We start from the raw sequence: 56832 nt of genomic DNA, 5'->3' as shown, positions 1-56832 counted from the left end.
CTCAGCCGCCAGCTTAATGGTCGTCTGAGCATCTCCACGACGCCGCTGATCGCATCCTTCTGGAATCATGCCGTAGGGTTTGCTGCACTCACCTGCCTCGGCCTCTTCGTCGGTGGCCTGTTTCCCCAGGGCGCCGCCGGGGCGCCCTGGTATGCGTATCTCGGCGGTCCCATCGGCGTTATCTTCGTGGCCGCCGGCAGTTGGGCAATTGCCCGGATCGGTGCGGTCAACTCGGCTCTCCTGATCATCAGCGGGCAGATGGTAACGGGGGTGGCGTTTGATTATATCAGCGCCGTCCCGGTGTCCTTCTGGGCGAACGCCAGCGGAATTGTTCTCATCGTCGGCGGAATGATGATCAGTCGTGGACGGCGCAAGGTCGACCGTTTGCAATAGCCGGCCACCACATTTGCCAATCGACCGTGATGCCCCCGCTTCAAGCCGATGTATTCTCAAGCGAGATATTTGCTGAACCAGTCGACCGTTCTTTGCCAGGCGAGCTTGGCTGCCGCCTCGTCGTACCGCGGCGTGGTGTCATTGTGAAAGCCGTGATTGACGTCGGGGTAGATATAGGCCTCGTAGGTTTTTCCTGCCGATTTCAGCGCGGCTTCATAGGCTGGCCAGCCTCCGTTGACGCCCTTGTCCAGCCCGGCATAGTGCAGAAGCAATGGCGCCTTGATCTTCGGCACGTCTTCGGCGCGCGGCTGCCGGCCGTAGAAGGGCACGGCTGCGGCCAGTTCGGGATAAGCGACCGCCGCAGCATTGGCGACGCCGCCGCCGTAGCAGAAGCCGATGATGCCGACCTTGCCGGTGGTGAGATCACTCTTCATCAGGAACTCGACCGCCGCGAAGAAGTCGTTCATCAGCTTTTCCGGATCGACCTTCTGCTGGAGCTCCCGCCCCTTTTCGTCATTGCCGGGGTAGCCGCCGACCGACGTCAGGCCATCCGGCGCCAGTGCGATGAAGCCCGCCTTCGCCACACGCCGCGCTACATCCTCGATATAGGGATTGAGGCCTCTATTCTCGTGAACGACGACCACGCCTGCGACCTTGCCGGCGGCCTTTGCGGGGCGCACGAGATAGCCGCGGACATCTCCGTTTCCCTTGGGAGAGGGATAGGTGATGTATTCGGCCGATATATCGGGATCGGTGGGCTCGACCTGGATGGCCAGCGCATAATCGGGGCTGAGCGACGCAAGAATGGCGGCTGCCGTGATGCCACCGACCGCAAATTTGGCGGCGTGGTCGAGAAACTCGCGCTTGGTGATTTTCCCATGCGCATAATAATCGTAAAGTTCGAGAAGTTCCTGCGGGAAATCCTTGGCTGTCATACGGGTCATAATTGCTCCTCCTTGCCTCGGCTTCTCACGGCATCCTACACACGAGGAATAGCGAGTCCTTTCAACCTTTCGCGAGCCCTTGCGTGATCAGCGGCGCAGGCGCGTCCATCCGCGGTCCTTTGCCTGAAGGGTGCGCCGTGTTCCATTTGCCGCAGCATTCGGCCTCTCTGCACAAAAATCGACAGCGCCTACCAATTCATGAAAATCAATTTCATGCGCGTGCTTCGATGCCCGTTTTCTATTGACGCCTCCGGATTTTTGTCCCAACTTAAAGAAAATAAATTACTTAACTGGGAACGTGATCGGCATGAAAGTGGGAATCATCGGGCTAGGATTCCGGCTGGGTTATCTCGGCTATGTCTTCAAGGCGATCGACAGCAGCTTTGACATTGTGGGCTATGTGGATCCGGAACCTGCCGGGCTCCCCGGATTGACGGAAAAGGGAATTTCGGTCGGCAAGGCCTACGCTTCGCCGGAAGAGCTTCTCGCCTCGGAAAAGCTCGATCTGCTGATGATCGGCTCCCCCAATCACCTGCATCTCGATCATATCCGGCTCGGGCTGCAAGCCGGTCTCAAGGTTTTCTGCGAAAAGCCGATCGTCACGACAATCGCGGAAAGTATCGAGCTTGCCCATCTGATGGCGAAATTCGGCCATCAGCGGCTGATGGTCGGTCTCGTGCTGCGTTATTCTCCTCTTTACAAGGATCTGCGCGCCATCCAGGCCGAGGGCAAACTCGGGCAGATCGTGTCGATCGAGGCTTCCGAACATATCGAGCCCTACCACGGCGCCTTTTTCATGCGCGACTGGCGCCGCTACGAGCGCTATTCCGGCAGCTTCATGCTGGAGAAATGCTGCCACGATCTCGACCTTTATAATGGCGTCGTCGGAGCGCGGCCCGAGCGCGTCGCCAGTTTCGGCGGCCGCAAGAGCTTTACTCCCGCCAACGACCCGGCGCGTGAAGGCATCAACGATCTCGAGCTGTTCCATCGCAAGCCGAGCGGCTGGATGGGATCGGACAAGGTCTTCGACAGCGATGCCGACATTATCGACTATCAGGTGGCGATCGTCGAATATGCCAATGGCGTCGGCATGAACTTTCACACCAATTTGAACGTGCCCGACCAGTTCCGCCGCTTCGCCATCATGGGTTCACGCGGCATGGCCGAAGGCGATTTCGTTCGCGGCTATCTCAACGTCCACGAACAGCTGACCGGCCAAAAAGTGGTCGAGAACACATATGCCGCCACCGAACTCTCCCAGCATTACGGCGCCGACGAACAGATGGCGAGCGATCTGCTCGAAAGCGTCCGCACCGGGCTCGAGCTTCCCGTTTCCACCCTGAATGCGCTCGAAGCCGGCATTCTGGCGCTGGCGATGGACGAAGCGAGGATGAAGAAGACTGTCGTCGACCTGCGTCCCGTCTGGGATCGCTTCGACGAGGCCCTTCACGCTAAGGCAGCTTGAGGAGGGCGGCAGGATGGGTGTTCAGAGAAGCACGGTCATCTTCGCCTGGATCCTTCTCCTTCCGGCCGTTCTCTATGTTCTCGCAATCGTCGCCTATCCGCTGGTCGATACGTTCATACTCTCCTTCACCGATGCGTCGCTGAGGAAGACCACCAATTGGGTCGGCTGGGTCAATTACGACAAGATCTTCAATGAACGCTTTGCCGAGGTCATCATTCGGACCTTCGTCTGGACCTTCTTCTCCGTCGCCCTGAAAATGGTGATCGGCACGTTCGGCGCATGCATGCTGAATGCCGCCGTTCCTGGCCGCTCCCTGTTCCGGCTGTTGACCATGCCGCCATGGATCGTGCCGATGGCGATCGGCATCTTCATGTGGGGCTGGATGTATAACGGCCAGTTCGGGATGATATCGGGCCTTTTGCAGCGCTTCGGCCTCGTCGACGGCCCGGTCGCCTTCCTCGCCTATGGAAGTACGGCCTTCTGGGCGACGATCGTCACCGACGTGTGGATCGGCGTGCCGCTGGTGACGATCTATTTCCTGGCGGCGATCCAGTCCATTCCGAAGGATCTCTACGAAGCCGCCTGGACCGACGGCGCCGGCCGCTGGTACCGCTTCCGCCGCATAACCCTGCCGCTGATGGTGCCCGCCATCATCACCATGTCGATGCTATCGCTGATCGCCACCTTCAATTCCTTCGACATCATCTGGATACTGACGCAGGGCGGGCCGAGCGGCGAGACGACGACGATGATCATCGACACCTATCAGACGGCGATCGGTTCGAAGAAATATGGGGAAGGTGCTGCGCGCGCCGTGCTGATCTGCATCTTCCTGTCGCTCTTCTGCTTCGCCTATTTCCGCGTCACCCGCCGCCTCAACCCGGAGAAGCGCGCATGAGCAGCCCCGCCATGATCGACCGTTACCGCTGGTGGGAAATCATCCTGATCTATTGCGGCATCGCCGTTTTTCTCTTCTTCGTGCTGGCGCCCTTCTTAGAAGGTTTCCTGGTATCGCTGAAGCCGCTCAGCCAGCTCTTCTCCTCGCCCTACCGCTTCTGGCCGGAGAACGGCTCGTTCGAAGCCTACCGGACGATGTGGATCAGCGTGCCAGGTTTTGCCCGCTATATCTTCAATTCCTTCTTCATCTCGACCGTCGTCACGCTGATCGTGCTCTGCCTCGTCATTCCCGCGGCCTATGCTTTCGCGAAGTTCGAATTCAGGGGCATGGGCATTCTGCTCGGCGCCTTCCTGACGGTGAACATGTTTTCCGGCGCCGTGCTCTTGATTCCGCTCTTCCGCTTGATGCGCAGCATGGGCGTACTCAACACCTATCTCGCCATGATCGTGCCCGGCGTCGCCTTCCTGATCCCGTCGGCGATCTGGCTGCTGCGCACCTATATGATCCGCATTCCCCAGGAGCTCAACGAAGCAGCTTATATGGATGGCGCGAGCCATTTCTACACGCTTCGCCGCGTCATCCTGCCCATCGCGATGCCGGGAATTATCGTCGTCGCCATCACCACCTTCATCGGCGCCTACGCCCAGCAATTCATCTTCGCGCTGACCTTCAACTCGAAGACCGAATACATGCCCCTGCCGGTGGGGCTCTTTGCTTACTTCGGCAAGCAGGAGGTCATCTGGAACGAACTGATGGCGGCTTCCTTCGTCGGCATCGCTCCGGCCATGGTCGTCATCTTTTTCCTCCAGCGTTATCTCGTCGGCGGTCTGACCGCCGGTGCGGTGAAACAATAAGAGCAAAAACGAGTGAACAGCTAACAACCACAATGGGAGTCACGACGTGAGCATAACAATCAAGACAGGCCTTATGGCGCTCGCCCTGCTCGGTTCGACGGCACTGACCGCGGTCACTGCCCATGCGGCCGACAAGGAAATCAGCTGGATCTATTGCGGCGACACGATCGACCCGATCCACACCAAATACATCAAGCAGTGGGAAGAAAAGAACGCGGGCTGGAAGATCACGCCCGAAGTCGTCGGCTGGGCGCAGTGCCAGGACAAGGCAACGACGCTCGCCGCCGCCGGCACGCCTGTTGCCATGGCCTATGTCGGCTCGCGAACGCTGAAAGAATTCGCGCAGAACGACCTCATCGTTCCGGTACCGATGACGGAGGATGAAAAGAAGAGCTACTATCCGAACATCGTCGACACGGTGACCTTCGAAGGTAACCAGTGGGGCGTGCCGATCGCCTTCTCGACCAAGGCGCTCTACTGGAACAAGGACCTCTTCAAGCAGGCAGGCCTCGATCCCGAGAAGCCGCCGAAGACCTGGGCCGAAGAGATCGAGATGGCGAAGACCATCAAGGAAAAGACCGGGATTCCGGGCTTCGGTCTCGTCGCCAAGACCTTCGACAACACGATGCACCAGTTCATGCATTGGGTTTACACCAACAACGGCAAGGTGATCGATGCCGAAGGTAACGTCACGCTCGACAGCCCGCAGATTCTCGCCGCGCTGAAGGCCTACAAGGATATCGTCCCTTACTCCGAGGAAGGCCCGACGGCCTATGAACAGAACGAAGTCCGCGCCATCTTCCTCGACGGCAAGGTCGCGATGATTCAGGCCGGCTCGGGTGCGGCCGACCGTCTGAAGGCTACGAAGATCAGCTGGGGCATCACGACGCTGCCGCTCGGTCCCGACGCCAAGGGCCCCGGCACGCTGCTGATCACCGACAGCCTCGCGATCTTCAAGGGGTCGGGGGTCGAGGACAAGGCGACTGAGTTCGCCAAGTTCATCACCTCGCCGGAGGTTCAGTCGGAATACGAACTGCAGGGCGGCGCCGGCCTCACGCCGCTGCGTCCCTCTGCAAAGGTCGACGAATTCGTCGCCAAGGATCCCCACTGGAAGCCTTTGATCGAAGGCATCAGCTACGGCGGCCCGGAACCGCTCTTCACCGACTATAAGGGCTTCCAGAACTCGATGATCGAGATGATCCAGTCCGTCGTAACCGGCAAGGCCGAACCGGAAGCCGCGCTGAAGAAGGCTGCGGGCGAAATCGAGGCCTTCAAGTAAGCTAGCCTCAAACGCCGTGGGATCGCGGAGCGACAATCCGCGATCCCTCCCCTGACGATAAACGTGCGACGAAGGCCGCCGCGGAGACAGATTTTTGGGACAGCTTCTTCTCAACAAAGTCCAGAAGTTCTATGGCGACTACGAAGTTCTCAAGGGCGTGCGGCTCGAGGTAGGCAATGGCGAGTTTGTCGTTTTCGTCGGCCCGTCGGGCTGCGGCAAGTCCACGCTCCTGCGCATGATCGCCGGTCTCGACGCGACGACCGCGGGCGATATCGTCATCGACGGCGTCAGGGTCAACGACCTGCCGCCGGTCAAGCGCGGCATCGCCATGGTGTTCCAGTCCTACGCGCTCTACCCGCATATGACGGTTTTCGAGAACATCGCCTTCCCGCTTCGCGTCGAGAAGATGGAAGAGTCAAAGCTCAAGGCAAAGGTCGAAAACGCCGCCCGCATCCTGCATCTCGACCAGCGGCTGCAGCAGAAACCCGGCATGCTTTCGGGCGGCCAGCGCCAGCGCGTTGCGATCGGCCGCGCCATCGTGCGCGAACCGAAGATATTCCTGTTCGACGAGCCGCTTTCTAACCTCGACGCGGCGCTGCGTGCCGACATGCGCATCGAGCTTGCCAAGCTGCACAGGGCCTTGAAGGCGACGATGATCTATGTGACGCACGACCAGGTCGAAGCCATGACGATGGCCGACCGCATCGTCGTGCTCGACGCCGGCAACATCTCCCAGACGGGCGCGCCGCTGGAGCTCTATCACAAACCGGCAAACCAATTCGTCGCCGGCTTCATCGGCAATCCGAAGATGAATTTCCTGCCGGTAACCTGCAAAGGCGTCAGCGCCAACGGCGTCGAAGTGGAGTATCAAGGCCAGACCGCCGTTCTGCCGGTGAGGCCGCGCGAGGGCATGGCCGGCAAGACCCTGACGCTCGGCATCCGGCCGGAGCATATTCAGCTGAACGGCGGCGATATCGTCTTTAGCGTGACGCCAACGGTCATCGAGCGGCTCGGTGCCAATACGGTCGCTTACGCCTCGCTCAACGGGGAGGCCGAGAATTTCTGCGCCATGCTGCCCGGCAGCGTCGGCATCCGTGCGGATGCGCCTGTTTCGACTGGCATCAATGCCGCCGATTGCCATCTCTTCGATGAGGCGGGCATTGCCTTCGAGCGGCGGGTGGAACTGACCGAAATCGATATGAACGTGATCAACCCGACGGCGGCTTGAATCGACTGGCTCCGTGTGGGCGGTCGTCCTACAATAAGTCCGTTCGGAAGTGAATTGACAGCCGCCGCAGAGCTGCATCCGCCGGATGACTTCAGAGCCGGCCACGACACAGATGCCATGCTTGCATGCCGGACGCCTGGCATATAAAATGGCACAATGGTTGATCGTTCATCCCAATCTTCGACGCCAATTCCCACGGACGCACTAAGCGAAGTTCTACAGGACTTTCGCCTGAGCGGTGTCAACTACGGCCGTTGTGAGCTACGCGATCCATGGAGCATCGCCTTTCCGCAGCAACAACTGCTTCGCTTTCATTTTGTCAGTGAAGGACCATGCTGGATCCATACTGAAGCCCAGGGATGGCAGGAGTTGCAAGACGGCGATCTGGTGTTGTTGCCACAGGGTGTCGAACACCGGTTGGCCAGCAAGCCTGATGTTATCGGGGACTCGCTTAAGAGCTGCCAGGTTACCAAGTTGGGAGGCAATGTCTGCGAAGTGGTGCAAGAAGGAACAGGAACGACGAGCACCCTGTTCTGCGGTTCCATGGCTTTGGGTGCGAACGCCCTCAACCCGTTGATCGCTCTGATGCCACCGATTATCAAGGGTTGTGATGTTGCTGGCAATGATCCGGTCGTCGGCCCCCTCCTCGCCGCCATGACGGCAGAGGCGTCGCAGCCCCAGATCGGCAGCGCCACGGTTTTGTCACGCATGGCCGACGTACTCGTCGCGCGGCTTATTCGCTGCTGGGTCAATTGCAGCGGAGCCTCGACCAGCGGCTGGCTCGCTGCGATCCGTGATCCTCATATTGGTCGAGCGCTGGCAGCAATGCACCGAGATCCCGGGCGCGACTGGACGCTGGAGACCCTTGCCGGCGTGGCAGGTCAATCGCGCTCGATCTTCGCGGAACGCTTCAGTGCCATCCTAGGGGAAGGCGCGGCAAGGTATCTAGCCCGGCTGCGTATGCAGCTTGCACGAGAGTTGCTCGGTCAAAACATGTCGGTCGCGAAGGTCGCTTCTCAGCTGGGCTATGAATCTGAAGCTTCGTTCGCTCGCGCCTTTAAACGTATTACCAGCGTTTCACCTGGCGTTGTGCGCCGCACCATTCCCGGACGAACGGACATAGAATTCGGACTGTAGGGTACATATCATCCTGAAAGACTCCGCTATGAAGACTTCCAACCTTGGAGGTATTTCAATGACGGACACAACATCACAGCTAGACCGCACCGCGATTGACCTCGAGTCTACCGTTCCGAGTTCATGGAGCCCCACCACTTGGTTTGCCGTTATTTCAATGGCAGCTACAAGTTTTGCGCTTGTGTCAGCTGAATTCCTGCCGGCGGGCCTGTTGACGCCGATGGCGCGTGACCTTGGCATCAGCGAGGGAACCGCTGGTCAGGTTGTCACTGCAACCGCGTCTGTTGGCGCGGTCACGGCCTTATTGAGCAATGTCCTCATCGGCAAACTGAACCGGAAGACTGTCCTTGTTGGCCTAAGTGCCTTGGCTATCGGCTCCAATCTCGTGGCCGCCCTCGCGACGGATTTTTGGCTATTGCTATTGGGCCGAGCCGGACTGGGCATCGCGCTAAGTGGCTTCTGGGCACTTTCAGTTGCCGTGGTGGCGAGATTGGTCGGCGCCGATGCGACAGGCCGGGGCATGGCTATCGTCACTCTGGGCGTCTCTCTTGCCACAATAGCTGCACCATCCATGGGTGCTTTGATTAGCGGTTGGCTTGGCTGGCGTGCCGCCACGGCCATGACCGCAGGTTTCGCAGTGATTGCGATGCTGCTGCAGATTCTCAGCTTGCCGACGCTACCCGCAAACGCAAGCAACAGTCTTTCTGACGTCTTCCGGCTGACCAAACGGCGCACTGTTCAACTTGGAATGCTCGCCATCCTCTTGCTGATGACGGGGCATTTTGCCGGCTCAGTCTACGTGCGACCCTTCCTCGAACAAGTAACCCTCCTTGGCACAGGGCCGATTGCCTTGGCGCTTCTCGGGTTTGGCATCGCCGCTGTGATTGGCAATGTCGCCGGAGGCCGACTGGCGGACGCCAATATCCGCTCGGCACTCGCTGTAACCGGCGCATTGATGGCGTTTGCGGCGCTTGCTCTCGTACTCTGGGGTGCATATAGCGGCATTGCGTTTGCCCTGGTTACAGTTTGGGGCTTCGCTTTTGGGATGGCTCCGGTGGTACTGCCTACCAACTTGTCTCGCGGCGCAGCGGATGCCTTGGAGGCTGCTGGCAGCCTGATGGTCGTTTCCTTCCAGGTAGCCATCAGCATCGGCGCGCTTTTCGGCGGCTACGTGGTCGATCACTACGGTGCGTCAGCGCCATTGACACTTACGGCCGTGTTGGCTTTATCGACCATCGTTCTGGCATTGCTGCAGCCCCGCAACTGACTCTTCGAGCTCCGCCACGGTGAGCAGGAGAGGCGATGTCCAAAGTGCCCGGAGTGCCGGGTGAGGCTAATTCCGAGACGCAACGGTGCTTTCTCGTTCCGGCGAGGAAGCACCGTCCGATCGGCGATGACCGCGACGACAACAATCCTCAATGCATCTATGGAAGACCGGCGCTCACGACTAACATCGCCGGTGTGCGCCCCGCGCCGGCCGGAAAGGCCGGTCGGGCCACTTCCGAAGAACAGACGCATGCCCGAGGCGAGTTTCCCGACCCACGCTACTCGCCCATGCTGGAAATCAATTCGTCGAGTTGTTCCAGCTGCTCCGCCAATGCGGCCGCCGAGCCCTGCAATGCTTCCTCAAGCGCCTCCTTGGACGGATAGACTTCGTGGAAAACCACAAGTGTCCTCCCGCCTTGATCTTCGAAGGTCACAGTCGTGATCGCTCCCTCTTCGCCCTCGTCGTTGGTCCAGACGATGCGCTCGTTCGGCACCACCTCGAGATACCTGCCGTAAAAGGCCATCGTGTCTGAACCGCCGGCGCCGAATTCAAGCCGATATTTGCCGCCGGTACGGACATCCATTTCGCACGATACGAGCGAAATGCCGGGTGCTGATTTTGGCACCCACCAGCGCCGGAACAGCTCGGGCTGGCTCCACGCCCTGTAAACCGTGCTCGGCGGCGCATCGAATGTCCGCGTCACGATGAGTTCGCGATCTCCTTTGCGCTCGACTGACGTTGAGGTCTGCGCCCCACCTCCACTGTTAACTTGCCGATTCATCTCTTCCCTCCTGTTTCATTTCGCTGATGATCTCATCCAATGCTTCGAAGCGGACCTCGAAGAGCTTGCGATGCGCCTCGATCCACTCGGCCTCCGCCTTGAGCCCGCGTTCTCCCAGCTTGCACGTTCTCACGCGTCCGACCTTCTGCGTAACGACGAGCCCCGCCCGCTCGAGAACCTGGACGTGCTTCATCATGCCGGTCAGCGTCATCTGGAACTTATCGGCGAGACTGGTGATCGACGCGTCTCCTCGCCCGAGCTGATCAATGATCCCGCGGCGGGTCGCATCGGACAGCGCCGCGAACGAGAGATCGAGGGGAGGGTTGGAATACTGAACCATGTAGTTCAGTGTAATCTGCTCGCGCAGGAAGCGCAAGCGTCCCGAACTTTCCCTGCTGCAGGCAGGTCATTCGAGCTTAATGCACCGCGGCGGCGGCAGCAAAAATTGTCTGCTGCGACTTAAAAAGCGGACCTTCGAGCCGCTGATGAATGAATGTAAGCTTTCAGCGCCTGCTTCCCGAAAACGGTCCGCTCGCCAACGGCCCAAAGCGGACACTCGCCTGTAGAGTCCAAGTCCCCGTTGGCGCGACATACCGCGCACAGGTCTTGCGATACCAGCGACTGAACTCTGGTGGCTCCGAAGCCTTCAGTGACCGAGGCTGTTCACCCTCAACCGGAACCCCTACCAGACGAGGCCGCGGGCCGCGACCTTCTCAACGCGCGTCACGATCCCACCCCGATGGAAAACCATTGTATCGAACAGGTTTGAAACCACGCAGGTGTGGTTCGGGATGATGAAGAGCTTTTCGCCGATCTGCGGCCGGGGGCCGGTGCAGTTCGACAGATCGATCACGCCGTGTTCCTCCGACAGGCTGGTGATGCAGGCCTGGGGATAACCGACGATCAGGCCGTAGTCGCTGAAGCCCTGGAGATCCGAGGTCAGCGCCTTCGAGCCGGCATCGATGACGGCGCGGTCGGCGGTTGGCCGTGACACCACGGTCGCCAGCACATGCATGGCGCAATCGTCCTCGGTGCAATGGCCCATGCGCACCATCTGCCGGTCGTTGTAGATGTAGGTGCCGGCACGGTGTTCGGTGGCTGACCTGACGAGATGCGCCTCGAACAGGCTCGGCGTTCCGCCATTGCTGACGATCGGACAGCTTATGCCTTCCGATTGCAGGCGGCTCACCGTCTCGGCGATGAAGGCTTCGACGGCGGCGGCCGATTGCGGCTTCGGGTAGTTGACGATGCCGCCGAAGGTGAGGCCGTCGGCTGCGGCGATGCGCTTGGCGAGTGAGGCCGCCGCCTCCGGCGTCTGCACACCGCAGCGGCCGGCGCCGGTGTCGCATTCCACAAGCACGGTCAGCGGCTTATGGCCGGAAAAATGTGCGGCGAGCCCGTCGACCGTCACTTCGCTATCGGCGACGACTTTGAGGGCCGGTATTTTCTCGTTCAATCTCGCTAGGCGCTCGAGCTTCTGCTGTCCGAGGATATTGAAGGTAATCAGGATGTCGCCGAAACCTGCTTCGGCAAAGACCTCAGCTTCCGTGACCTTCTGGCAATTGATGCCCTTGGCGCCGGCCGCGACCTGGGCGACGGCGAGTGCCGGAATCTTGTGCGTCTTGATATGCGGTCGGAAGTTCAAACCGTGCTGATCCATATAGGATTGAACGCGGTGGATGTTCGCAGCCAGCCGGTCCTCGTCGATGACAGGGCGCGGCGTCGAGAGATCGGCGATCCTGTCGCCTGCCTTGGCGACGACGGCGAAGCTGGCATCATGCATTTAGGCGGCTCCGCGTTCTGTCCCATGTGGATCGGCCACGATCGGCCAGATGGTTTTCGGCGCCCGCCGGTACGGCGTCGTCGCTGGATTATTGGGATAAGGCGTTCCGGCGGAGCAGTAAAGGATTTCCGCCGCAATCCGGAAGAACGACGCGAAGAAGTGGTTGGTGGATTTGATCACCAGGATCTTCTGCTTCGTGGGATCGATGCCCATCACCGAAAACAGGCTGGGATCGAAGCTCTGGGCGCGCGTGGAATTGAGGATGATGTCGAGGTCGTCGAGCACGATATGGGCGGCATCGCCGAAGGGCGCCAGGCTCTCGCCGAACTGCATCTCGGCATTCCTAACCAGCTTCACGACCTTGACAGTGCCGTCGATGGGATTGCCGGTGCCGGGGGCTGATTTGGCGCCGAAGCGCAGGGGAATCTCCGCGCCCTCGCCCGCCGCAAAACAGATCTGCACGGCCATCGGATCCCAGATGGTGCCGATGGCGGCGCTGGTGACGCCGCGGGCCATGAGCTCTGCGAGAATAACAGTCGCATCTCCTGCCGTGCCGCCACCCGGATTGTCCCAGACGTCGGCGATGACGACGGGCCAGGCGGTCGCGGCCATTGCGCGGGCGACGGCTTCCTTCTCGTCGATCTGCGGGATCATGAAGGTGCCGCGCTTGGAAAACAGTTCAAGGCCGAGTTCCCGCGCCAGCGCCGCGCCTTTTTCCGGCCTGTTGTCGGTGACGACAAGCAGCTTCGTTCCCATTTCGGGAACGTCGCCGACCATGAAACCGTGGATCACTGAGATCGACAGGATCTCGGGGTCATCCTTCTCGATCTGCATGATCTTGTCGACGAAGGAGCGCATGGGTTCGCGCGATGTCGGGAAGACATCGATCATGCGGCAGTCGAACACCGACATGACTGGCTTGACCCGGCCTTCCAGTGTTTCCACAGCGATGCTCCAGAGGTCCTCCGCGCGATCGACGAAGTCGGTGTGCGGAAACTCCTTGAAATAGATGGCGAAATCGAGTGCTTCGACGCGCTTCGCGGTCAAATGGCTATGCGGATCGAGTTCGGCTGAGATGAGCACGTCAGGTCCGACGATCTCGCGCATGCGCTGGAGAAGATCGCCTTCCGTATCCTCATATCCGGCCGCCACCATGGCGCCGTGCAGGCCCATGACGACCGCATCGACGGGCATTGCCGCGTGGAGCTGGCCGAGGATTTCGTCACGCAGTTCTTCGTAGGTCGTCCGGTTGACGAGGCCGGCGGGGTCGGCCCAGGTGGCGGTTCCCTCGATCAGTTCCCAGCCCTTTTCCTTGGCGACGCGCCTTCCGACGGTGATCGGCGCGGTGCAGAGCGTCGGCGTTTCGGGATGCTGGCCGGGCGGGGCATAGAGCGAGGCTTCGAATGCGCGACGATCCACGCAGATCGGGGAGAAGGTGTTGGTCTCGGTCGCCAGTGCTGCCGTGAATATGCGCAAGAAAGTGGCCTTCGTGTTGTCGGCCCCGCTTTACCCCATCGGGTTCGGCAGGTAGCCGGTGAAACCTGAGATCTTCCAGCGTCCTTCGTGAAGCCGGCAATAATAAAGCGTCTGCCATTGCAGGATGTCGCGGGTGCCGTCGGACTTGGTGATGCCGCCGTCGAATTTCTTGCGCACCAGCGCCATGTCGCCTTCGATCTCGATATCTTCGAGCGTCGTCGTGGTGAAGATCGCCGTGCGCGGATCTTCGGCGAAACTTTGTCCGGCGAAATCCTGCGCCTGCCTCAGCCACTCGTCGCGGTAGGCTTTGAGCGTCGGGAAAGCGAGCCGCCATTTGTCGGGGTTGGTCTCCTTGCGGCCGTCGATACCGATGAAGCCTTCTTCCACGAAGTCATTTTCCACCATCGACCAGTCGGCGGTCAGAAAGGCATCGATATCGCGCGGAACGAGCATTTCCCAGATCGCGTGCCGGGCGCTGTCGGAAGGGAAAGGACTCTCGAAAGGATCGCGCATATCAGCCCCGGATTGAAATTCTTTTCATAATTCGCGTTTTTCACTGGTCAAATTCTGCTTTCTATGGTCATTTGTCAACTTATCAAGAAAATAATTTGCAAGGATTTGGGAATGCCTATCAAGCGCTATGGCACTGTGCAAACCGGCGCCGGCGGCAAGGCGCTGCCTTTCGCGCGCGCTGTCGAAGCTGACGGATGGCTCTATGTTTCCGGGCAGGTGGCGATGGAAGATGGCGAGATCATCGGCGGCAACATCATCGCCCAGACCCACAAGACGATCGCCAATGTTCTGGCGATCCTCGAAGAGGCCGGATACGGCGTCGAGGACGTCGTGCGCGTCGGCGTATGGCTCGACGACCCGCGCGACTTCTGGACCTTCAACAAGATCTATCAGGAGTATTTCGGCGAGCATCCGCCGGCGCGCGCCTGTGTGCAATCGTCGATGATGGTCGATTGCAAGGTTGAGATCGACTGCGTGGCCTATAAGAAGAAGGATTGATGGCGCCATCGGGGGGACGGGTTTGGATATTTTTTCGACATTGCAGGAAGACAAAGGCCGGCTCTCCCCCTCCGAAAGCCGCATCGCGGAGATCATCGTCAACGACTTCGAATTCGCCGTGAACGCCTCGATCATCGAACTCGCGGAACGGGCCGAGGTCTCGCCGCCGACCGTCACTCGCTTTTGCCGCCGGCTGGGTTGCGAAAGCTTTTCCGACTTCAAGGTCCAGCTCGCCCGCACTGCCCATATCGGCGTGCGTTATCTGAAGCCGGAATCGAAGAGCACCGATCCGGCCGATGTCGCCCAGGATATCATCACCAAGGCCCAGAACGCGCTCTTCCTCCTGCATCGGTCGCTCGATCTTGCCGCGATCGAAGCTGCCGTTTCCCATATCGCCAAGGCCGACATGATCTACGCCTTCGGCTCGGGCGGCAATTCGTCGATGATCGCCGACGAGCTGCAGAATCGCCTCTTCCGTCTCGGACTTCGTATCACGGCGAGTTCAGACCACAGCATGCAGCTGATGATGGCAGCCGCCGCCAAACCGGGCGACGTGCTGATCGGTTCGTCCTTCTCCGGGCGTAATATGGAGCTGGTGCGGGCCTTCGAGCTTGCCCGCGACACCAGGGTGAAGACGATCGCTTTGACGCAGACGGACAGCCCCGTCGCCAAGGCTGCCGAGATCGTCGTGGCGATCGATCTTCCCGAAGGCAACAATATCTACCGTCCGACCTCGACGCGCATCGCCTACATCGCGATGGTCGACATCCTGTCGAGCTTGGTCGCCTACGCCGTTCAGCCGAAAGCGACGGCGACGCTACGGCGCATCAAGCAGCAGCTCGTCATTCACCGCGACGGCGACGACCGGCAGTTGCTTGGAGACTGAAGCATATGAACAGGAGCGACAATAAATGACCCAATCGATCGCCATCGTGACGGGCGCTGCAGGCGACATCGGCGCGGCGATTGCCGCGCGGCTCGCCGATGATCATGATGTCGTTCTGCTTGCCGACATCGATGCGGCTGCCGCAGCCGCCGTGGCTTCGAAGCTCGGCCCGGCGGACCGTTTCGTGGCCTTCGGATGCGACGTGACCAGTGAGATGAGCATTGCCGAACTGGCAGAACGCGCTGCCGGCAGCGGCCTCGTTCGAACCCTCGTCAACAATGCCGGCGCCGCTCGCGCCACCAGCCTGCACGATACGACGCCCGAGATCTGGCGGGCCGACAATGCGCTCAATCTCGAGGCGGCATTCTTATGTTTTCGCGCCTTCGAACCGATGCTGAAGACGTCCAAGGGTTCCGTCGTCAACATCGCCTCGGTCAACGGCATGAATGTCTTTGGACATCCCGCCTATAGCGCCGCCAAGGCGGGCCTGCTGCATTTCACCCGATTGGTCGCCGTGGAATACGGCAAGTTCGGCATCCGCTCCAATGCGGTTGCGCCCGGCACGGTGAAGACGCAGGCCTGGGAGGCGCGCGCCGCGGCCAACCCCAATGTGTTCGAGGAAGCGCGCCGCTGGTATCCGCTGCAGCGCGTCGTCGATCCGCTGGATGTGGCCTATGCCGTGGCCTTCCTTGCCGGCCCTCTGGCAGCAGCCATCTCAGGCGTCTGCCTGCCCGTCGATTGTGGCCTGACGGCCGGCCAAGCCGAACTGGCCCGAACCTTCTCGCAATCGGAGCATTATTGACATTCAGGGCTCCGAGTTCCGAGCCGAGACGATAGCATGAGATGACCTCCGGGACTGCCCGACGCGGCCGCGCCTGCCGATTTCCCTGACGATTGATCGACCGCATGAGCCGCCTTTTTCCCGACGTCTTCCGCAATCCGGCGATCCGCGCCAGCATGATCGCCATTTTCACCTTCGGCATGGCGGGAGCAATGACCGCGCCCTATCGTTCGGTCGTCGGCATTCGCGAACTGGGGCTGAGCGATGGTCTCTACTCCACCCTCACCTTTGCATCGGCGGCGGTGAATGTCGTCGTCAGCGTCCTGCTCGGCAATCTCGCCGATCGGCTGGGCGAGTATCGTTCGGCGATGATCGGCGCCTGCGTCTTCGGCATCGTCGGTTACGGCATGGTCTACGCCTTTCCGGACGCCGCCGTCTTCGTCGTCAGCGCGCTGATCCCGCTGCCGATTTACGGCGCGTTGAATTCGCTGCTGTTCGCCAATGCGCGCGCGGCGATGCAGGGCATGAACCGAAGCGAGATGGTGACGGCCAATTCAGGCGTGCGGGCGATGATCTCGCTCTCCTGGGTGCTGATCCCAGGCGTTACCGGCCTTGTTCTCTCGGGTGCGTCGAGCATGCTGCCGGCCTATCTCTTTGCCGCCATCTCATGTCTGTTCTGCCAGGGGATCATCCTCTTCGCCCTGCCGAAACGGGCGGGAACGGAGTTGGCCGCAACCCACCATCTCACCTATCTCGGCGCGCTTCGCCAAGTGGTTTCGCCGCGGATTTCCGCGCATGTCTGTGGGGTGGCGCTCATCACCAGCACGCTGCATCTCAACGACGCCCTTCTGCCGCTGATCGCCACCGGCGCGGCGCATGGCGCGCTCAGCGATGTCGGCATTCTCGTCGGCATCGTCGCATTGTTGGAGATCGTCTTCATCATCGTCTGGTCGCGCATTGCCCGCAAGACCGGGCAGATGGCGGCGCTTGCCGCCGGCTCCATCGTCTATGCAGTGTTCCTCGGCCTTCTCGGCTTTGCCTCTGAACCATGGCACCTCTACGCTCTCACCTTGCTTGCCGGCATCGGCGCGGCGGCGATCATCAGCATTCCGATCACCTATCTACAGGATCTGATCGCGGATCGACCGGGGCTCGGCAGCGCGCTGATCTCCGTCAATATCTTTGCCAGTGCCGGGATCGGCGCATTGGTCTTTGCTGCCGGCACGGCGGTGGCGGGCTATTCCGGCACCGCCGTCTTCAGTGCCGTCACCGGCCTATCGGGGATAACGATGCTTGGCTTCTTGCGGAGGCGCAGCGTTCATCGAGCCAGCGCCATCGGCAAATAAGAGCAGCGAGGAATGTGTCTTTCATCAGTCTCCGTCTTGTGACAAGGGTGATGCTTCATTTCCTTCGAAGGTGACATGAAGGCGATTTCCGGCACGAATCTCGAGCAGGCCAAGTCTCACAACCGGCGCGTGGTGATCGAGGCTGTCCGCATCCACGGTCCGCTGTCACGGGCCGCGATCGCCCGGATGACGGCGCTGACGGCCCAGACCGTCTCGAACATCGTCGAGGAGCTGGAGCGATCGCATCTTCTCGTTGCGGCCGAGGCGCAGAAGCTGGCGCGAGGCCAGCCGATCATTCCCTACAGCATCAATCCGCACGGTGCCTATTCGATTGGCCTGGAACTTGGCCGCCGCCGCGCAAGCGGCGTGCTGACGGATCTCTCGGGCGCCGTCTGCGCGCGCATCGAGCACCAGGTCGAACACCCCGATCCGCAAAGGGCCATGTCTGCTCTCCAGGCAATCGTCGAGGAGCTTCAGCAGGCCTTCGCATTCGACCGAGATAGGCTGCTCGGTGTCGGCATCGCCCTGCCCGGCCGCTACGCCGATGGCGGCACCACGTCCCTCAGTCCGCAGAGCCTGCCGGGTTGGCAGGATTTTCCGGTCGCGCATGCACTGGAACAACGGGTTGGAGTGCCGGTCCTGGTCGAGAACGATGCGACGGCGGCCGCGATCGGCGAGCGTCTTCACGGCGTCGCCCGCGGCCTCGGCAGCTTCGTCTATCTGTTCCTGGCGGGCGCCGGCGGCATCGGCGCCGGAATGTTTCTCGACGGCCATCTCTACAAGGGCAGCCGCAACAATGCAGGCGAGATCGGGCATATAATCGTCGAGCCGCATGGCAGGCTCTGCAGCTGCGGCAAGCGCGGCTGCCTGGATCGTTATCTCTCGCCAAGCGTAGCTTACGAATGCATGGGCATTGCGAATGCGCGGGAGCTTTCGCCCGACGATCTCGATCCGCTGATCGCCGAAGGCAGCGAAGGCCTCGATGCCTGGCTGGATCAGGCCGTCGAGCCGTTGCGGCAGACCCTCGATTTTCTGGAGCTTGCCTTCGATCCGCAGACCATCGTACTCGGCGGCAGCGTATCGACATCGCTGATGCGCCGCCTTGCCGAGCGGCTCGAGCCGCTGCACGTGCCGATCGATCCCGACCGAAAGCGGACGATACCCCGGGTTATGATCGGCATGACCGGCAAGGATACGGCGATCCTTGGCGCTGCCGCCCTGCCGATCTTTTCCGAAACCAATCCGCGCTTCGACGTCCTGCAAAAGCCGGTCGGCTGACACTGTCACCCGCTTGCCGGCAGCCGCGCAGTCGATTGAATTGGGCGGCGGGCTAAAGGTCGCGCAAAGATGACCACGTTGCCGAGAAGCGTCAGCGCCAGGCCGATCAGGCCGAGACCACTCCAGTGGTAGCCCTCGAAGACTGTCGACAATGACAGGGCGACGATCGGGAACAGGACGGTGGCATAGGCAGCGCGTGAGGAGCCGATGCGCGACACCAGCATGAGGTAGGTGGTGAAGCCGATCACCGATCCGATGGCCGCGAGATAGAGGAGAGCGGCAAGATAGGTGATGTCAGGCGGGGCCACGATCGGCGTTTGGGTCACGGCGATCAGCAAGAGGAGGACGATCGCGCCATAGGTCATGCCCCAGCCATTGGCGGTAAGCGGTGAGATCCCGGCAGCGCTGTTTCGACGCGATGCCATGTTGCCGAGCGAGAAGAACAGCGTGCCAAGCGCCGCGAGCCCTATCCCTTTCAACGTGCCCATATTGAAATCGACGACAACCTCCTCTCCGAAAAGCAGGAGGAGGCCTGTTGCTCCGAGCGTCGCAGCCAGGAGCGTTCGGCCTGTAATGCGGTCGCCGAAGAAAAGTCGCGCATTGACGGCATTGTAGATCGTTGCCAGCGAAAAGATGACGGAGATCAGCCCGGAGGGAATGAAGCCAGCTGCATTGTAGAAACAGATGAAATTGAGGCTGAACAGGCAGAGCGCTTGCGCTAGGATAAAGGGCTGGTCCCGCAAGGCAGGGACATTGAGCCGCCGCATGAAAGCCAGGATGGCGACGAGGATCACTGCTGCGACCGCAAATCTGTAAAAGACCGAGACCAGCACCGGCACGGGACCGACCTGCATGGCAATGGCAATCCAGGTCGTGCCCCATATGAGCACGGTCGAGATGAAGAGAGCGGCATTGGCCATGGAGTGATCCTCGTTTTCTCGAGCGATAGGCCAACGGTGAGCCGGTCTCTTGCAGATTCTTGCTATGAAATGGATCTGCCCGGAGTTCCCACTCGCCACGTGGGTCGTCCACCGGTATTGTTCGCAAGGCTTCACACATGTGGGGAAGAAGAATTGGTGAAAGATAGCCGTCTCTCGGTTTTCGGGTTTTTGTCAGCATCTCCCTCTGCGCGCGTGTCGCAGTCCATCGATTTGGGGTTCGGGCGATCTGCGGCCCTCTGGAGCAATGGCAGCGACAGGATGAGCTATGAGCGGCCGGACGGACATACGTTCAGCCTTTATCTCAACGGTGGCGCCGGAACACGCCGTCTGGATGGCAGCCCCGCCGCGCGAGGCCGGCCTGGGGCCTTGTGCGTCATGCCACAGGGGCACTCGTCCGAATGGGAAATCACCGATCCCTTCGACTTCGTCCATCTCTACATTTCCGACGATCAGATGCGCCGGATGTTTGCTGAGACGTTCGACCGCGATGCCCGGCTTATGGCTCTTGCCGAAGCAACCTTCGCCGATGCACCCGTCTTGGCGCACACGCTTCGGCAGCTGACCGAAGCGATGTTGGCGGGTGATCATCTGCTGGCTGAAGAAGCGATGACGCAGACGATCAACAATTTCTTCGTTGATTCACGTTACGGAGGGATGCGCCCCTGTGCGATCAGCGGCGGGCTTGCTCCTCACGTGCGGCGCCGGATCCTGGAATATATCGAGGCCCATCTCGATGAGACGATCCGCTTGCAGGATCTGGCGGCAATCGGGCAGCTCAGCGCCTTTCATTTTCAGCGGATGTTCCGGGTAAGCTATGGTGTGTCCCCGCATGGCTGGGTGGCTCACCGGCGTGTCGAGCGCGCCAAATCGATGTTGCGCGGCACGGATCCAATCGCGCAGATCGCTTCGGCCTGCGGCTTCAGCAGCCAGAGCCACATGACACGGGCTTTCAAGTCGGGCACAGGCGTCACACCCTCTGCCTACCGGCAGCGACAGTGATGCGCGGCCTCCTATCGGAACCCGTCCTATTTTGGATCGCTGCGTTGCCCAATCCGGGCGCTACGACTCCTGCAGTCCGTAGAGCAGCGGCATCAACCCCGCGAGCGCCTTGAAACGTTCCCAGGACTTGGACGAGGGGTTCGTCCAGCCGGTTTCGGCGAGTGCGGAAAGGCGTGGGAAGACGAGACGGTCGAAGACGGCGCGATCCGTCATCGGTTCGGACCAGATGCAGGCCTGGATGCCGAGAAGCTGCTGTTTCTGGCTCGCTGTCCAGCCGCCGACCGGATCGAAATTGTAGAGCTTTTCCGCGGTTGAGTTTCCTGCCCAGCTGGCGCCGGGCTCATCCCAGTCCGTCCTCAGCGCCATGTCGAGATAATAGACCTGGCCGGGGCAGACCACCATCTGGTAGCCGCGTTCGGCGAGCTCGGCCGAAACTTCGACATTGCGCCAGCTGCAGAGATAGCTTTTCGACTTGTCGATGACGTCGCCATGAGCCGCCTCCTCCCAGCCGCCGGTGACGCAGCCCTTGCTCGCCAGGAAGCGCTGGACTCGCTCCAGGAATTCCGCCTGCAGGATGGCGGCGCCCGAGCCGTGAATGTCGTCGGCGCCATGGGTATTGGTGACGACGTTCAGCCGCTTGGCATGCGCATCGGCAACCTCGTCGCCGGCGATGGCGCGTAGGCGCGCCAGCGCTTCCGGCGAGCCGGACCATGCGCCGAGTGGAACCTCGTCGGCGCCGAGATGGATCGTCTTGAATGGAAAGAGTTCGATGAGTTCGGAAAGAATGGTCTCGACGATGTGATAGGTCTGCTCGCGCGCCGGATTAATGCAGTTGTCGGGAAAACCCTGAACCGAGTAATAGCTGCCTTTCTCAGCGGGATCGCGCACCTCCGGTATGGCCTGCTGCATGGCATAACAATGTCCGGGCATATCGATCTCCGGCACGATCTCGATGCCGAAGCTCTTTGCGAGGGCGACGATCTCGCGGATGACGGATTTGGTATAATAGCCGCCCGTTCGAGCCGGGCTTGAGCCCAGAAGCGGCGGCACGGCAAGACCGTGACCCCGCCAGGCGCCGATCTCGGTCAAGGCTGGGTAGGCATCGATCTCCACCCGCCAGGCCTCGTCGTCGGAAAGGTGCCAGTGGAAGCGGTTGAGCTTGTTCCAGGCAAGTACTGCCAACAGCTTCTTGACTTCGGCGGCGCCGTAGAACTGGCGTGCGACATCGAGATGCAGGCCGCGCCAGCCCATCGACGGTTCGTCGACGATCTCGCCGGATGCGGGAAATTGGAAGACACCGGGATGCAGCCTGGCGCCGCGCCAGATCTGGCCGAGTGTGACAAGGCCGTAGAGGAAGCCGGTCCGGCTGCTTGCCTCGATCGTGATCGCCTCGTCCTCGAAGCTCAGCCGATAGGCCTCCGCCCCGAAGGCGGCGGCGTCCTTCAGCCCCACACGAACCGCGCCCTCGGCCTCGGTTCGCACGATGCCTTCGACCGCGAAGAGATGGTCCACCAGCGCCGCGAAGCTTTTCGCAGCCGCCTCCCCTTCGGGGCTCTGCGCCTGCGGGGCAAAACCCGCCGGCAGCGGACGGCGCGAGGCGACCGCGACGCGGTTCGGCCAGGGAATGATCGACACCTGAACCGGCGCATTTGCGGGAACGGGATAGATCTCGGCACCGCGCTTCAGCGGCGCGTTGCTGACGGAGGACCGTGTCGGCTCAATCGGGAGGACGATCGTGCTGCCATCGGCGAGCGCGACATAACCGCTCGTTGCGCCGTCCGTCCAGTGGCGGAACGGCCAGCTCAGCGCATAGACCGATATGGTCCAGGTCTCGCCCGCGCCGAGCACAAAATTGGCCGGGGGCTGGAACTCCGTGAAATTCGAAAGTCGTTGGGAAACCGTGGCGCCTTCGACCCGCCCGGCGGGATCGACGCGGCCGGGGCCGCTGACGCAGAGAGAAAAATTCGAAAGCGGCTCTGCGCCGAGATTCTTGAGGCGCAGGACATAGGAAAACTCCTTGCCGTCGGCAGGCGGGTTCCAGAGCGTCTCGAGACGCAGGGCTTTCGATCGCGGTGTGGACATGGTCGCTGCTTCCTTTGCAGATCAGGTCTGGAACGGCAAAACGTCGGGTCGAAGGACTCAATCAAATTGATTTAATATCGTTAGCCAGTTACCCGCCGGGTCGTCAATCACCGATTCCGGCTTTGCCAGAGTCTCAAGCGCTTCTGATTGACTGGCGCCGGCGGCGTTCGAAAATGCCGCCTGTGGTTGATCGCGACCATGCTGAGGTTAGGCCACAAGGCGGATTCCGCCGAGTCCGACGCCCTTGGCCTCCCCCGCGGACGTCAATACTTGCCTACACGGCGGACAGTGCAATCGACGTCCTCAACGAATTCAAACTCAAGGTCGTCGCAGCGACTGAGAACGGTGTCGACAATGCCGTCCTAGCCGTTCGTGGCGGGTTGTCTGTCTTCCGATCGCCGGTAAGATTTCTCTCAATCTTTTTGCGTCATCCTCCGATTCGCTCCCAATCGATGAGATCCCGATGTCCCCGGACTTCACGCGCAGTTTGCAGGTGCCCCGACGCGAAGAGCTGGACCTCTTCACGATCAGCAACGGTTCCGGCCTGTCCATATCGGCCCTGCCAAACGGTACGCTGTTTGCCATTGAATATGTCGACGACAAGGGATCGGTGCAGATCAACCAGACCCAGGGTTCGCCGCTCATCGGCGGCATCGGCCGCCTCTATCTGCGTATTGGAGGCTCAAACCCCGGTGTCGTCGAGATCGTCGGACCTCATGCCGACGGCAGCTTCGGGTGGAATGCGACGAGCTTCTCCTGGAGCGGCAAGACAGGCGATATCGCTTATGACGTTCGTCTCGAGCTTCATCCCTCCGAAACGGCATGGTTCTGGCGTGGCTCGTTCCGGCATCTGAAGCGGGGAACGCTGCCGGTGGATCTGGTGCTCGTCCAGGACGTCGGTCTCGGCGATCGCGGGTTCCTGATGAACAGCGAAGCCTATGCTTCGCAATATATCGATCATCACATCGCCGACCATAAGGCATACGGTCCTGTCCTGATGAACCGGCAAAATCTCAAGCAGCCCGGCGCCCGCAATCCTTGGCTCGTCCAGGGCTGCCTCAATGGCGCGGTCGCCTATGCCACGGATGCGATCCAGCTGGTGCAGGCGAAGCACCGCCAGGGCGAGCTTCTGGTCGGCCCCTTCGGCACTAGCCTGCCGAGCGAACGGCGCCAGCAGGAGATGGCCTGTCCCGCCATTCAGTCGAAAACCTTCTCCGTGCCGGCAAGTGGCGCGACGGCGGGTTTCTTTGCCCTTTTCGCAGCCGACCATGCCGAGGCGTCAGGCGATGCTGACCTTTCGCGGCTCGACGGCATTGAGCCGTCCGGCAATACGGCGGCCGATACAGAGGCCCTGGCGCCAGTTCGAAGCCTGCTCCAGGGTGCCCCCCTGCTGGAGGCCCAGGCGCTGGACAAGAAGGCGATCGGCCAGCTCTATCCGGAGCGGAGCCTGGAAGAGCGCGCGCACCGAAAGCTTCTTTCGTTTTTCGTGCCGGACGGCGTTCTCAACCGCCACGTCGTCCTGCGCGACAAGGAGCTCGTCGTCGCGCGGCGTCATGGCGCTATCGTCAGAAGCGGTCAAAACATGCTGCTCGACGATACCACCCTTGCCGCCACCTGCTGGATGCAAGGGATTTTCGCCGCGCAGCTGACGATTGGCAATACGTCCTTCCACAAGCTCTTTTCCGTGTCCCGCGATCCCTACAATCTGACGCGTGCCAGCGGGCTGCGCATTCTGGCCGATCTGGGCGCGGGCTGGCAGCTTCTGGCGGTGCCGTCGGCTTTCGAGATGGGACTGAGCGACTGCCGCTGGATATACGAGTGCCCGGAGCGCAGGATCATCGTCACGGCAGTCGCTTCCGGCGAGGATGCGGCGATGCAATGGAGTGTGTCCGTGGAGGGCGAGCCGTGCCGCTTCCTGGTGTTTGGTCATGTCGTGCTCGGAGAGCGCGAATATGACGCCGGCGGGCAGATTGATTTCGATCCCGGCCGCAAACGCATCTCTTTCCGGCCGGACCCGGCCTGGCTCTGGGGCGAGCGTTACCCCGGTGCCGTTTACTGGCTGGTGAGTTCGACGCCTGACGCCATCGAGGAGATCGGCGGCGATGAGCTGCTTTATGCCGATGGCGTTGCGCGCAACGGCGCCTTCGTCGCGCTGAGGTCTCGACCGACGCAAGCGCTGCGCTTTGCCGTCGTCGGTTCGATGACGGATGCCGAAGAAGCCGAACGGCTGGCGCGCCGTTACGAGGGCGGCGTCACCGATGAGGCCATGCTTGCCCCTGCATCGGCATTCTGGCGCAACACCGTGCGAGGCATGAGGATCGACAGCCCTTCGGCCGATCTCGCTGCCCAGGCGACCCTCCTGCCCTGGCTTGCACATGACGCCATCGTGCATCTGAGCGTGCCGCACGGCCTGGAGCAATATACCGGCGCGGCCTGGGGTACGCGCGACGCCTGCCAGGGGCCGATCGAATTCCTGCTTGCCTACGAGCACGACCGCGAAGCCAGGGAGGTGGTGAAGACCGTCTTCAGCGAACAATATCTGGAACGAGGCGACTGGCCGCAATGGTTCATGCTGGAGCCCTATGCCAACATCCGGGCGGGCGACAGTCACGGCGACGTCATCGTCTGGCCGTTGAAAGCGCTCTGCGACTATATCGAAGCGACTGGCGATCTCGTCATTCTCGACCAGGAGGTCTCCTGGCGCGACGAAAAGACCATGCAGAAGACGCCCCATAGCGACAGCATCGCGATCCATGTCGAAAAATTGCTCGATACCGTCGGCGAACAGTTCATTCCGGGAACGCATCTGATCCGCTATGGCGAGGGAGACTGGAACGATTCGCTGCAGCCGGCCGATCCGCATCTGCGCGACTGGATGGTCAGCAGCTGGACCGTTGCCCTGCTCTATGAGCAGATCGTCCGTTATTCCGCGATCCTGCGCCGCATTGGCCACGACGACCGGGCTAAGGCGCTGAGGAAGATTGCAACGGCGATGCGCCGGGATTTCAACCGTCATCTCATGCGTGACGGCGTCGTCGCCGGCTATGGCATCTTTGATCCCGCCCATGACGGCGTCGAATTGCTGCTGCATCCGAGCGACACACGCACCGGGCTTTCCTTCTCGCTGATCTCGATGACGCAGGCCATGCTCGGCAAGCTGTTCACACCGGCGCAGAGGCGGGATCATATGCGGCTGATCGAAGAGCATCTGCTCTTCCCCGACGGCGTGCGGCTGATGGAAAAGCCGGCGACTTACTCCGGCGGGCTAGAAACATTGTTTCGCCGGGCCGAATCCTCGTCCTTCTTCGGCCGCGAGATCGGGTTGATGTATGTGCATGCGCATCTTCGCTATTGCGAGACGCTCGCGCTCGACGCTTCGGCGGAGGAGCTGTGGAAGGCGATCGCCGTCGTCAATCCGATCGCCGTCACGACGGCCTTGCCGCATGCTTCACTGCGCCAGCGCAATACCTATTTCAGCAGCAGCGACGCGGCTTTCCATGACCGTTATCAGGCGGCAGAGCAGTGGGCGCGCGCCAAGAACGGAAAGATCGCCGTCGACTGCGGATGGCGCATCTATTCGAGCGGACCTGGCCTCTACACGAGGAGTTTCGTCGAAAATATCCTCGGCTTCAAACGACGCTTCGGCCGGCGCAGCCGCAAGCCGCTTCTGCCAGCGGCGCACGCCGCCGTCGCTCTGCAGACGGATCACAGCGCCTGGCGGCGGCTGAGGAAGCCGAAGATGGGCGAACAGCGTTGAGAGAACCCTAAACAACGGCAAGAGAGAGCATCCTAGGTGGTCCCGTATTCCTCTCTGCAGGACGAGGGATCCCGCGCCGCTCCGAGCAACAGGGTTTCTTATGATAGGCAACTCCTCACAAAGCAAAATCCTGAAACACAGGGCACGATCCGATGCCGAAAAGGCGCGCATTTGTGCCGCTAACAATGCTGACCTGTATCAGGCGGTTTTCCGTGCCCACGGACTGCCTGATCAACGCACCAGCGCATTTTGGTCAAGCGACGCGATCGCACCACCATACTATTCCAACATGACGACACTCGACCCGGATGCAACGGACGAGCAGCTGGTTGAAATCGGTCGGCTGACAGATCGGGTGGGACGGCGCCCCGGTTTCAAGGACGGGTTTTCTAGGCTCGATCTCGTCGACAAAGGGTTCCAGTTGTTGTTTTCCGCATCATGGATTTGGGCTGAACCTCACAAAATTTCAGCGCGTGCGCCGCAGGAGTGGGTACGCATTCGCGATGGGGCGGCCCTGCAACGCTGGGAGCATTCGTGGAAAGAGTCGGGTAGCCCCACAGACGCCAACGTCTTCACACTGGCTCTGCTTTCCGATCCGGACATACATATCTATGGCCGATGGGCCGGCGACCGCTTTGACGCGGGCTGCATCGTAAATCGATCACCCGAGGCTGTCGGGATCTCCAACATCTTTAGCTTGGCTGGCACGCCGCAGGTCTTCCGGGATGCCATCTCGTTGGCCACTGCCGCCTTTTCACCCGATCTGCCACTTGTCGGATACGATCGTGATGAAGCCCTGGACGAAATGACAAAACTGGGTTTCAAGCCGGTCGGCCAATTGCGGATTTGGCTATCTGATGAGGGCGGCATGTAACGCCTTTCTTCATTTGCGTTGTTCAGCGGGAAATCACGCACTCAAGATGCGAACGTTTAGGACAGGCCGGTCGCGTCGCGCAGCTCTTCGAAGCGCGCCGTACTTTTCGACAGGTGAGTACGGATGGCACGCCGCGCTGCGGCTTCGTTTCCGTCGCGGATCGCGGTGAATATGGCATGGTGTTCCCTGCGCATGCGCGCGGCATGGCGCTTGCGCTCCGCAGCCGTCATCTTGTCCAGGCGCGCCCATTGCCGCGGTACCATGATGTTGCCGAACGTATCGAAGAGGCGGCCGTAGTAAGAATTCTGCGTCGCGACCAGGATCGACCGGTGGAAGGCGTAATCCTCCTGTGCGCCGTATCCGCCCTTTTCGAGCGCCCTATCGAGAGCGTCGAGCCGATCCTGCATGCGGTCGATATCTTCCTGGGTGCGCCGCATTGCGGCAAGTCCGGCCGCCTCATATTCGACCCCCATGCGCAGTTCCAGCACCCGAAGGACCTCGTCGATCGACTTCAGGTCATTCGGAATAATGGAGAAGGATCTCGGTGTCGGATCGTCCGTGACAAAAGCCCCGAGACCCTGGTGCGTGGTGATCAGCCCTTTGGCGCGCAGCGTGGCGAGCGCTTCGCGCACGATCGTGCGGCTGACGCCTGTCGCTGCCATGATCGCCTGTTCGGTTGGCAGGCGCTGGCCTGGCTTGAGGTCACCGGACTCGATCTGCGCCATCAGCGTATCGGCAAGGCCGCTGCGCAGGTTCGCCGGCTGGCGAACGGTGGTGAAGAGCGCGTCGTCCTTGTCCGTCATTCCTTGTCAAATCCCGCCTGTCGGTGCGGCTGGGCCGGCCACGACCCTTTGCTAGCGCATGCCGGCTGGAAAGGCAAAATGACCTCGGTCACGACAGCGGCGAACGCTGGCGAGGCGATCACCGCGCCAGCCAGCCGCCGTCGACGGGCAGCACCGTTCCATGCACATAATCGGATGCAGGCGATGCCAGGAACACGGCAGCACCTCCAAGTTCGGACGGCGTTCCCCAGCGCCCGGCCGGAATGCGGGCCAGGATGGCTGCATTGCGATCGGGATCCTCACGCAGCGCCGTCGTGTTGTTGGTAACGAAATAGCCTGGCGCGATGGCGTTGACGTTGACACCCTTGCCGGCCCATTCGCAGGCGAGCAGCTTTGTCAGTCCGGCAAGGCCGCTTTTCGAGGCGGTATAGGACGGAATGCGGATGCCGCCCTGGAAGGAGAGAAGCGAGGCAATGTTGATGATCTTGCCCCTGCCCTGCTCGACCATGTGGCGGCCGGCCGCCTGCGACAGGAAGAAGGCCGTCTTGAGGTTGACGTCGATAACGGCGTCCCAGTCTTCCTCGGTGAAGTCGAGCGCATCGGCACGGCGAATAATGCCGGCATTATTGACGAGAATATCGAGGCCCCCGAAGGTCTGGATGGTCTCGGCGACGATCCGCTTGACCGGCTCGATGGTGCCGAGATCGGCCTTGATGACATGGAAGCGACTTCCCGCCTGCTGCACCAGCGCCTCGGTTTCATCCATCGAGGAGCGCCCGACCGCGACGATCGAGGCGCCGGCCTCGGCCAAGGCTGCCGCGATGGCCTGGCCGATCCCGGTATTGGCACCGGTGATGACGGCAGTCCTGCCGGAGAGATCGAAGGGATTTGCCACGATGCTCACCTCAGATCCGCAATGGCGATATGATCCATATCGGTGAAGCTCTTGTTGTCGCCGGCCATCGCCCAGATGAAACTGTAATTCTTGGTGCCGGCGCCCGAATGGATCGACCAGGGCGGCGAGATGACCGCCTGTTCATTGGCGACGAGCATATGCCGGGTCTGTTGCGGCTCGCCCATGAAATGGAAGACCCGCTGGTCGGCTTCGAGATCGAAATAAAGATAGGCTTCCATGCGCCGGTCATGCGTATGGGCCGGCATTGTGTTCCAGACGCTGCCCGGCTCGATCATAGTGAAGCCCAGGGTGAGCTGACAGGACTGGCAGACCTCCGGGTGAATGAACTGGTAGATCGACCGCTTGTTGGCCGTGGCGGCTTCGCCCGGCGTCAGGTGACGCGCCTTTTCGCGGGTGAGTAGCACGGTCGGCTGCGCTTGGTGCGCCGGCGTCGAGACCAGATAGAACTTCGCCGGATTCGCAGCATCTGCGCTCTCGAAGCGGATATCCTTGACGCCCTTGCCGGCGTAGAGGCAATCATACTTGGCAAGGTCGTAGCTCGTGCCGTCGACGATGATGCGGCCGGCGCCGCCGATGTTCAGGGCCCCGAGTTCACGCTCGGCGAGAAAGGTTTCCTGGCCGATCGCCGTCGGCGCCGTCAGGGTCAGCGCGTCGGCAAGGGGCGTGGCGCCGCCGATGACCATCCGGTCGTAATGGGAATATGTCAGCCTGATCTCACCGCCTGCAAAAACCGTCTCCACCAGAAAGTGACGCCGCAGCGTTTCGGTGTCGTATCCGCGTACGGCCTCGGGATGGGAGGCGTGCCTCACGTCGATCTGCATGTCAATTTTCCTTCAGCTTCATTGTCGTCAGGCGTTATGGCTATTTGCGGAAAGCTGGTCATGTCCGGCATCGTCCGCTGCGGTCGTATCCGTCTGGTTACATAGTTGTACGACAAGTTCGGTGTCAACCGCTTTGTCCGTGCCTGCATGAGGGAGCTGAGGCCGCAAGAGAATGAAAGCAAGTTTGAAGAATAAGCGGGAGAAAATTGTCCGGGATCGTGACGAGGTCGTGGCGCAGGCGGCCGTCCCGGCGGGTGCGGCTCCGATGCGCGAAAACGAAAAAGCCTGCCGCGGGAGGAGGTGCGGCAGGCTTTCCGAAAAAAACCGAACGACAGCTGGGAGGAGGAGTGCCGTCGTTCCCGCAGACGTCCCTGGGAGGAGGATGGGCCGTCTGCATATCGAAGGGATGCGGGAGGAGATGCATCGCTTCGATGAATATAATCATACTTATTTGCTGCTCAGATGATAGGCATTTCTTTGCAGGGCAGCTATGCGTTATGCGAAGGGCTCATAACTGGCGGGGCAACAAAAGCAAAGCGCCCGCTCGGTCGAAGCAGGCGCTGGGCAAGTGTCGAAGGCGGTAGTTTATCAGGCCGTTAGCGGGCGATGGCCGCGCGGGCGACGTTGCGGATTTCGCCGCGGCTGATGCCGAGGTCGTCCAGTTCGCGCGTGGACATACGGCCCAGTTCAGCGACCGTCTGACGGTACTTGCGCCAATTGTTGAAAGAGCGTGCTACGTTCATGATGATCCCCTTTCCGTGGGCTTTCGAAGCCTAGCTGCCAGTCCGTGGCGCTTCGTTCGCTTCGTTGAGCTGTATATAATATGAGACCCTCGATTGTTGCAGCGCCAATGCATCACTGCACCTATGCGGCTCTTGCATGGGTCGCCATAAGGAGCGTGGTTTTTCAGGATTTGAAGCGATCGAAGGCCGTCAGCCGCACGATCGGCGGATCCGCCTCGGGCCACCGGTAAATTTCCGAGCGCAGATAGAAAAGCTCGTCCGCGAGATCGTCTTCGCCGACTTCGATCCACCAGGATTTCAAACGGCCATCACTTCCGTCCGACCAGCGGTAGCCCCTCGCCTTCAGATGATCCTTCATCTCGAATGGGCTATGTTCGGCAAAGATGCGGACGCGGCAGCGCTGGCTGGCGCGGTAAAGCTCGGCGAAGGGGCTTCCACCGTCAACTTGCTGTCGATCGAGGATCTCCAGCAGCGCGTGGCAGTCGTCCACCGCGCGATGGCCTTCGTGAAAATAGCCGGCTTGGCCGACGAGATAACCAAGTTTCGTGCCCTCGAAGCCGCGGGCGCTCCAGTCGATCTCCGAAACCGAGCAAGACCAGGCCTTGCCGGCGAAGATGGGCGAGAAGGCCTCGCAGAACGGCCGGTCGAACCCGGCATTGTGGGCAATGATGAGGTCCGCCGGTTCGATCAGAGCGCTCAGTGACGCCATGTCGATGAGCTGTCCTTCGACCATGACATCGGTAATGCCAGTCAGCCTGGTGATGTCGGGAGGGATCGGCCTCGACGGCTGCTGCAGGCCGCCATAGATGCCTACCACGTCGCCGATCACACCCTCATCATTGAAGGTGAAAGCAACGGCGCCGATTTCGATGATCTCATCGCTGCGGTAGTTGAGACCCGTCGTCTCGGTATCGAGGATGACGCCGAGCCGCGAAAAGCCCGGCTGTCTCGCTGCCGCGACTGGCCGCGCTGCGAGTTTCCTCAGGATGCGATAGTTGCCGCTCTCTTCAAGCGCGCGCGCCATGTCTTCATCGGAGCGGCCTACCTGCGGTGACGGCCGCCGGCGCGATGGACCACGTGCGTCGGCCATTGCGGGCGATGCCTTGGCAAACATGTCGAGTTGCGAATCTCTGTGCACGTCCATTCGACTCATATGTCACGGAGACGCGGCTTAATCCATCGGGCGTGCAGCTTATCCCGCGGAGAAACTCAGGCGGCAGAGAGCGCCGGGATTGCGGTTGCCGATCGTCACCTCGCCACGGTGCATGTACATGATATCGCGAACCAGATTGAGGCCCAGGCCGGCGCCGTGTCCGTCGTGATGGCGCTTGAAGAATGGCTCGAATATGCGCTCCTGCAAATCGGCGGGAATGCCCGGTCCCTCGTCGCTGACCTCGATCCAGTTGCGGCCGGCGGTCAGCGAGATGGTGCCTTTCCTGCCGCCGTGATTGATCGCGTTCTGCAGGATATTCATCAGAGCCCGCTGCAGCGCCAGCGGATCGCCCTCGATCTCTCCGGCGTGGTCGACATCGAACTGCACCGTATAGCCGGCGGCAAAGGCGAGCGGCGCCATTTCGATGATCACCTTCCGCGCCAGCTGGCCGAGATCGACTTTGGTAAATTGGGTCTTGCCCTGTTTCAGCCGCTGAAGATCGAGCATCTGTTCGGTGAGTATGGCAAGCCTGGCGGCATCTTCCAGCAGGTCGGTCTTGACTGGACCGTGCGGCAGGGATCCAAGTCTCGTGTTCAGGATAGCGATCGGCGTGCGCAATTCATGGGCGGCGTCGGTCAGAAACCGTTCCTGCCGCTCATAGCCTTCGTCGAGGCGGCCAAGCGCGCGGTTGACGGCGCGCACCAGCGGCGCAATTTCATCCGGAATTTCGTCTGCCGAAAGCCGGCCGCCGCGCTGGCCGATATCGATCATATCGGCCTCGAGCGCGGCACGGTTGATCCCGACCAACGACCGTCGCACCACGATCGGCGTTGCGATCAGCGCGCCCAATGCCATCACGGCGACGATAGGAATGACGAGCTTTGCAACGATGAGTGAGGCACCGAACAGGATGGATGTAAGGGGTATAGGACCGTCGGTGCCGGTCAGGAACTGCACCTCTCCCCAATCCATGGCGATCCATTTCATCCGGGCGGCCGGAGGTGCGTGATCGCTGAGATTCCCGCCGAACTCGGCCTCACCGATATGATCGAGCCTATTGCCGATGCCGGCATATCCCTCCGGAACCCGGCCCTCGTTCAAGCTATGTCCCTGCCTGTCGCGAATGGTGAACCAGAGATCGGGCGCGTCCTTTCGAAGATGCCGCAGGTCCTCCGTCTCCCGTAGGCTCAGTTCTCCCGAAGGCTGCCGGAAGACGGCGCGGCGCAGGATATCGATCGTGCCCTCCGTTGATCTGAAATAGAATATCTTGCCCACCGAGATCAGTAGGATGACGACCAGAATCAGGACGACCGACTGCACCGCTAGAAGTCGCCAGAACAGGCGTTTGCGCAGCGAATAAGAGCATGATTTGTTCATGACGCTTCCCGCAGCAGATAACCTACGCCCCTGATGACGTTGATGACCACGCCGGCCTCCGACGCGGCCAGTTTGCGCCGCAATCGGGATATGTGGGAATCGAGCGCGTTGGATTGGATTTCATCGTCGAAGCCGAAAACTGCTTCCATTAAGGTTGGCCGCGGGACCATGCGACCGGCCCGGCGCACGAGGCATTCGAGCACCAGTGCCTCCCGGCGCGGAATATTCAGCCGCCTGCCGGAAACGCTGACGTCGCAATAGGTCGGATCGAAGGAGAGCCGGCCGATTGAAATCAGTGTCGGACGCAGGGTCTCCGATCGGCGCATGACGGCGCGCAGCCGCGCCAGGAGTTCGTCGAAGACGAAAGGCTTGGCGAGATAGTCGTCTGCGCCGGTTTCAAGCCCGGTGATCCTGTCAGGGACTTCTCCCTTTGCAGTGATGACGATGATCGGCAGGGTCAGCCCCTTTCTGCGGATCTTCGGAACGAGATCAAGGCCGTCGCCATCGGGCAGTTGCCGATCCAGGAGAAGGGCGTCATAAGCACCGTCGCCGATCACCAGCTCGGCGTCGCAGAGCGTCGAGACGTGGTCGATCACCATGTCGTGTCTCGTCAGCGCGACCCTCAGCGCCGCGGCCATGCGAGGTTCATCCTCAATCAGCAATATGCGCATTTCACATCCTGTCGGCGTCGATCCATAGGTGGAACCATAGCACTTCCGGCGCGTCTGCGACGCGTCGAATGCCGGTTCGCTGATCGACGCGAAATCATGCCTGTCATCATGCGCGGCGCTGCTCGATCTGGAGCAGGGGCTGGTATCGTCGGCTGATGCGATAGACTGCGGCGGGCGGCATGTTGCGCAACGTCCGACCGATTTTCGTGGCGACGAGACCGAGGGAGTCGAGGATTTCGGCCGGCACCGGGCACTTAGGCCCATAGGTGAACTGGTAAAAGGCACCGTACGGCCTGAGGTTGGAAAAACAGCCTTCGAGTAGCGCATAGACGTCGTCCGGCCTCATAGAGAGAAGCGGAAGCCCGCTGACAACGCTACCGAAAAAGCGTCCCGACAGCGCTCCCCTCCACATCTCCCGGACATCGAGCTGCAGGACTTTGGCGCTGGGAAAGCGGCCTTGAAGCAAGGCGGCGAAATCCGCCTCGTATTCGACAAGCGTCAGATCGCTTTCGGCGATTCCTCGCTTGAGAAGCGCTCCGGTGAAGACGCCGGTGCCCGGGCCGAGTTCGAGAACCGGCCCGGTGGCGGGAGAAATTTCCTTGGTCATCAGGCCAGCAAGACGGTCACCTGACGGCGTGATCGAGGCGATGCGCAGAGGTGCGCGAAGCCAGGCGAGAAGAAAGCGTCGTCTATCGAAACGTGACATGGAACCTTCACATTGGCTGTTGATCTCGCCTATGAAGCGGTCCAACATTGCAACAGTCTGTCGCGCTGCTGCACGAGGGCTAGACCTCCAGCTTTCCCCCCAGGCTCTCTGTCGATTAAAGCCGTATGCACGATGAGCGGCCGAAGGAGAATGCATGCCCGCTGACACTAACAAGAATGCCGACCAGGACGTCGTCATCATCGGCGCCGGCGCCGCAGGCATTGCCGCCGGCCGCCGTCTGCAGGCAATCCGTCCCGATCTCTCCATCCTCCTGCTCGAAGCGGGAGATCGACTCGGCGGCAGAGCCTGGACAGTCGGGTTACCGGGCGGCGGTGATGTCGGGCTCGACCTTGGTTGCGGCTGGCTGCATGGCGCACGGACCAATGCCTGGACTGAAATAGCCAGCGAAGTCGGTTTGACGGTCGACCGCAGCCCGGCCCCCTGGAATGGCGGCCGGCAGCTTCAGAGGGATGCCGAGGATGTTCATGACGCTCAGGAAGCGATCGGCGCTTACTTCGAACGCCTCGAAAGCCATGAAGGCAAAGATACCGACTTGGCTGCAAAGCTCGAGCCCGGCAATCGCTGGAACGGCCAGATCCGGGCGATCGGCACTTACATCACCGGCGCAGAACTGGAGCGGTCTTCGATCGTCGATTACAACAGATATGACCCAGGCCCCGGCCCGGACTGGCGGGTGCGTGAAGGCTATGGAGCCCTACTATCCCTCTTTGGCAGGCCGGTTCCGGCAAGGCTTGGCATTGAAGTCAGACGCATCGACCACCGTCATGCCGGCTATATCGGCATCGCGACCGACCGAGGCGTGCTCCGGGCGCGCGCCGTCCTTTTGACCGTTTCGACCAACGTACTGGCCGCCGGCAGTATCGCCTTTGATCCTCCCCTGCCTGACAAGATCGAGGCAGCAGCTCGTTTGCCGCTGGGGCTTGCCGATAAGCTCTTCCTCAGCCTCGCCGATCCGGAGGTGCTGCCGGCCGATACGCATATGCTCGGCTCCGCCAGTCGCGGTGCGACCGGCACCTATCAGCTGCGGCCGTTCGGCGCTTCTGTCGTCGAGGCCTATTTTGCCGGCGATCTCGCGCATGATCTGGAGCGGGCGGGGGCGGAGGCTGCCCTTTCCTTCGCTGCGGATGAGCTGGCGGCACAATTTGGCACAGATATCCGCAAGCAGTTGTCGGTGGTGGCGATGTCGGCTTGGGCCGCGACGCCTCAGATCGGCGGTTCCTACTCCTATGCGGAACCCGGCGCCTCAGATCGGCGCGGCGTCCTCGCCGAACCGCATGATGAGCGGATTTTCTTTGCCGGCGAAGCCTGTTCGCGTTCACGTTATTCGACGGCGCATGGCGCCTACGAGAGCGGCGTCGTCGCAGCCGATCGGATCGCCCGCTCGCTGTCGAGAGATCGATAACCGCCGACCCCGATGGCAGGCGGGAATATTTTTTCCCACTTGTCGCGCGGATGGTATTGGTTATTCTGCCCTCGCCCCCGTTCTACCCCAGCCTGGGGCGCTGTACCTCATCCAGCGGCAGAGGCCGCTTCAAGCACGATATTGTCATTGATGCGGGAGCCCCGGCTTCTACCCCGACGATTTTGGCCGTCCGCCGAGGGTCTCCGCATGAGGAGGAAGACATGGATTATCGCAAGCTCGGCCCTAGCGGGACCGTCGTTACGGCCTATTGCCTCGGCACGATGACCTTTGGCGCGGAGGCCGACGAAGCGGCCTCGCACAAGCTGCTCGACGATTATTTCGCCTGGGGCGGCAATTTCATCGATACGGCCGACGTCTACAGCGCCGGCAAGTCGGAAGAGATCATCGGACGCTGGCTGAAGGCGCGCCCGACTGAGGCCCGCCAGGCGATCGTCGCCACCAAGGGGCGTTTTCCGATGGGCAACGGACCCAACGATATCGGCCTGTCGCGGCGGCATCTCGGCCAGGCGCTCGACGACTCGCTGCGCCGCCTCGGCGTCGAGCAGATCGACCTCTACCAGATGCATGCCTGGGATGCGCTGACGCCGATCGAAGAGACGCTGCGCTTCCTCGACGATGCGGTTTCCTCCGGCAAGATCGGCTATTACGGCTTCTCCAACTATGTCGGCTGGCACATCGCCAAGGCTTCCGAGATCGCCAAGGCGCGCGGCTATACACGCCCGGTGACGCTGCAGCCGCAGTACAGTCTTTTGGCGCGCGACATCGAGCTCGAAATCGTCGCGGCCTGCCAGGATGCCGGTATGGGCCTGTTGCCCTGGTCGCCGCTCGGCGGCGGCTGGCTGACGGGCAAGTACAAGCGCGACGAGATGCCGACGGGCGCAACCCGCCTCGGCGAGAACCCCAATCGCGGCAGCGAATCCTATGCGCCGCGCAACGCGCAGGAACGCACCTGGGCGATCATTGGCGCGGTCGAGGAGATCGCCAAGGCGCGCGGCATCAGCATGGCGCAGGTGGCGCTCGCCTGGACGGCGGCACAGCCGGCCGTCACCTCGGTCATTCTCGGCGCCCGCACCTCCGAACAGCTCGCCGACAACCTCGGCGCCATGAAGGTCGAGCTATCCAAGGAGGAAATGGCGAAGCTGAACGAGGTCAGCGCCCCTCAACCGATGGACTATCCCTACGGCAAGGGCGGCACCAACCAGCGCCACCGCAAGATCGAAGGCGGCCGCTGAGCCCTGCGGCCGCAACTGAACGAAGCCTGTCTGCTTCATGCCGAGGCGGACAGGTCGTCCGGGCCGAGGCTTATCGACTCGTGCTTTGGGCTGCTGGTCGGTCGCCCGTGCTGCCGATTGTCTTCAGGTAGATCGATAAAAGCTGCGTCTGCGAGGAGATGCCGAGCTTGCGGTAGACGTTGCGGCGATGGACCTTCACCGTGCCCGTCGAGATGTTGAGCCTGAGGCCGATCGATTCCGAGGAATGTCCCTGCAATACCAGATCGACGATCGCGGTTTCGCGGCTCGTCAACTTGAGGTCGCGCCAGACAGTGTCGGCCGGCTGCAGCGCCTGCGCCGCCGCACCGCTTTTCCTCCCCTTTCGCAAGCCAGCATCGCGTTGCGCGTCGAAGCGGGCGCCGAGCCCCGGCCAGAAATGCCGGACAAGGCTCGCCACCAAAGGTTCGGCCTTTTTCAGAAGCGCGAATTCAGCCGGCGCAAACGGGCCGGTCTTTTCCCGGCGCATCAGCGACAGCACGACGGTGATGTCGTCGTCGAGTGTCACGAAGAAGCCGATCTCCTCGGCAAGTCCCGTCTGGACATAGTAGCTCCGGTAATATTCGCTGGAGAAGAAGCGGTCGGGCGCCAGCTCGCGCATGCGGAAGACGCCCGGGCGGCGCGCGCGGGCGGTATGGTAAAACGGATCGAGCAGGTACGGACCGACCTGATAGAGGGTGACGAAAACGACGTTTTCGTCTGGGTCGAAGGTGCTGTAGAGATCGATTGGCCGCTCCTTGCCGCGATAGGCAAAAACCACGACATAATCGAAGCGCACCAGCGCCGCCATCATCCGGCGGAACGTCTCTCCAAACTCCGCATCCGCCATGGCGGGCTTTCCGACGGTGACGTCGAAAGCCTGAAACAGCGCCTCGAGATCAATGCTCATCGATAGCCTCCCCAAACCGTCTCAGCAGGAACACGCTAAGTTTCATATACACCTTCCACGAAGAGATGGGAGGCAGAATACCTCTTTCGGGGTATATACCGCGCCGAGGGCCCGAGCTTACTCTTTCCCCAACGACGGTGGCAAAAAGGCAGCGCTAGACTGCCCAACCCAACCAACCGCAGGGAACAGACGCGTGGCATCCGCTTCGACGAACGATATCGAATTCCGTTCGGTCACCAAGAATTATGGCGCGGTGACCGCCGTGAGCGACATAAACCTGAATGTACCGAAGGGCGCTTTCCTCGCGTTGCTCGGCCCTTCCGGCTGCGGCAAGACCACGTGTCTCCGCATGATCGGCGGCTTCGAGCAGCCGAGCGAGGGCGCCGTGCTGATAAACGGGCGGGAGATGAACGGCGTTCCGGCCTATCGCCGCCCCGTCAACATGGTCTTCCAGCATTATGCTCTGTTTCCGCATTTCAACGTCGAACAGAACGTCGCCTATGGCTTGCGGCAGATGCGGCCAAGGATTGCGGCGGCCGAGATCAATCGCCGCGCGGCAGAGGCGCTCGAGATGGTGCGGCTTGGCGGTTTCGCGAAGCGCCGCATCCACGAGATGTCCGGCGGCCAGCAGCAGCGGGTGGCCTTGGCGCGCGCGATCGTCAACCGGCCTTCGGTGCTGCTGCTTGACGAGCCGCTGGCCGCGCTCGACAAGAAGCTGCGCTCGGCCATGCAGATCGAATTGCAGACGCTGCAGCGCGAGCTCGGCATCACCTTCGTGCTCGTCACCCATGATCAGGAAGAAGCGCTGTCGATGGCGGACGTCGTCTGCGTCATGAGCGCCGGGCGCATTCGTCAGCTTGGCACGCCGCAGGAGGTCTACGACCGCCCGGCCGATCTTTTCGTCGCCGATTTCGTCGGTAAGACCAACCGGATCGGTGCAACGATGGAAGCCGGTGGCACGACGCTGCACCTTGGCGACGGTTCGACGCTTGCAGCCATCGCCCGCCCTGGCCTTGCGACGGGCGACGTCATCGTTGCGATCCGTCCCGAGGCGATCCGGCTGACGCGGGCTGCGGATGGCAGCACATCCTTTGCCGGCACGGTCACGCACCGCATCTTCCTCGGCTCCTCGGCCGAATATGCCGTCACTGTTCCGGGTCTCGGCGATTTCCTCGTCACCGCCGACCGGCGCGGCATGAATGAGAGCGATCTGGTTGAGCCAGGTGAAGCGGTCTTCCTCGGCTTCGATCCCGATAGGGCCCACGTTTTTCCAGCAAAGGTTTCTTCACCCTAAGTTTCTTCAGCATCGAGTGCATAAACCAGAACAAGGGAACAGCATCATGAGCAAGGACTACAAGGATAATCTGCCCATTACTCCTGAAGGCTTCATGGACGAGTTCATGCGCCTGAAGCGCGGCTCCGTCAGCCGCCGCCACTTCCTCGGCGTCACCGGCCTCGGGCTTGCGACCGCCGTGCTGTCGCGTTTCCCCGGTGCGCTGTCGACGCCCGCCTATGCCGAGGACCTCGGCACCCAGATGTCGATCGCCACCTGGCCGAATTACCACGACCCTGCGACCTTCGAGAATTTCAAGGCGGCGACCGGCGTTGCCGTCGAGGTCAACGTCTTCGGCTCCAACGAGGAAATGCTGGCCAAGCTCCAGGCGGGCGCCTCCGGCTGGTCACTCTTCGTGCCGACCAACTACACGATCTCCACCTACCATAAGCTCGGCCTGATCGACGAACTCGATCTCTCCAAGATCCCGAATTTCAGCCAGGCGACGGAAAATCCGCGCTTCACCAAGGAAGGCATGATCGACGGCAAGACCTACGCCGTGCCGAAGAACTGGGGTACGACCGGGTTCTCGGTCAACACCGCGAAGATCAAGACCAAGCTTTCGAGCTGGAAGGACTTCTTTGACATCGCCCAGACGGAAGCCGACGGCCGCGCCATGGTGCACGACTATCAGTTGACGACGATCGGCAGCGCGCTGGTTTCGCTCGGATACGATTTCAATTCGATCAAGGCGGACGAACTCGCCAAGGCCGAGGAACTGCTGATTAAAGTCAAACCGCACCTCTTCGCCATCAACAGCGACTACCAACCCGCCATGCGCGCCACCGATGCCTGGCTCACCATGTGCTGGACCAATGATGGGGCGCAGCTCAACCGTGACGTTCCCGAGATCGCCTATGTACTTGGCACCGACGGCGGCGAGATTTGGACGGACTATTACGCCATCCCGAAGGACGCGCCGAACAAGGCGGCGGGTTACGCGCTGCTCAACTACCTCATGGATCCGGCCAATGCCGTCAAGGAACACGTCGCCAATGGTGCGCCGACGACCGATAGCCGGATCATAGCACTGCTGCCGAAGGAGATCACAGCGAACAAGATCGTCTATCCGGACGAGGCGTCATTGACGCCGTTGGAATTCGGCGCGGCGGTGACGTTGACCGATCCCGGCCGGGCGGAGCTGATGGCGCGTTTCAAGTCGGCTTGATCGCCGTTCCCAACTCCGGCCCCGCCGCCTTGGCGCGAGGGGCCGGCCCCGTGCTGAAAATCGGCGGATAAAGAACCTTTCGATGCCTTTTACTCCTGCCACCAATCGGCGCCTTGTCACCGCGGCTCTTGTCGGTCCGGCCAGCATCTGGCTGTTCGTGTTCCTGGTGCTGCCCTTCATCGCTATCATCGTCTTTGCCTTCGGCGAGCGGGCGCCCGAAGGTGGTTATCAGGCGGCTTTTACCTTTGCGCAGTTTGCCAATCTCGGTTCGCGCGCCGCAGCCTTCAAGAACACGCTGATCCTTGCGCCGATCGGCGCCTTCGCCTGCCTGCTCGTCGCCTATCCGGTTGCTTATTACCTGGCCGTCAAGGCGAGCGCCAAATACCGGCTGCTGCTGGTCTCCCTCGTAGTCGTGCCTTTCTGGACGAGCCTTCTCGTGCGCACCTACGCCTGGATGTACATCTTGGGCGCGCGCGGCATTCCGCATCTCTTGGAGATGGTCGGAATCGAAAATGTCAGGCTGCTGAACACACCGGGCGCCGTGCTGCTCGGCATCGTCTACGGCTACCTGCCGCTGATGATCATGCCGATCTATGTCAGCCTCGAAAAGCTCGACCGCCGCCTTCTGGAGGCCTCCGCCGATCTCGGCGCGCGGCCGCTTTCGACCTTTTTCGGCATCACGCTGCCGCTGTCGCTTCCAGGCGTGATGACCGGCATCGCCCTCGTCACCATCCTGCTGCTCGGCGAATATTTGATCCCGCAGTTGCTTGGCGGCGGCAAAGTCTTCTTCATCGGCAATGCGCTGGTCGATCTCTTCCTGCAGTCGCGCAATTGGCCGTTCGGCTCTGCAATCGCCGTCACTCTCGTCGTTGTCGTCGTCATCGTGGTGTTGATCGCCATGCGCATTGCCTGGCGCGTTGCCGGTACCCGCCAAGTGGATCTCGTCTGATGCGCGCTCTGGTCACCGCAGTCTACCTGTTCCTCTACACGCCGATCGCGCTAGTCGTGCTGTTCTCCTTTAATGCCGGCCGCAATGCCAGCGATTTCACCGGCTTCTCGACGCAATGGTATGGCAAGGCGCTTGCCAACACCTTCCTGATGGAAGCACTGCAGAACAGCCTGACCATCGCCTTTACCAGCGCCGGGCTGGCGGCCATTTTCGGCACGATGGCGGCGATCGGCATGGAGCGGCTCGGCGCCCGGGCGCGAGCGGTCTTCGATGGGCTGTTCGCTGCGGCGATCGTCGTTCCCGGCGTCGTCATCGGCATTGCGACGCTGGTGGCGCTGGTCGAGGTCTTCGGCTTCGTCAATCCACTGATCGCCGCCGTCTGGCCAGGCGAACAGGCGCCGAAGCTTTCACTCGGCTATGGCTCGATCATCGCCGCCCAGGGCCTCTTCACCATGGCGCTGGTGACAATGATCGTCAAAGCACGCATCGCCAGCCTCGGCCGTGACATCGTCGAAGCGTCGAGCGATCTTTACGCCACGCCTTTCACCACTTTTCGCCAGATTGTGCTGCCGCAGATCCTGCCGTCAATCCTGGCCGGTTTCCTGCTCGCCTTCACCTTCTCCTTTGATGATTTCATCATCGCCTTTTTTGTCGCAGGTTCGAACACGACACTCCCGATTTATGTCTTCGCCTCGATCCGTCGTGGCGTGACGCCGGAGATCAACGCCATCGCCACGATGGTGCTTGTCGCATCGCTGGGACTGATCCTCATCGCGCGCTTTCTGATGCGCGAGAAAACAACAAACTGAACGGGAAACACGAATGATTCTTGAAAATCGCGTCGCGATCGTCACCGGAGCGGGCTCGGGCATCGGCCAGGCCGGCGCGCTGATCATGGCAGGAGAAGGTGCTTTCGTCGTCGTGGTCGACCTGAATGCCGCCAATGCCGCCGAAACCGTCGGCCGGATTGAGGCCGCCGGCGGCAGGGCTGAGTGCCTTGTTCTCGACGTCACCGACGACACGGCACTCGAAGCCGCCATCGCTGCGGTCGCCGAACGTCACGGCCGGATAGACATCCTCCACAATCATGCCGGCGCACAGGTGGCGGGCGATCTGGAACAGGTGGCTGTCGAGGGTTTCGACAGGTCCTGGAGCCTGAATGTCCGAGCGCATTTCATGGCGTCTCGCTTCGTCATGCCGCTGATGAAGAAGGCGGGCCGCGGCGTCATCCTCAACACCTCTTCCTCGTCGGGCGTACTCTACGATCGCGAGATGATCGCCTATACGACGACGAAACATGCGGTCATCGCGATGACCCGGCAGATGGCCGGCGACTACGCCAGGTTCGGCATCCGCGTCAACGCGCTCTGCCCGGGCTGGGTGGATACGCCGTTCAACGAACCCTTCATCGCCCAGATGGGCGGGCGCGGCGCGATCGAGGCCTATGTCGCCGAGAAGGTGCCGCTTGGACGCTGGGCTGATGTCTCCGAAATCGCCGAGCCCATTCTCTTCCTGGTCTCGGACCGCTCGTCCTACATGACCGGGCAGATTCTCGTCGTCGACGGCGGCGAGACCATTGTCTGACCGTGGTGGAATGGGTTTGCCCCTAGGTCGGATCGGCTGACCCTCATCCGGATCAAATCAACGAACAGCGCATGAAAAAGCCGCCATGTTTCCACGGCGGCTTGGCGGCTTTTCTGCTTGGGAGGCGATTTTAAGCCGGAAGCTGGAAGAACCAATTGGCGAAAAGGACGATCGCGAGTCCTCCCGCGAGTGCGAGATAGGGCAGCATGCCGGCTTTCCTGACGCCGAGATCCTGCCCGATGAGGCCGAGATCCTCCATCGCGCCGGCCGGGAACTTGCCGCCGTCGCGCACATAGTGGCGATAGGCGAAGACCGGCAGGATAAGAGCTGCGAAGATGAAGCCGACCCAGAGCGCATTGGAGTAACCCCAGACCTTGGCGCCGGCACCGAGGAACAGTGCGTTGACGAAGGCGAGCACGGTGTTGAGGCCGATCAGCCAGCTCGGCGCCTTCCAGGGGCGCTCGATATGGCCGGAATCCACCCTGTGGATCCAGCCGGAATTGAGGTTCAGGAAGTTGAAGATGATGTAGCCGACATTCGAGACGGCGAGCACGAAGAAATAGCCGCCGACGTCCGATGCGATCGCCAGAAGGAACAGATTGAAGGCGAAATCGGTCCACATCGCCCGTGTCGGGGCGCCGTGCTCATTGGCGTGGTCGAGATATTTCGGTAGCCAGCCGTCCTTCGAACCCTGGTAGAGCGTGCGCGACGAACCTGCCATCGCCGTCATGATGGCGAGGAAGAGCGCCAGGATCATCAAGACGACGAGCAACTGGGTGATCACCCGGCCGGCGCCGATCAAACCGCCAAGCGCTTCGGCGACGCCCGTGCCGTCGACGATGCCGGGAGCCAGCATGCCGGCATGGCCGAGAACGCCCTGGAAGGCGAAGGGCACCAGGAAGAAGAACAGGCAGCAGGCAAGGCCGGAATAGAAGATTGCCTTGAAGGTGTCGGTCTTCGGGTTCTTCAGTTCGCGGGTGTAGCAGACCGCCGTCTCGAAGCCGTAGGTCGACCAGGCGGCGATGTAGAGGCCGCCGAGAAAAAGCGTCCAGCCGCCATTGCTCCAGCTGCCATCGCTGGCGGCATAGGCCGCTGTCGGCGGCACGAGGCCGGTGACGTTTGCAGAAACGATCTGGCCGCTGATGATCGGATAGAGGCCGATGACGAGCAGCGGCACCAGCACGATGATCGCCAGCCACTTCTGTACGCTTGCCGTCTCCGAGATGCCGCGATGCTGGATCGCGAAGATGATCAGCATCAGGACACCGCCGATGAAGAAGGTGGCATTGATGTTGGCGGTGGCAAGAAAGGGGATGCTGAAGCTTGCGAGCGACCAGTTGCGGATCCCGGGCGTCAGAGCAGCCACACCATCGGCGCCGAGCAGCGCCTTGACGGCGTCATCAGGCGTCGTGCCGGCATGGGCTGCTATATATTCGGCGACGCGCGGGCTGTCGGCCGTAACGGAAGCGGCGTGCGCGGCGATCCAGTCGAGGACGATCTGCGAATCGGCTGCCGGAATCGGGAAGAATGCATTGAGAATGTAACCGGCGGCGATGGCGCAGCCAAGCGAAAGCACGGGCGACCAGGCAAACCAGTTGCACCAGACCGACAGCGGCGCGATGAATTTCGAATAGCGCAGCCAGGCGGTGGCGCCGTACACCGAGGCGCCGCCGGATTTGTTGCCGAACATGCCGGCAATCTCGGCATAGGTGAAGGATTGCAGGAAACCCATCACCATCGAGATGATCCAGACTACGAAGGCGAGCTTGCCCGTCGTGCCTGCGATGCCGCCAATGGAGAAGAGAACGAGCGGCGGCACGCCCGCAGCCACCCAGAATGCGCCCTTCCAGTCTAGCGCGCGTATAAGCTTACCTTCGGTGCCGGATGCAATTCCGGCCTCCACAACATCTGTCATCGGTGAAATTCCCCATTCGATTGTTCCGGACGTATCTCTGTACGTCTCCCTGAACGTGTCTCCCTGACAGTCTTAAGCCCGCTCGGATGATTTTGGTGATCCGCGCTCCCGACGGATTCTCCGAGTGTGAACTCTTGATGCATAGTGAAGATTTTTTCTTTCTAGTCAACATCACTTTACTTTCCGCAGGCATTTTGTAACCTGTATGGGTGTGTGCCGAAGGGCATGGCGATCCCCCATGAGGGTAGAATGCGAGAACTTCATCCTGCCATGCCGGGCCTGCGTACGGTCGTTCCGAGCCTCGTCCATTATCCCGGTATTCCAGCCCTGCCAGAGGGCACGGAGCGTTACAGAGCGAAGGGCGGCGGATCGGTCGTCGTACGCGTCGAGGCCGGCGACCGCGTGAGCGTCATCGACAGCGAAGGCGGGCAGATCTGCGAACTCTCCTTCCTTGACGAAAAGGGGCGCTTCCAGGCAGACGGTTTCGGAACGGCATTCACCAATTCGGCCGAGGGCTTGAAGACCATTCTTCAGGCAGAGGATGAGAGTGCTGCCCGCACACGCGCGGCACTTCAGCGGCGCGGCGCCGATCTCGCAGCGGCCGGAGCGCTCCGCATCTTCGGGGCACGATCGACGCCGGGCAGCCGGGCGGAGTTCACGATTGCCATGAAGGGCCTGCTCATCGTTGCGGCACCCGCCGGCGCCATGTCGCCGGAGGCGCAGGACACGGCGACGCCGATCGAGATCCGGGTCAAGCGCAGCCTGCTGATCCGCGACTATGCCTCCGCCCTGCCGGAGCCGGCGGCCGATCCGATCGAGGATATCCGCGTCCGGGCGGCGAGCGCCGCCGCCTATTTCGTGCGCGCCGGCGAATTCATCCAGATCATCGACGTCTATGGGCGCCAGTGCACCGATTTCCAGGCCTTTGCCGCCCGCAAGGTCGACAAGGGCCTCGATCTCGCGCTCGATTCGACCGTCACCCGCACGCTGCTCGGCCGCAGCTATCCTACGCCCGGCCTGCCATCCAAGGCCTTCGACCGCGACTTCGAGCCGCTGGTCGAGATCGTCCAGGATACGGTCGGCCGCCACGACGCTTTCGCGACCGCCTGCAATTCACGCTATTACGACGACATGGGTTATCCCGGCCACGTCAACTGCACGGACAATTTCAACGCGGCGCTGGCGCCTTACGGCATTGCCGGGCGCAAGGGCTGGGAAGCGCTGAACTATTTCTACAACACCAATATCGACCACAACAACCAGCTTTATCTCGACGAGCCCTGGTCGCGTCCCGGCGATTACGTGCTGATGCGCGCGCTGACCGATCTCGTCTGCGTCTCATCGTCCTGCCCCGACGATATCGATGCGGCGAACGGCTGGGATCCGACGGATATCCACGTCCGCACCTTTTCCGGAAAAGAGAAATTCTCACGAGCGGTAGCCTATCGCATGACCCCAGATGCCGAAGTCGAACTGACGCGCGAAACCGCCTTCCATCCCCGCCTCTCGGCGTTAACGCGAGATTATACGGAATATCGCGGCTACTGGCTGCCGAACCGCTTCTCGTCCGAAGGCCCGGTCGAGGAATACTGGGCCTGCCGCGAACGCGCCGCCGTCATCGATCTCTCGCCCTTGCGGAAGTTCGAGGTGACGGGTCCGGATGCCGAGGAATTGCTGCAATACTGCCTGACGCGCGACGTGCGCAAACTCTCGACAGGCCAGGTCGTCTATTCCGCGATGTGCTACGAAAATGGTGGCATGATCGATGACGGCACGCTCTTCAGGCTGGGCGACAAAAACTTCCGCTGGATCGGCGGCGATGATTTCAGCGGCATATGGCTGCGTCAGCAGGCCGAGAAGAAGGGTTTCAAGGCCTGGGTCCGCTCATCGACCGACCAGCTGCACAACATCGCCCTGCAAGGCCCCAGGAGCCGCGATATCCTGAAGGAGATCATCTGGACGGCGCCGCGCCAGCCCGCGATCGGCGAGCTCGAATGGTTCCGCTTCACCGTCGGCCGCATCGGCGGATTCGAGGGGCCCCCGGTCGTGATCTCGCGCACCGGCTATACCGGCGAGCTCGGCTACGAAATCTTCTGTCATCCGAAGGATGCGTTGACGGTGTTCGACGCCGTCTGGGAGGCAGGCCAGCCGCACGGGCTGAAGCCGATGGGGCTGGAAGCGCTCGACATGGTCCGCATCGAGGCGGGCCTGATTTTCGCCCACCACGAATTCACCGACCAGACGGATCCGTTCGAGGCCGGCATCGGCTTTACCGTGCCGCTGAAATCCAAACAGGACGATTTCATCGGCCGCGAGGCGCTGATCCGACGCAAGGAGCACCCGCGCCATCTGCTCGTCGGCCTCGACATCCAGGCGAACGAGGCGGTCGGCCATGGCGATTGCATCCATATCGGCCGCGCCCAAGTCGGTGTCGTCACCAGCGCCACGCGCTCGCCTGTTCTCGGCAAGACGATCGCGCTCGCCCGCATCGACGTGATGCATGCAAGCCCGGGCACTGAAGTCGAGATCGGCAAGCTCGACGGCCACCAGAAGCGCCTGCCGGCGACAATCGTGCCGCTTTCGCATTACGACCCGCAGAAGACGCGGCCGCGCTCGTAATGCCTGCTTCGCGCTCAGGAGACGCCGATGTCAGCGCGTCGGTCGTCTCCTGAATCTTGCCTTCAGGCGGCCTGCACGGCCGCGTTCAGCGGGATTTCGACGTCGATCTCAAGCGTGGAGACGAACTCGTTGCGGTCGATCGTCACCTGCACCTTGTCGTGGTCGAGCTCGACATGCTTTGCGATCACCGCAAGGATTTCCTCGCGCAGCAGGGAGACCAAGTCCGATCCCGCCGACGAGCGCTCATGAGCAAGGAGGACCTGGAGGCGTTCGCGGGCGGCCGGCGCCGTGCGCTGTTTGTTGAAAAGACGGAAAATGTTCATGCTGCCCTCCGTCCGAAGATCTTGCCGAAAATATTGCGCTTTTCCTCGGGGATCGTGATCGGCAGGGTTTCGCCGGCGAGCCGGCGAGCCGCATCGAAATAAGCCATCGCAGCTGCGCTGCGGCTTTCCGCCAGCGTGACCGGCGCACCGATGTTGGACGCACGCAGGACGTCCATGCTTTCCGGCACGATACCGAGGAGCGGGATGGAGAGGATCTCCAGGACGTCGTCGACCTTCAGCATGTCGCCGCGCTCGGCGCGGTTGGCGTCGTAGCGGGTGAGCAGCAAGTGTTTTTCCATCCGCTCGCCGCGCTCGGCCTTGGCGGTCTTGGCATCGAGCAGGCCGATGATGCGGTCGGAATCGCGCACCGACGAGACTTCCGGATTGGTGACGACGACGGCCACGTCGGCATGGCGCATGGCAAGTGTCGCGCCGCGCTCGATCCCGGCGGGGCTGTCGCAGATGATCCAGTCGAAGTAGCGCTTCAGGTCGTTGATGACGCGCTCGACGCCTTCGGCCGTCAGGTTGTCCTTGTCTCGGGTTTGCGAGGCCGGCAGCAGGAACAGCGTCTCAAGCCGCTTGTCGCGGATCAGCGCCTGGGTGAGCTTCGCGTCGCCCTGGATGACGTTGATCAGGTCGTAGACGACCCTCCGCTCGGCGCCCATCACGAGGTCGAGGTTGCGCAAGCCGACGTCGAAATCGACGACGACCACCTTTTCATTGCGTTGCGCCAGCGCCGCTCCCAATGCGGCGGTCGAGGTCGTCTTTCCAACCCCGCCCTTACCTGACGTGACGACGATCACTTTCCCCATTTCTCTCTCCTTTGCCGTGGCCGCAGCCGGGTCAGATCAGTTTTTCCGCCATGATCGCGTCCTCTTCGAGCCAGAGCTGAACAGCCTGTCCGCGAAGATTGGGGGCCATGTCTTCCGCCATTTTGTAGATCCCATCGATCGCCACCAGCTCGGCTTCGAGCTTACGGCAAAAGATCCGCGCCGATGCGTTGCCGATGGAGCCTGCCATGGCTCGGCCGCGCAACGCGCCGTAGATATGGACGGAGCCGCCGGCGATGACTTCCGCGCCCGAGGCGACCGAGCCGACGATGGTGACGTCGCCTTCCGGGAAGATCACCGACTGCCCCGAGCGCACCGGTTCCCTGATGACGATCGATTGCGTTGTCGCAGCGCGAACCTCGGGCGTTGCCGGCTTGCCGACTGGATCGGCGGGCTCTCTTGCCTGAACCTCGATGTCGGAAGCCGAGCGGCCGCCTTTGAGCGCGGGAGGCATGCCCGCGCCCAGAATCGACGGCCGGGCGCCCTCGATGCCCATGATGCTGACATTGCGCTTGGCAAGTTCAGCAATGAGTTCCTTAAGCTGCGGCCTGTCGATTTGCAGATCCGTCAGGTCGAGGACGACGGGACGTCCCAGGAAAAAGCCGGCCGATCGTGCGGCCAGATCGTCGAGCCTGGCCAACCAATCATCGATCGGGAGGTCCGGAGACAGCATGACCGCCAGGAAAGAGCGGCCCTTGATGCGGATAGAGCGAGCGTCTGTTAGCACTTTGGTCATCTGTGTGAAGAAATCGTTGACCATGTCTACCGCCGGTATGGTTAACAAATAGTTAACGCGGCCCTAACATTACCGATAATGGGATGAGGTTCTTCAGACGAAGGATTTCCGCAAGTCGTTGAAAAACCATGATACTGCAGCGCGCCCCGGACGGTTAATGATGCGGCCCCTCGACGTGAGCCGCAAATCTGCCTCTGCTTCCTAACGCTCAGCCTTCCGGCTTGCGTTGCGCGTTGGAAATGGCGCGTGCGGCCTCTTCCGAGGAGTTGGCGAGCGTGCGCACCTCGGTGGCAAGCACGGCAAAGCCTGACCCTGCCGTGCCGGCACGGGCCGCCTCGATGCCGGCTTGACGGCGAGCAGCTTGAGGTAGCGAAGCGATTGCAGGATCTCATTGGTTTTCGAAGCGGTGACGCGCATGTCAGCGGTCTGTTCGTCGATTCGCGGATAGAGCGATTGGATATTGATGATGCTGCCCTCGAGATCGAGAAGTTCGCCCTTCTCGTCCCAGATGCCGCCACCGGTCTCGGTCCACCCAGATGGCGTCGCGGATGCGGTATTCCATCGTCCAGTCCGTCCGCTTCTCCAGCGCTCGCCCGACCACCTCGCTGCACATTCTGCGCGAGATGCTTCAGGCAATTGGTCATGATGCGGGAGGAGAGTGCACGAACACCCTCCTCCCGCGATGCAGGTCCGCCTCGTCAGTTGCGCAAATATTCCTCCATGGAATCGTCGAGCGCCTCGATCCAGGGCGTGTGATGCGTCGGCGACATGTTGCCAGTCATCAGAGACCGATAGGCGTGGTCGCGGAATCCCATGATGTTGTGGGCCTTGTGATGTTCCCACTCCATGAAGGTCCGGTTTGTGCCCTCGATGTCGAAGGAGGGATAATCGGTCTCGGCAAGCAGTTCCTTCACGTAATCGCCTTGGTACCAGATCATCTGCTCAGCATCCTCGAGCGTCTCCTCGCGCGCCCTCCACATGTCGAAATTGGCCTTCAGCTCTTCTTCCGGCGGCAGGGTGATGCGGCCCATCATCACGTCGCGCGCCCACCAGGCCTGCACGTCGAACATGTTGAAGGTGTAGAACTGGTCCTGCATGCCGATATAGAACAGCTGCGGATTCTTGTCGAAGATCACGCCCTTGTAGAGGCTGTCGGCCCAGAGGCGGTTGGCGGTTTTCAGCCGGAGGTCGTCAGGCAGGAAGGGGAAATGGTGCTGGTATCCGGTGCAGAGGATCAGGGCGTCGACTTCCTTGGTCGACCCGTCGAGGAAATGCGCCGTGCGGTTTTCGAGCTTGGTCAGCAGCGGCCGTTCTTCGAAATTCTCAGGCCATTTGAAGCCCATCGGCTTTGAACGGTAGCTCGTCGTCACCGATTTCGCGCCGTATTTCCAGCATTGCGAACCGATGTCTTCGGCCGAATAGCTGCGGCCGACGATCAGAATGTCCTTGCCCTTGAACTCCAGCGCGTCGCGGAAATCATGGGCGTGCAGGACGCGGCCGTTGAAGGTCTTCACGCCCTCGAAATAAGGCACGTTCGGGGTCGAGAAATGGCCGGTGGCGACGACCACATAATCGAATTCCTCATCATACATGCGGTCCTCGATGCGGTTATGCGCCGTCACCGTGAATTTCTTCGTGGCATCATCGAAGCGGACCATGCGCACCGGCGTGCTGAAGCGCACCCAGTGGCGGACATTCGCCTTCTCGACGCGGCCCTTGATATAGTCCCAGAGCACGGCCCGCGGCGGATAGGAGGCGATCGGCTTGCCGAAATGCTCCTCGAAGGAATAGTCGGCGAATTCGAGGCATTCCTTCGGCCCGTTCGACCAGAGATAGCGATACATGCTGCCATGGACCGGCTCGCCATATTCGTCCAGGCCGGTGCGCCAGGTATAGTTCCAGAGCCCGCCCCAGTCCGACTGCTTTTCGAAGCAGACGATCTCCGGGATTTCGGCGCCCTTCTGGGCAGCCGATTGAAAGGCGCGCAGCTGCGCAAGCCCGGACGGGCCGGCACCGATGACGGCTACTCTTGTCATGAAGCATTCCCCTCTTGATTATATGGCATCGTCTCCTGGATAACTCCTCGATTAAAATCGAAGGAGGATGTACCCAGAAATTCAAAATGTTACGGCATTTCTCTCAGTCCGGATAAATACCGGGGCTGGTCGGAGCCCCATCGTCATATTTGGAAAGCCAGTCGATCGTCGTCTCGCGGTAACGGGTGAGGCCCTTGTAGTCGATGAGTTCCGGCGGCAGCGTCTTCAGCACCCGCGGGAAGCGCCGCGCCCATTTCGGCACGGTGACGAGCTCTTCCATGTTCATCAGGTAGCAGCGGATGACGAAGAGGATGGCGTTGGAGCGCGGCAGGCGCCAGAGGCTTTGCAGCTCGACCCGCAGATGCACTTTCTGGCCAACATTGTCAGGCGTCACCGTCGTGCGGTCGGGACCCCATTTGTGATAGTTCTCCGGGCTGGTATCGAGCCGCGGATTGATCGTCATCGTCCAGTTGAAGCGCCGCGTCGGCTTTCCCTGCTGCAGGTTCAGGAGGAATTTCAGCGCACGGTCGAAGACGCCGATCTGATGGGCGAGCGGCACCGGTCCGTGCCATTCCATGAAGTTCATGCCGATATCGAAATCGAGCGACCAGTCGGCCTGCGTCGTCACCATGCCGGCATCCATCCACAGATTGCCGTCGCGCTGGTCGACGATGCAGAAATCGCCCTGGGCCTGGCGAGTGATATATTCGAAGGGCTCATATGGCAGCGTCGAGGTATCGCCGAAGGTGAAGCTGTCGTCGATGCCGAGCGGGCGGTTGATCCAGCGCCACTGGTCGCCGTTGCGGATCAGCGTGAAATGGTCGGGATAACCCGCCGCCTGCTCTTTCATCAAAAGTTCGAGCGTATCCCATTGCGCGCTCATCATGTGCGGCAGCGCCTGGTAGCGCAGCGGATCTTCCTTCAGCACCAGCGCCCGGTCCTGCATCTCGGCGACGTAATGCTCGTCGACATCGATCAGGTTTTCGTAGACGGTGCCCGCCCGGCCGCGCACATGCGGTTCCATGTTGACCGAATACATGTATTCGTCGCGGTCGAACGGAAACGGGAAACGACGGATGTTTCCGGGGCTGTTCCGATAACTGAAATCGTCCCGGAATGTTTCTTGCTTGAAGGCGATTGCCATGTCCGGTCTCCTTTTCCGACGCCGTCAGAGATCAAGATGCAGCGTGTTTCCCTCGAAGCGGGAAACACAGATCATCACCTTGCTGCCGGATGCCTTTTCTTCGCTCGTCAGATAGACGTCGTTGTGCAGCAGTTTGCCATCGCAGACGGCGACTGCCGTTTCGCATTGGCCGCAGGCGCCGCCGCGACAGAGGAACGGGGCGTCGACGCCAGCCGCCTCGATCGCCTCCAGCATGCTTTCGTGATGGCCAACCTTCACGGTCTTGCAGGAGCGTAGAAGCTCGATCGTGAAGGGCTTCCCGGGCTGAGAGGAAAGAAACCGTTCCGAATGCAGGTTCTGCTTCGGCCAGCCGGCGTCGAGCCCCGCTTTCATGACGCCGTCGATCATGCCGGAGGGACCGCAGACATAAAGATGCGTGCCAAGCGGCTGGCAGTCGAGCAGGCGCGTCAGCGGGATGGCGCCGCCCTCGGCGTCGCAATAGATCTTGATGCGATGCGGACCGTAACGCTCCAGGAGTTCCCGCCAGTAGGCGCCGCGGTCGCGCGTGCGGATGGCGTAATGCAGCTCGAAGGTGGCGCCTTCGCGGGTAAACTGCTCCATCATCGCGATGAAGGGGGTAATGCCAATGCCGCCGGCGATCAGAAGATGCTTGCGCCCGCGCCAGTCGGGCTGGAAGAGGTTGACGGGATAGCTGACCTTCAACTCGTCGCCTTCGCTGACCTTCTCATGCATGAAGGTGGAGCCGCCGCGTGAATCCTCGACATGCAGCACGCTGATCTCATAGGCCGCGCAATCATGCGGCGGCGACATCAGCGAATAGGCATTGCGGCGCGTATGGCCGCCGTCGTTCATCGAGACGATGATATGGGCGCCGCCGGAAAAATAGGGCATCGGCTTGCCATCGAGGCGCTCGAAGCGGAAACGCTTGACGCGCTCGGCGATCGGCGTGATCCGCGCCACGCGGACGGGAATTTCAGTGCCACCGCTCAAGGAAACAACTCCTCCGGATCGGGCCCGCTGCCGGGCTCTTCCGCGTCGATATTGACGCCCTGGAAGGCGGCGAGCCGCCGGGAATAATGATCGCGCACCAGAAGCGAGAGTCCGCAATGACTGCAGGCGAAGGGGCTGGTGGTAACGTCGTCTGTGATGCCCTTGCAATGGACACATTGCACCCGCCTGGCCAGCGAGCCGCGATGCTCGGTGATGATGGAGGCGTGGTCCATGCCGTAGTCGAGCGCCACGAGCATCGCCTGGCCGATGAAGCCTTCCGTGCCCGAGAGATAAAGCCGGGTGCCCATATGGGCGGTGGCGAGCGATCCTTTCAACCGGAAGAGCAGTGTCGCGATGGTCGGCGCCGTGAAAAACATGTCGGCACCGAGGCGGCGCAACGCCTCGTCGAGGCCGGTTCCCTGGGAGCCGCGGGCGACATAGAGAATCTCGCTGCGGGAAAGAACGGTCTCGTCAAGCGCGGGCTGCTGATCGAGGAGAGCCTTGGCGCCCTCCCCTTCGAGCGCGAAAATGTGCCGCCGGGCGCGCGGCTGGATGGTCAGGAATGAATAGACTGGTCGGCTCTTGATGCCTGCAACGAGCATTGGCGTGCTCCTTAACCTACGGCAGTCCTCTTCTTCTTCTCCGGATCGTCGAAGGGGAGCGTGTGGGCGGTGGCGCCTGCCCTGACGGTCTTGCCGCGGACTTCGAGGTTGGTCCCGTGCACCGCTTTGTCAACGTCGAGGCGGGCGATCGCCATGGATTTCTTCGTCAGCGACGAATAGCTCGGGCAGGTGATGACGCCGACCTTTTTGCCGCCGGCAAAGACCTCGTCGCCGAGGTCGGCCGGTCCGTCGGCATCGATCAGCATGCCGAAGATCTTGAAGCGCTCCTTGCCCTTGAGACGGGCGTGTTCCTCGGCGCCGCGGAAGCCCGTCTTGCCGGGGCTGACGGTGAAGTCAAGGCCGAGTTCCCAGAGACTGTCGCCGGGCGGCTGGTCGGCGAAGGGATACATTTGTGAGTTGTCGTAGGGGTAGAACAGCAGGTAACTTTCAACGCGCAGCATGTCGAGGACCGAGAAGCAGCAGGGGATGATGCCCATCTCCTTGCCTTCCCAGACGATCCTGTCCCAGACCATGACGGCGTCCTGGCCGCGTACGAAGATCTCGTAGCCGCGTTCGCCGGTATAGCCGGTGCGCGAAATCATCACGGGTGCGCCGAACAGCGTCGTCTGCATGTGGTGGAAATATTTGAGGTCGCGGATGCCGGGCACATATTTGGCGAGGTAGTCGACCGCAAGCGGACCCTGAAGCGACAGGTCGTGCAGGTCATCGTCAAAGAGCACCGCGCAATTGCGGCCGGCCGCCTGCTTGACGACTTCCTCGTGACCGGAGCCGGAGCCATGCACGAGCATCCAGGAATTCGGGCCGGTGCGATAGACGATGCAATCGTCAGTGAAGTGGCCGCGGTCGTTCAGCATGGTCGCGTAAACCGAGCGGCCGGGATAGATCTTCGTCAGGTCGCGGGTGGTGATGTAGTCGAGGACGGCGATGGCGTGCGGGCCGACCAGATGCACCTTCTTCAGTCCCGAGACATCCATGATGCCGGCCTTGGTGCGGACCGCGACATGCTCTTCCGACATGTCCTTCTCGTAGGTCCAGGCGGTTCCCATACCGCTCCAGTCTTCGAGCTTCGATCCCAGAGCGCGATGCCGATCCGCCAAGGCGGAGAAACGCCATGATAGAGCCATTTCCGTTCCCTCTTATTTCCTCTACGGAATATTTGTTTCCTGACTATATAAATCTTTCGCGCCATGGCAAGCCCGCCAGGCGGCATTCCACTCAAAACTTCGGCGGCACCTGTCCGGCAGCCCGATGAGCGGCGATGACGGTGTTGGCCATCAGCATGGCGATGGTCATCGGGCCGACGCCGCCGGGAACCGGGGTGATGGTGCTGGCGACTTCTGAGACTTCAGCGAAGGCGACGTCGCCGACGAGCCGGGTCTTGCCCTCGCCCTTCTCAGGAGCCGGCACGCGATTGATGCCGACGTCGATCACGGTCGCGCCCGGCTTGACCCAATCGGCCTTGACCATCTCCGGCCGCCCGACGGCGGCGACCAGAATATCGGCATTGCGGCAGACCTCGGCGAGGTTCTTCGTCCTCGAATGGGCGATCGTCACCGTCGCATTGGCGTTGAGCAGCAATTGCGCCATCGGCTTGCCGAACAGGTTGGAGCGGCCGATGACGACGGCGTTGAGGCCGGACAGATCCTCGCCATGGGTGCGGCGGACGAAGACCATGGCGCCGGCCGGCGTGCAGGAGACGAGCCCGGTCTTCAGATCGCCGGTGGCAAGCTTGCCGGCATTGACGACGCTCAATCCGTCGACATCCTTTTCCGGCAGGATCGACTGGATGATCGCCTCGCTGTCGAGCGGCTTCGGCAAGGGCAATTGCACCAGGATGCCGTGGATCGACGGATCGGCATTAAGCGTGGCGACAAGCGCTGCGAGCTCTTCCTGCTTCGTCTCGGCCGGCAGCGTGTGCTGAACGGAGTTGAAGCCGCATTCCTTGGCCATGCGGCCCTTGGAGCCGACATAGGCATGGCTTGCCAGATCGTCGCCGACAATGATGACCGCAAGGCCTGTCGTGACGCCGCTCATCTTTTCCAGCGCCGCCGTCGCACTCTTCACCGTCTGAATGACCGATGCAGCAACAAGCTTGCCGTCGATGACCTCGACCATCTCTCAGCCCATGCGTTCGGAGGCGTAGCTTCCGGGGCTGGCCGGGAAGACGACGGTGCGGTTGCCGTTGATGAAGGTGCGGTGATGGATATGGGCGTGGATGGCGCGCGCCAGCACCTGGCTTTCGACGTCGCGGCCGATCGAGACATAGTCGTCGGGTGACTGCGCATGGGTGATGCGCGCCGTGTCCTGCTCGATGATCGGGCCTTCGTCGAGGTCGGCGGTGACGTAATGGGC

Annotated in this window: 51 protein-coding genes and 2 pseudogenes (1 of these 53 only partly in view); 24 read left to right on the top strand and 29 right to left on the bottom strand. The window is 61.5% G+C overall.

The window, feature by feature from the left end:
- Nucleotides 1–393: the 3' portion of a DMT family transporter gene (locus FFR93_RS28445; RefSeq protein WP_138395606.1), read on the top strand. The gene continues 48 nt to the left of window position 1, outside the view; the window shows 393 of its 441 coding nt (coding positions 49–441); its start codon lies off the left edge, out of view; the stop codon is at nucleotides 391–393.
- A 56-nt stretch (nucleotides 394–449) separates the two neighbouring features.
- Here FFR93_RS28445 and yghX read toward each other — a convergent pair whose 3' ends face one another.
- On the bottom strand, nucleotides 450–1337 hold the full coding sequence (gene yghX, locus FFR93_RS28440; RefSeq protein WP_138395605.1) for a YghX family hydrolase: 888 nt from the start codon (nucleotides 1335–1337) through the stop codon (nucleotides 450–452).
- 307 nt (nucleotides 1338–1644) lie between these two features.
- Here yghX and FFR93_RS28435 point away from each other — a divergent pair, with 307 nt between their 5' ends.
- The 7 genes from FFR93_RS28435 to FFR93_RS28405 all read left to right on the top strand — a co-directional run bounded on the left by FFR93_RS28435 (nucleotide 1645) and on the right by FFR93_RS28405 (nucleotide 9465).
- Nucleotides 1645–2802 carry a Gfo/Idh/MocA family oxidoreductase gene (locus tag FFR93_RS28435; RefSeq protein ID WP_138395604.1) on the top strand — a complete coding sequence of 386 codons (1158 nt, stop codon included), beginning with the start codon at nucleotides 1645–1647 and terminating at the stop codon, nucleotides 2800–2802.
- Nucleotides 2803–2815: 13 nt separating this feature from the next.
- Complete coding sequence (locus FFR93_RS28430; protein ID WP_064707453.1) at nucleotides 2816–3700, top strand: sugar ABC transporter permease; 885 nt, start codon at nucleotides 2816–2818, stop codon at nucleotides 3698–3700.
- A complete protein-coding gene (locus FFR93_RS28425; protein WP_064707452.1) occupies nucleotides 3697–4554 on the top strand; it encodes a carbohydrate ABC transporter permease in 858 nt (285 codons plus the stop codon). Before FFR93_RS28430 ends, FFR93_RS28425 begins: the two co-directional genes overlap by 4 nt.
- Before the next feature lie 73 nt (nucleotides 4555–4627).
- Nucleotides 4628–5833 carry an ABC transporter substrate-binding protein gene (locus tag FFR93_RS28420; RefSeq protein ID WP_064713331.1) on the top strand — a complete coding sequence of 402 codons (1206 nt, stop codon included), beginning with the start codon at nucleotides 4628–4630 and terminating at the stop codon, nucleotides 5831–5833.
- Nucleotides 5834–5927: 94 nt separating this feature from the next.
- Nucleotides 5928–7061, top strand: a complete 1134-nt coding sequence (gene ugpC, locus FFR93_RS28415) for a sn-glycerol-3-phosphate ABC transporter ATP-binding protein UgpC (RefSeq protein WP_138395603.1) — start codon at nucleotides 5928–5930, stop codon at nucleotides 7059–7061.
- A 156-nt stretch (nucleotides 7062–7217) separates the two neighbouring features.
- Nucleotides 7218–8198: an AraC family transcriptional regulator gene (locus tag FFR93_RS28410; RefSeq protein ID WP_138395602.1), complete on the top strand. Its 981-nt coding sequence runs from the start codon at nucleotides 7218–7220 to the stop codon at nucleotides 8196–8198.
- Between the two features lie 58 nt (nucleotides 8199–8256).
- A complete protein-coding gene (locus tag FFR93_RS28405) occupies nucleotides 8257–9465 on the top strand; it encodes an MFS transporter (protein ID WP_138395601.1) in 1209 nt (402 codons plus the stop codon).
- Between the two features lie 277 nt (nucleotides 9466–9742).
- Here the strand turns inward: FFR93_RS28405 and FFR93_RS28400 are convergent, their stop codons facing one another.
- The 5 genes from FFR93_RS28400 to FFR93_RS28380 form a co-directional block, all read right to left on the bottom strand.
- Nucleotides 9743–10246, bottom strand: coding sequence for an SRPBCC family protein (locus FFR93_RS28400; RefSeq protein WP_138395600.1), 504 nt, complete (start codon nucleotides 10244–10246; stop codon nucleotides 9743–9745).
- Nucleotides 10230–10586, bottom strand: a complete 357-nt coding sequence (locus FFR93_RS28395; RefSeq protein ID WP_138395754.1) for a metalloregulator ArsR/SmtB family transcription factor — start codon at nucleotides 10584–10586, stop codon at nucleotides 10230–10232. The genes FFR93_RS28400 and FFR93_RS28395 overlap by 17 nt, the downstream gene beginning before the upstream one ends.
- Nucleotides 10587–10928: 342 nt before the next feature.
- On the bottom strand, nucleotides 10929–12029 hold the full coding sequence (locus tag FFR93_RS28390) for a D-TA family PLP-dependent enzyme (protein ID WP_138395599.1): 1101 nt from the start codon (nucleotides 12027–12029) through the stop codon (nucleotides 10929–10931).
- A complete protein-coding gene (locus tag FFR93_RS28385; protein WP_138395598.1) occupies nucleotides 12030–13505 on the bottom strand; it encodes a M81 family metallopeptidase in 1476 nt (491 codons plus the stop codon).
- 30 nt (nucleotides 13506–13535) lie between these two features.
- Entirely contained in the window at nucleotides 13536–14018 is a 483-nt protein-coding gene (locus FFR93_RS28380; RefSeq protein WP_064707444.1) for a hypothetical protein, read from the bottom strand.
- A 111-nt stretch (nucleotides 14019–14129) separates the two neighbouring features.
- Here FFR93_RS28380 and FFR93_RS28375 point away from each other — a divergent pair, with 111 nt between their 5' ends.
- The 5 genes from FFR93_RS28375 (at nucleotide 14130) to FFR93_RS28355 (ending at nucleotide 18807) form a co-directional block, all read left to right on the top strand.
- Nucleotides 14130–14516 (top strand): RidA family protein, encoded by a 387-nt coding sequence (locus FFR93_RS28375; protein ID WP_138395597.1) that lies wholly within the window; start codon nucleotides 14130–14132, stop codon nucleotides 14514–14516.
- 22 nt (nucleotides 14517–14538) lie between these two features.
- Nucleotides 14539–15402, top strand: a complete 864-nt coding sequence (locus FFR93_RS28370) for a MurR/RpiR family transcriptional regulator (protein WP_064707443.1) — start codon at nucleotides 14539–14541, stop codon at nucleotides 15400–15402.
- Nucleotides 15403–15427: 25 nt separating this feature from the next.
- Nucleotides 15428–16204: an SDR family oxidoreductase gene (locus FFR93_RS28365; protein ID WP_138395596.1), complete on the top strand. Its 777-nt coding sequence runs from the start codon at nucleotides 15428–15430 to the stop codon at nucleotides 16202–16204.
- A gap of 104 nt (nucleotides 16205–16308) precedes the next feature.
- The gene (locus tag FFR93_RS28360; RefSeq protein ID WP_138395595.1) at nucleotides 16309–17529 is read left to right on the top strand and encodes an MFS transporter; all 1221 of its coding nucleotides are present in this window, start codon (nucleotides 16309–16311) and stop codon (nucleotides 17527–17529) included.
- 75 nt (nucleotides 17530–17604) lie between these two features.
- On the top strand, nucleotides 17605–18807 hold the full coding sequence (locus FFR93_RS28355; protein ID WP_138395594.1) for an ROK family transcriptional regulator: 1203 nt from the start codon (nucleotides 17605–17607) through the stop codon (nucleotides 18805–18807).
- Nucleotides 18808–18812: 5 nt separating this feature from the next.
- On the opposite strand, the gene FFR93_RS28350 is transcribed toward FFR93_RS28355, so the two are convergent.
- Nucleotides 18813–19727: a DMT family transporter gene (locus FFR93_RS28350; RefSeq protein WP_138395593.1), complete on the bottom strand. Its 915-nt coding sequence runs from the start codon at nucleotides 19725–19727 to the stop codon at nucleotides 18813–18815.
- Between the two features lie 279 nt (nucleotides 19728–20006).
- Here FFR93_RS28350 and FFR93_RS28345 point away from each other — a divergent pair, with 279 nt between their 5' ends.
- Nucleotides 20007–20747, top strand: a complete 741-nt coding sequence (locus tag FFR93_RS28345; RefSeq protein ID WP_138395592.1) for an AraC family transcriptional regulator — start codon at nucleotides 20007–20009, stop codon at nucleotides 20745–20747.
- A 60-nt stretch (nucleotides 20748–20807) separates the two neighbouring features.
- On the opposite strand, the gene FFR93_RS28340 is transcribed toward FFR93_RS28345, so the two are convergent.
- A complete protein-coding gene (locus FFR93_RS28340; RefSeq protein WP_138395591.1) occupies nucleotides 20808–22829 on the bottom strand; it encodes a beta-N-acetylhexosaminidase in 2022 nt (673 codons plus the stop codon).
- A gap of 463 nt (nucleotides 22830–23292) precedes the next feature.
- Between FFR93_RS28340 and FFR93_RS28335 the strand changes: the two genes are divergently transcribed.
- Together FFR93_RS28335 and FFR93_RS28330 are read left to right on the top strand one after the other, a co-directional pair.
- Entirely contained in the window at nucleotides 23293–26586 is a 3294-nt protein-coding gene (locus FFR93_RS28335) for a cellobiose phosphorylase (protein WP_138395590.1), read from the top strand.
- Between the two features lie 100 nt (nucleotides 26587–26686).
- Nucleotides 26687–27460, top strand: a complete 774-nt coding sequence (locus FFR93_RS28330) for a hypothetical protein (RefSeq protein WP_138395589.1) — start codon at nucleotides 26687–26689, stop codon at nucleotides 27458–27460.
- Between the two features lie 56 nt (nucleotides 27461–27516).
- On the opposite strand, the gene FFR93_RS28325 is transcribed toward FFR93_RS28330, so the two are convergent.
- From FFR93_RS28325 to FFR93_RS28290, 8 genes are all read right to left on the bottom strand, one after another.
- On the bottom strand, nucleotides 27517–28263 hold the full coding sequence (locus tag FFR93_RS28325) for a FadR/GntR family transcriptional regulator (protein ID WP_138395588.1): 747 nt from the start codon (nucleotides 28261–28263) through the stop codon (nucleotides 27517–27519).
- Between the two features lie 118 nt (nucleotides 28264–28381).
- Nucleotides 28382–29146, bottom strand: a complete 765-nt coding sequence (gene kduD, locus FFR93_RS28320; protein ID WP_280950663.1) for a 2-dehydro-3-deoxy-D-gluconate 5-dehydrogenase KduD — start codon at nucleotides 29144–29146, stop codon at nucleotides 28382–28384.
- The gene (gene kduI / locus FFR93_RS28315; RefSeq protein WP_064707434.1) at nucleotides 29143–29979 is read right to left on the bottom strand and encodes a 5-dehydro-4-deoxy-D-glucuronate isomerase; all 837 of its coding nucleotides are present in this window, start codon (nucleotides 29977–29979) and stop codon (nucleotides 29143–29145) included. The genes kduD and kduI overlap by 4 nt, the downstream gene beginning before the upstream one ends.
- 596 nt (nucleotides 29980–30575) lie before the next feature.
- The gene (locus tag FFR93_RS28310; RefSeq protein ID WP_064707432.1) at nucleotides 30576–30722 is read right to left on the bottom strand and encodes a DUF1127 domain-containing protein; all 147 of its coding nucleotides are present in this window, start codon (nucleotides 30720–30722) and stop codon (nucleotides 30576–30578) included.
- A 163-nt stretch (nucleotides 30723–30885) separates the two neighbouring features.
- Complete coding sequence (locus tag FFR93_RS28305; RefSeq protein WP_138395587.1) at nucleotides 30886–31866, bottom strand: 3'-5' exonuclease; 981 nt, start codon at nucleotides 31864–31866, stop codon at nucleotides 30886–30888.
- Between the two features lie 48 nt (nucleotides 31867–31914).
- Nucleotides 31915–33252 (bottom strand): HAMP domain-containing sensor histidine kinase, encoded by a 1338-nt coding sequence (locus FFR93_RS28300; RefSeq protein WP_138395586.1) that lies wholly within the window; start codon nucleotides 33250–33252, stop codon nucleotides 31915–31917.
- Nucleotides 33249–33923: a response regulator transcription factor gene (locus FFR93_RS28295; RefSeq protein ID WP_064707429.1), complete on the bottom strand. Its 675-nt coding sequence runs from the start codon at nucleotides 33921–33923 to the stop codon at nucleotides 33249–33251. Before FFR93_RS28295 ends, FFR93_RS28300 begins: the two co-directional genes overlap by 4 nt.
- A 106-nt stretch (nucleotides 33924–34029) precedes the next feature.
- Nucleotides 34030–34629 carry a methyltransferase domain-containing protein gene (locus tag FFR93_RS28290; RefSeq protein WP_138395585.1) on the bottom strand — a complete coding sequence of 200 codons (600 nt, stop codon included), beginning with the start codon at nucleotides 34627–34629 and terminating at the stop codon, nucleotides 34030–34032.
- 154 nt (nucleotides 34630–34783) lie between these two features.
- Between FFR93_RS28290 and FFR93_RS28285 the strand changes: the two genes are divergently transcribed.
- Together FFR93_RS28285 and FFR93_RS28280 are read left to right on the top strand one after the other, a co-directional pair.
- Nucleotides 34784–36052: an NAD(P)/FAD-dependent oxidoreductase gene (locus tag FFR93_RS28285; protein WP_138395584.1), complete on the top strand. Its 1269-nt coding sequence runs from the start codon at nucleotides 34784–34786 to the stop codon at nucleotides 36050–36052.
- Nucleotides 36053–36273: 221 nt separating this feature from the next.
- Nucleotides 36274–37305 carry an aldo/keto reductase gene (locus FFR93_RS28280; protein WP_064713318.1) on the top strand — a complete coding sequence of 344 codons (1032 nt, stop codon included), beginning with the start codon at nucleotides 36274–36276 and terminating at the stop codon, nucleotides 37303–37305.
- A gap of 70 nt (nucleotides 37306–37375) precedes the next feature.
- Here FFR93_RS28280 and FFR93_RS28275 read toward each other — a convergent pair whose 3' ends face one another.
- Nucleotides 37376–38230, bottom strand: a complete 855-nt coding sequence (locus tag FFR93_RS28275; protein ID WP_138395583.1) for a helix-turn-helix transcriptional regulator — start codon at nucleotides 38228–38230, stop codon at nucleotides 37376–37378.
- A 193-nt stretch (nucleotides 38231–38423) separates the two neighbouring features.
- On the opposite strand from FFR93_RS28275, the gene FFR93_RS28270 reads away from it, so the two are divergent.
- From FFR93_RS28270 to FFR93_RS28250, 5 genes are all read left to right on the top strand, one after another.
- Complete coding sequence (locus FFR93_RS28270) at nucleotides 38424–39524, top strand: ABC transporter ATP-binding protein (RefSeq protein WP_138395582.1); 1101 nt, start codon at nucleotides 38424–38426, stop codon at nucleotides 39522–39524.
- Nucleotides 39525–39570: 46 nt separating this feature from the next.
- Nucleotides 39571–40731, top strand: coding sequence for a spermidine/putrescine ABC transporter substrate-binding protein (locus FFR93_RS28265; RefSeq protein WP_138395581.1), 1161 nt, complete (start codon nucleotides 39571–39573; stop codon nucleotides 40729–40731).
- A gap of 82 nt (nucleotides 40732–40813) precedes the next feature.
- Nucleotides 40814–41680 carry an ABC transporter permease gene (locus FFR93_RS28260; RefSeq protein WP_064707423.1) on the top strand — a complete coding sequence of 289 codons (867 nt, stop codon included), beginning with the start codon at nucleotides 40814–40816 and terminating at the stop codon, nucleotides 41678–41680.
- Entirely contained in the window at nucleotides 41680–42489 is an 810-nt protein-coding gene (locus FFR93_RS28255; RefSeq protein WP_138395580.1) for an ABC transporter permease, read from the top strand. Before FFR93_RS28260 ends, FFR93_RS28255 begins: the two co-directional genes overlap by 1 nt.
- 13 nt (nucleotides 42490–42502) lie before the next feature.
- On the top strand, nucleotides 42503–43264 hold the full coding sequence (locus tag FFR93_RS28250; protein ID WP_064707421.1) for an SDR family oxidoreductase: 762 nt from the start codon (nucleotides 42503–42505) through the stop codon (nucleotides 43262–43264).
- Between the two features lie 130 nt (nucleotides 43265–43394).
- On the opposite strand, the gene FFR93_RS28245 is transcribed toward FFR93_RS28250, so the two are convergent.
- Complete coding sequence (locus tag FFR93_RS28245) at nucleotides 43395–45179, bottom strand: APC family permease (RefSeq protein WP_138395579.1); 1785 nt, start codon at nucleotides 45177–45179, stop codon at nucleotides 43395–43397.
- Between the two features lie 249 nt (nucleotides 45180–45428).
- On the opposite strand from FFR93_RS28245, the gene FFR93_RS28240 reads away from it, so the two are divergent.
- A complete protein-coding gene (locus FFR93_RS28240; protein ID WP_138395578.1) occupies nucleotides 45429–47798 on the top strand; it encodes a DUF1989 domain-containing protein in 2370 nt (789 codons plus the stop codon).
- 62 nt (nucleotides 47799–47860) lie between these two features.
- Here FFR93_RS28240 and minE read toward each other — a convergent pair whose 3' ends face one another.
- From minE to purU, 11 genes and pseudogenes are all read right to left on the bottom strand, one after another.
- Entirely contained in the window at nucleotides 47861–48121 is a 261-nt protein-coding gene (gene minE, locus FFR93_RS28235; RefSeq protein ID WP_011428260.1) for a cell division topological specificity factor MinE, read from the bottom strand.
- Nucleotides 48118–48933, bottom strand: a complete 816-nt coding sequence (minD, locus tag FFR93_RS28230) for a septum site-determining protein MinD (RefSeq protein ID WP_064707418.1) — start codon at nucleotides 48931–48933, stop codon at nucleotides 48118–48120. The genes minE and minD overlap by 4 nt, the downstream gene beginning before the upstream one ends.
- A 31-nt stretch (nucleotides 48934–48964) precedes the next feature.
- Nucleotides 48965–49687 carry a septum site-determining protein MinC gene (gene minC / locus FFR93_RS28225; protein ID WP_138395753.1) on the bottom strand — a complete coding sequence of 241 codons (723 nt, stop codon included), beginning with the start codon at nucleotides 49685–49687 and terminating at the stop codon, nucleotides 48965–48967.
- A gap of 208 nt (nucleotides 49688–49895) precedes the next feature.
- Nucleotides 49896–50291, bottom strand: a pseudogene (locus FFR93_RS41980) (methyl-accepting chemotaxis protein); the annotation flags it as partial.
- A gap of 94 nt (nucleotides 50292–50385) precedes the next feature.
- Nucleotides 50386–51723: an NAD(P)/FAD-dependent oxidoreductase gene (locus FFR93_RS28215; RefSeq protein WP_138395577.1), complete on the bottom strand. Its 1338-nt coding sequence runs from the start codon at nucleotides 51721–51723 to the stop codon at nucleotides 50386–50388.
- Between the two features lie 103 nt (nucleotides 51724–51826).
- Nucleotides 51827–52867 (bottom strand): DUF3445 domain-containing protein, encoded by a 1041-nt coding sequence (locus FFR93_RS28210; RefSeq protein WP_138395576.1) that lies wholly within the window; start codon nucleotides 52865–52867, stop codon nucleotides 51827–51829.
- Nucleotides 52868–52891: 24 nt separating this feature from the next.
- Nucleotides 52892–53857 carry a PDR/VanB family oxidoreductase gene (locus FFR93_RS28205; RefSeq protein WP_138395575.1) on the bottom strand — a complete coding sequence of 322 codons (966 nt, stop codon included), beginning with the start codon at nucleotides 53855–53857 and terminating at the stop codon, nucleotides 52892–52894.
- Nucleotides 53854–54459, bottom strand: coding sequence for a dimethylamine monooxygenase subunit DmmA family protein (locus FFR93_RS28200; protein ID WP_138395574.1), 606 nt, complete (start codon nucleotides 54457–54459; stop codon nucleotides 53854–53856). The genes FFR93_RS28205 and FFR93_RS28200 overlap by 4 nt, the downstream gene beginning before the upstream one ends.
- Before the next feature lie 11 nt (nucleotides 54460–54470).
- On the bottom strand, nucleotides 54471–55604 hold the full coding sequence (locus tag FFR93_RS28195) for an aminomethyltransferase family protein (RefSeq protein WP_138395573.1): 1134 nt from the start codon (nucleotides 55602–55604) through the stop codon (nucleotides 54471–54473).
- 91 nt (nucleotides 55605–55695) lie between these two features.
- On the bottom strand, nucleotides 55696–56595 hold the full coding sequence (folD, locus tag FFR93_RS28190; protein ID WP_138395572.1) for a bifunctional methylenetetrahydrofolate dehydrogenase/methenyltetrahydrofolate cyclohydrolase FolD: 900 nt from the start codon (nucleotides 56593–56595) through the stop codon (nucleotides 55696–55698).
- A gap of 3 nt (nucleotides 56596–56598) precedes the next feature.
- A pseudogene (gene purU / locus FFR93_RS28185) lies at nucleotides 56599–56832 on the bottom strand (formyltetrahydrofolate deformylase); the annotation flags it as partial.

This window comes from Rhizobium sp. MHM7A, assembly GCF_005862215.1.
Taxonomy (GTDB): Bacteria; Pseudomonadota; Alphaproteobacteria; order Rhizobiales; family Rhizobiaceae; genus Rhizobium; species Rhizobium bangladeshense.
The sequence above is the reverse complement of the archived record's forward strand: the minus strand, read 5'-3'. Positions and strand labels throughout refer to the sequence as shown.

What these genes read in the sequence shown, in the direction of transcription:
- FFR93_RS28310 (WP_064707432.1), bottom strand. Translation starts at nt 30,722, where the DNA reads ATGAACGTAGCACGCTCTTTCAACAATTGGCGCAAGTACCGTCAGACG.
- FFR93_RS28210 (WP_138395576.1), bottom strand. Translation starts at nt 52,867, where the DNA reads ATGGCAATCGCCTTCAAGCAAGAAACATTCCGGGACGATTTCAGTTAT.
- FFR93_RS28420 (WP_064713331.1), top strand. Translation starts at nt 4,628, where the DNA reads ATGGCGCTCGCCCTGCTCGGTTCGACGGCACTGACCGCGGTCACTGCC.
- FFR93_RS28255 (WP_138395580.1), top strand. Translation starts at nt 41,680, where the DNA reads ATGCGCGCTCTGGTCACCGCAGTCTACCTGTTCCTCTACACGCCGATC.
- FFR93_RS28365 (WP_138395596.1), top strand. Translation starts at nt 15,428, where the DNA reads ATGACCCAATCGATCGCCATCGTGACGGGCGCTGCAGGCGACATCGGC.
- FFR93_RS28325 (WP_138395588.1), bottom strand. Translation starts at nt 28,263, where the DNA reads ATGACGGACAAGGACGACGCGCTCTTCACCACCGTTCGCCAGCCGGCG.
- FFR93_RS28340 (WP_138395591.1), bottom strand. Translation starts at nt 22,829, where the DNA reads ATGTCCACACCGCGATCGAAAGCCCTGCGTCTCGAGACGCTCTGGAAC.
- FFR93_RS28360 (WP_138395595.1), top strand. Translation starts at nt 16,309, where the DNA reads ATGAGCCGCCTTTTTCCCGACGTCTTCCGCAATCCGGCGATCCGCGCC.
- FFR93_RS28250 (WP_064707421.1), top strand. Translation starts at nt 42,503, where the DNA reads ATGATTCTTGAAAATCGCGTCGCGATCGTCACCGGAGCGGGCTCGGGC.
- FFR93_RS28400 (WP_138395600.1), bottom strand. Translation starts at nt 10,246, where the DNA reads ATGAATCGGCAAGTTAACAGTGGAGGTGGGGCGCAGACCTCAACGTCA.
- FFR93_RS28285 (WP_138395584.1), top strand. Translation starts at nt 34,784, where the DNA reads ATGCCCGCTGACACTAACAAGAATGCCGACCAGGACGTCGTCATCATC.
- folD (WP_138395572.1), bottom strand. Translation starts at nt 56,595, where the DNA reads ATGGTCGAGGTCATCGACGGCAAGCTTGTTGCTGCATCGGTCATTCAG.
- FFR93_RS28200 (WP_138395574.1), bottom strand. Translation starts at nt 54,459, where the DNA reads ATGCTCGTTGCAGGCATCAAGAGCCGACCAGTCTATTCATTCCTGACC.
- FFR93_RS28330 (WP_138395589.1), top strand. Translation starts at nt 26,687, where the DNA reads ATGATAGGCAACTCCTCACAAAGCAAAATCCTGAAACACAGGGCACGA.
- FFR93_RS28290 (WP_138395585.1), bottom strand. Translation starts at nt 34,629, where the DNA reads ATGTCACGTTTCGATAGACGACGCTTTCTTCTCGCCTGGCTTCGCGCA.
- FFR93_RS28335 (WP_138395590.1), top strand. Translation starts at nt 23,293, where the DNA reads ATGTCCCCGGACTTCACGCGCAGTTTGCAGGTGCCCCGACGCGAAGAG.
- FFR93_RS28260 (WP_064707423.1), top strand. Translation starts at nt 40,814, where the DNA reads ATGCCTTTTACTCCTGCCACCAATCGGCGCCTTGTCACCGCGGCTCTT.
- FFR93_RS28435 (WP_138395604.1), top strand. Translation starts at nt 1,645, where the DNA reads ATGAAAGTGGGAATCATCGGGCTAGGATTCCGGCTGGGTTATCTCGGC.
- minD (WP_064707418.1), bottom strand. Translation starts at nt 48,933, where the DNA reads ATGGGGAAAGTGATCGTCGTCACGTCAGGTAAGGGCGGGGTTGGAAAG.
- yghX (WP_138395605.1), bottom strand. Translation starts at nt 1,337, where the DNA reads ATGACCCGTATGACAGCCAAGGATTTCCCGCAGGAACTTCTCGAACTT.
- FFR93_RS28425 (WP_064707452.1), top strand. Translation starts at nt 3,697, where the DNA reads ATGAGCAGCCCCGCCATGATCGACCGTTACCGCTGGTGGGAAATCATC.
- FFR93_RS28355 (WP_138395594.1), top strand. Translation starts at nt 17,605, where the DNA reads ATGAAGGCGATTTCCGGCACGAATCTCGAGCAGGCCAAGTCTCACAAC.
- FFR93_RS28305 (WP_138395587.1), bottom strand. Translation starts at nt 31,866, where the DNA reads ATGGACGTGCACAGAGATTCGCAACTCGACATGTTTGCCAAGGCATCG.
- FFR93_RS28295 (WP_064707429.1), bottom strand. Translation starts at nt 33,923, where the DNA reads ATGCGCATATTGCTGATTGAGGATGAACCTCGCATGGCCGCGGCGCTG.
- FFR93_RS28405 (WP_138395601.1), top strand. Translation starts at nt 8,257, where the DNA reads ATGACGGACACAACATCACAGCTAGACCGCACCGCGATTGACCTCGAG.
- FFR93_RS28430 (WP_064707453.1), top strand. Translation starts at nt 2,816, where the DNA reads ATGGGTGTTCAGAGAAGCACGGTCATCTTCGCCTGGATCCTTCTCCTT.
- FFR93_RS28390 (WP_138395599.1), bottom strand. Translation starts at nt 12,029, where the DNA reads ATGCATGATGCCAGCTTCGCCGTCGTCGCCAAGGCAGGCGACAGGATC.
- minC (WP_138395753.1), bottom strand. Translation starts at nt 49,687, where the DNA reads ATGACCAAAGTGCTAACAGACGCTCGCTCTATCCGCATCAAGGGCCGC.
- FFR93_RS28380 (WP_064707444.1), bottom strand. Translation starts at nt 14,018, where the DNA reads ATGCGCGATCCTTTCGAGAGTCCTTTCCCTTCCGACAGCGCCCGGCAC.
- kduI (WP_064707434.1), bottom strand. Translation starts at nt 29,979, where the DNA reads ATGCAGATCGACGTGAGGCACGCCTCCCATCCCGAGGCCGTACGCGGA.
- FFR93_RS28345 (WP_138395592.1), top strand. Translation starts at nt 20,007, where the DNA reads ATGAGCTATGAGCGGCCGGACGGACATACGTTCAGCCTTTATCTCAAC.
- FFR93_RS28280 (WP_064713318.1), top strand. Translation starts at nt 36,274, where the DNA reads ATGGATTATCGCAAGCTCGGCCCTAGCGGGACCGTCGTTACGGCCTAT.
- FFR93_RS28240 (WP_138395578.1), top strand. Translation starts at nt 45,429, where the DNA reads ATGCGAGAACTTCATCCTGCCATGCCGGGCCTGCGTACGGTCGTTCCG.
- FFR93_RS28265 (WP_138395581.1), top strand. Translation starts at nt 39,571, where the DNA reads ATGAGCAAGGACTACAAGGATAATCTGCCCATTACTCCTGAAGGCTTC.
- FFR93_RS28195 (WP_138395573.1), bottom strand. Translation starts at nt 55,604, where the DNA reads ATGGCTCTATCATGGCGTTTCTCCGCCTTGGCGGATCGGCATCGCGCT.
- FFR93_RS28275 (WP_138395583.1), bottom strand. Translation starts at nt 38,230, where the DNA reads ATGAGCATTGATCTCGAGGCGCTGTTTCAGGCTTTCGACGTCACCGTC.
- minE (WP_011428260.1), bottom strand. Translation starts at nt 48,121, where the DNA reads ATGAACATTTTCCGTCTTTTCAACAAACAGCGCACGGCGCCGGCCGCC.
- FFR93_RS28395 (WP_138395754.1), bottom strand. Translation starts at nt 10,586, where the DNA reads ATGGTTCAGTATTCCAACCCTCCCCTCGATCTCTCGTTCGCGGCGCTG.
- FFR93_RS28375 (WP_138395597.1), top strand. Translation starts at nt 14,130, where the DNA reads ATGCCTATCAAGCGCTATGGCACTGTGCAAACCGGCGCCGGCGGCAAG.
- FFR93_RS28410 (WP_138395602.1), top strand. Translation starts at nt 7,218, where the DNA reads ATGGTTGATCGTTCATCCCAATCTTCGACGCCAATTCCCACGGACGCA.
- FFR93_RS28300 (WP_138395586.1), bottom strand. Translation starts at nt 33,252, where the DNA reads ATGAACAAATCATGCTCTTATTCGCTGCGCAAACGCCTGTTCTGGCGA.
- FFR93_RS28215 (WP_138395577.1), bottom strand. Translation starts at nt 51,723, where the DNA reads ATGACAAGAGTAGCCGTCATCGGTGCCGGCCCGTCCGGGCTTGCGCAG.
- FFR93_RS28350 (WP_138395593.1), bottom strand. Translation starts at nt 19,727, where the DNA reads ATGGCCAATGCCGCTCTCTTCATCTCGACCGTGCTCATATGGGGCACG.
- FFR93_RS28245 (WP_138395579.1), bottom strand. Translation starts at nt 45,179, where the DNA reads ATGACAGATGTTGTGGAGGCCGGAATTGCATCCGGCACCGAAGGTAAG.